This is a genomic window from Mesorhizobium sp. L-2-11, from assembly GCF_016756595.1.
In the GTDB taxonomy this organism is placed as follows: Bacteria; Pseudomonadota; Alphaproteobacteria; order Rhizobiales; family Rhizobiaceae; genus Mesorhizobium.
In genome coordinates this window covers 2942894-2999785 of the sequence record NZ_AP023257.1, presented here as the reverse complement: position 1 = coordinate 2999785, position 56892 = coordinate 2942894, and the positions used below count along the sequence as shown (strand labels likewise).

Below are 56892 nucleotides of genomic sequence, written 5' to 3'. Positions count from 1 at the left end.
GAACACCAGAAAGCGGAACGGCTGGTTCCTGGTCGACGCCGCATAGGGCGTCTTTGCCGCCTCCAGCACTTGCGGCCTGACCGGATTGCCGGTCGTCACCGTCCTGGCGCCTGCAGCGCTTGAATCTTGTGGCAAAAACCCGCCGGCGATGGCATCGACACGGCCGGCGAGCGCCCGGTTGGCGCGCCCCATCACCGCGTTCTGCTCGTGAATCAGCGTCGGCACCTTGCGTCGCGTCGCCGCATAGAGCGGCGGCAGCGTCGGATAGCCGCCGAAACCGACCACGACGGCCGGCTTGACCCGGCCGATCACCGCCGATGCCTGCCGCACGCCGCCCCATATCTTCCAGAAGGCGGCGAGCAAAGCGAAAGGATTTTTCGAGCCGATGGTCGCCGACTGGATCGGATGAATGCAAGCGGCCGGGAACTGGCCGGCAAAACGCTCGGCACGATCGTCGGTGGCGAGGTGCACTGTCCAGCCACGCTGGTGCAGCTCATGCGCCAGCGCCTCGGCCGGGAAGAGATGCCCGCCCGTGCCGCCGGCCGCCAGAAGGATCGCGCCCCTCGACATTTCACTCCGCCGGCATGGCGCGCCGCGACGGGGCGAAGCCCAACTGCTTGCGCTTTTCCGGCCGCTTGCGCGTCAGCGCCAGCACCATGCCCATCGAGATGGCGATGGCGATCTGCGAGGAGCCGCCATAGGAGATGAACGGCAAGGTCATGCCCTTGGCCGGCATCAGCTGCAGATTGACGGCCATGTTGATGACCGACTGCAGACCGAACACCGTGACCAGGCCGCCAACCGCATAGCGTGTGAAATCGTCCTGCTCCTTGAGCGCGGTGCCGAGGCCGCGCAGCACGATGAAAGCGAAGATGGTCATGATGAAGAAGCACATGATCAGTCCGAACTCTTCGCCGGCCACCGAGTAGACGAAATCGGCATGGCTGTCGGGTATCACCCGCTTGACGGTGCCCTCGCCCGGCCCGACGCCGAACCAGCCGCCATTGATCAGCGCATCGCGGCCCATGTCGACCTGGAAGGTGTCGCCCTCGCCGGTCATGAAGCGATCGATGCGGCCGGCGACATGCGGGAACACGGCATAGGCGGCAAACACGCCGCCGACGCCGGCAGCGCCCAGCGCGATGATCCACAGCCATGGCAGTCCGGCCATGAAGAACATCACCCCCCAGGTGCCGAGCACAAGCATGGTCTGGCCGAAATCTGGCTGCGCCACCAGCAGCGAGATGACAAGGGCCAGCAGCAGCATGGCGAACAGATTGCCTGGAATGTCGGGCTGGCGCTTGTGTTCGGCAAACAGCCAGGCGCAGATGACGACGAAGGCAGGCTTGAGGAATTCCGACGGCTGCAGCGACACGCCGGCAAGCGACACCCAGCGACGCGCGCCCTTCACCTCGACGCCGATGTAGAGCACCGCCACCATCAGCACCAGCATGATGCACAGCATCGCCAGGGCCATGCGCCTGATCTGCCGCGATTCCAGGAAGGAGACGGCCAGCATCACGCCAAGCGCGGGAATGGTGAAGATGATCTGCCTTGTAGCGAAGTGGAAACTGTCCAGGCCGATACGCTGGGCCACCGCCGGGCTTGCCGCGAAGGACAGCACGATGCCGAGCCCCATCAGCGACAGGAACGCAGCCAGGAACCATCGGTCGATCGTCCACCACCAGGTGGCAACCGGGCTTTTGTCGAGACGGCTTTGCATTATCGTGCCCCTCCGATGAGCTTCACGCCATCAATAGTGCTGGCAGCTTGCCTGAAGGCTTCGCCGCGCACTTCGAAATTCTTGAACTGGTCGAAACTGGCGCAGGCCGGCGAAAGCAGCACCACCACCTCGCCATTGCCATCGTCCGTGGCGGCGTCGCTTGCGGCATGCTCGACCGCTGCGGCCAGCGTGCCGGAAATCTCGTAGGGCACCGCCTCGCCGAGCGTCGCCGAGAAGGCTGGTGCGGCCTCGCCGATCAGATAGGCTTTGGCGATGCGCGGAAAGAGGCCGCGCAACGGCTCGATGCCACCCTCTTTGGGCAACCCGCCGGCGATCCAGTAAATGCGCGCAAAGCTGGACAATGCGGGCGCTGCCGCATCGGCATTGGTCGCCTTGGAATCGTTGATGAACAGCACATGGCCCTTGCGGCCGACCTGCTCCATGCGGTGCGCCAGCCCGGGAAAGCTCTCCAGCCCCGACTGGATCTCGCCCAGCTCGAGCCCGACCTTGAGGCAGGCGGCGAGAGCGGCCAGCGCATTCTGCGCATTGTGCTGGCCGCGCAGCGAGCCGATGCCCTCGAGAAAGGCAACGCGGCTGTAACGTCCGTGCACCGCCTCCATCAGGTCGGTGCCGTCGGCGAAATAGCCGTCGGTCAGCGGCAGGCGCTTGGAAATGCGGATGACGTGCCGGCCTGCCCGTTCCAGCCGGTCGGCGAGCTGGGCGCACCAGGAATCGTCGACACCGACGATGGCCGTCTCGCTGCCGGCCGCCAGCCGCTCCTTGATCGCGGCGTAGTGCTGCATCGTGCCATGACGGTCGAGATGATCGGGCGTCAGGTTGAGCAGGACGCCAGCGGTCGGATTGATCGAGGGTGCCAGGTCTATCTGGTAGGACGAGCATTCCACGACATAATGCCGCCCCGGTTCCGGCGGATCGAGCGTCATCACCGCGCGGCCGATATTGCCACCCATCTGCGTGTCGCGCCCGGCCGATTTCAGGATATGCGCCGTCAGCGCCGTGGTCGTCGATTTGCCGTTGGTGCCGGTTATGGCGATGAAGGGTGCAGCCGGCGCCAGCAAGGTCCGCTGCCGGCAGAACAGCTCGATGTCGCCGATGATCTCGACGCCTGAAGCGCGCGCCAGTTCCACTGTCCAGTGCGGCTTCGGATGCGTCAGCGGCACGCCGGGCGACAGCACGAAGGCCGAGAACTTCGCCCAGTCGGCGCCACGCAGGTCGCCAGTCGCGATACCGACGGCCGCGGCATTGGCGACACTGCCGGGATTGTCGTCCCAGGCGAGCACCTCCGCCCCGCCCTCGATCAAGGCGCGCGCAGTAGCGATCCCCGAGCCGCCGAGCCCGAAGAGCGAAACGCGCTTGCCTGCGAAGGATGCGGCGGGGATCAAGCGGCCTCCTATCGAAGCTTGAGGGTGGACAGGCCGACCAGCGCCAGGATGACGGCGATGATCCAGAAGCGGATCACCACCTGGCTTTCGGTCCAGCCGAGCTTTTCGAAATGATGGTGAATCGGCGCCATCAGGAACACCCGCTTGCCGGTCATCTTGAAGTAGCCGACCTGGATGATGACCGACAGGATCTCGACAACGAACAAGCCGCCGACGATGACCAGCACGATCTCGTGCTTGGTGGCAACCGCAACCGTGCCGATCAGGCCGCCCAGCGCCAGCGAGCCGGTATCGCCCATGAAGATCGCCGCCGGCGGTGCGTTGAACCACAGGAAGCCGAGGCCGGCGCCGATCACCGCGCCGAGGACCACCGCCAATTCACCGGTGCCGGGCACGAAATGGATCTGCAGATACTCGGCGAACACCGCATTGCCGGACAGGTAGGCGATGACGCCGAAGGACGCCGCCGCGATCATGATCGGCACGATCGCCAGCCCGTCGAGGCCATCGGTCAGGTTCACCGCGTTGCCGGCGCCGACGATGACGAAGCATGAGAACGGGATGAAGAACCAGCCGAGATTGATGAGGAACTCCTTGGCGAAGGGGAAGGTCAGCGACGACGAGAACGGCGCCTGGCCGTTGTGCATGATCACCCAGGCGGCGATGCCGGCGATGACGAATTCAAGCCCCAGCCGCGCCTTGCCGGAAAAACCGAGATGCGATTGCTTCGTCACCTTGAGATAATCGTCGTAGAACCCGATCGATCCGAAACCCAGGGTCACCAGCAGCACCACCCAGACATAGATGCTGGACAGGTTCGCCCACAGCAGCGACGAGCCGATGATGCCGCACAGGATCATCAGCCCGCCCATGGTCGGCGTGCCGGCTTTCTTGAAATGCGTCTGCGGCCCGTCGGCCCGGATCGGCTGGCCCTTGCCCTGCCGCAGCCTCAGTGAATTGATGATGGCCGGGCCGAAGATGAAGACGATCAGCGCCGCGGTGATCAGCGCGCCGCCAGTGCGGAAGGTTATGTAGCGGAAGACGTTGAAGACCGAGATCTGGTCCGCGAATTCGACGAGCAGTGTGAACATGCGATTCGGTCTCCGGACCTGGCTCTAGGTCTGTTTGGCGGTTGCGGCTGCCGCCGGAAATTTGCTGAGCAGTGCGTCGACCAGTTTGGAAAACCCGATGCCTTTCGACGATTTGATCATCACCACGTCGCCCGGCTTCAGCGCCGACAGCAGCACCAGTTTCAGATCCTCTGCGCCGGCGCGATACTCTGTCTCGATCTCATCAGGCAGGATGTCGGCCAGCGCCCGCATTTGCGGGCCGGCGAGAAACACCGTGCGCGTTTCGGTGCCGACGATGAGATCGGCAAGGGCCGCGTGCAGCTTCGCCGAGTGGTCGCCGAGCTCGAGCATGTCGCCGAGCACCGCGATGCGCCTGCCTTCGCCTGATACCGGCGTCGCGTTGAGCAGCGCCATTGCGGCGCTCATCGACGCCGGATTGGCGTTGTAGCTCTCGTCGATCAGCGTGATCGGACCTTTCGGGTGGCGCAGCACATGGCGCTTGCCGCGTCCGCGTTCGGCCGAAAGATCGGCCAGCGCCAGCGCCACCCTGGCGATGTCGGCGCCGACCAGATGCGCGGCGCCCAGCACCGCCAGCACATTCTGCACCATGTGGCGGCCCGGCGCGCCTACCCTGGCGGTGATCTCCTGGCCGCCGATCTTGGCAGCGATGACGGAATGATCGGCATGCAGCGCGCATTTCAGCAGCTTGAAGGTCGCACGAGCGTTCTCGCCAAAGCCGTAGATGTGCTCGACGCCGGCGGCTCTCGCCATCTTGTCCAGAAGCTTCCAGCGCGGGTCGTCGCGATTGAGAAGGGCGGCGCCGTCCGGCTCCAGCCCTTCGAAAATCTCGGCCTTGGCCTTGGCGATCTCGTCCAGATTGCGGAAGAAGCCGAGATGTGCCGCGGCGATCAGCGTGACGATGGCGACATGCGGCCGCACCATCCTGGCCAGCGGCCGAACCTCGTCGGGATGGTTCATGCCGATCTCGAACACGGCATAGTCGCAATCCACAGGCATCCGCGCCAGCGTCAGCGGCACGCCCCAGTGGTTGTTGAAAGACTGCGCCGATGCGTGCACCTTGCCGACCACGGACAGCACATGGCGCAGCGCTTCCTTGGTGCTGGTCTTGCCCGCCGAACCGGTCACCGCGATGATCCTGGCATTCGAGCGCGCGCGGGCGGCCCGCCCCAGCTTTTCCAGCGCGGCCAGCACGTCCTCCACGACGATCATCGGCGCCGTCAGCCGCCCGAGCGACGGCAGCTTGCCCTCGGCGACGACCAGCACGCCGGCGCCGGCCTTGATGGCGGCGGTCGCGAAATCATGGCCGTCCATCGCCTCGCCCTTGATCGCGAAGAAAGCATCGCCCGGCTCAAGACTGCGGCTGTCGATCGAGATGCCGCTGATACCCTCCGGCATCGGACCGAGCGGGCGTCCGCCCATGGCGGCGACGAGATCCTCTGAGGTCCACAGGAAGTTCATGCGGCGTGCTCCTGGAGCGCGGCGCGGACTTCCTCATGGTCGGAAAAATGCAGCGTCTCGGCGCCGACGGTCTGGCCTTCCTCATGCCCCTTGCCGGCCACGATCAGCGTGTCGCCGGCATGGAGCATGGCGACTGCCTGGTGGATCGCCTTGCGCCGATCGCCGATTTCGATGGCGCCAGGTGCAGCGGCAAGAATCGCAGCACGGATCGTTTCGGGCATTTCCGAGCGCGGATTGTCGTCGGTGACGATGACGACATCGGCGAGCCGCGTGGCGATCTCGCCCATGATCGGACGCTTGCCGCGATCGCGGTCGCCGCCGCAGCCGAACACGACGACGACCCGGCCGGTGGTGAACGGCCGCACCGAGGCCAGCACGTTTTCCAGAGCGTCCGGCTTGTGCGCGTAATCGACATAGACCGGCGCACCATGGGATGTCGTCCCAACGAGCTCGAGCCGCCCCGGAGCGCCCCTCAATTTCTCCAACGCCATCAGGGCCTTGGCGGCAGGCGTTCCAGTAGAAATGGCGAGGCCCGCCGAAACCAGGGCATTGGCGATCTGGAAATCGCCGGCCAGCGGCAGGTCGACCTCGTGGAGAACGCCATCGACTTCCACCTCGGCACGCTGACGGTGGCGCTCATGCTCGACCCGCTTCAGTGTCAGGAACTCGCCGTGGCGGCCGACCGTCAGCACATCCAGTCCCGCGGCTCTTGCCGCCTGGATCGTCGGCTCCGACCAGGGATCGTCGGCAAAGATGACGGCCGGTGCGCCCTTCGGCAGCAGCGCGTCGAACAGGCGCAGCTTGGCGCGATGGTAGTGCTCGACCGTCGGATGATAGTCCATGTGATCGCGGCCGAGATTGGTGAACCCGCCGGCTGCGAGCTTCACGCCGTCAAGCCGGCGCTGATCGAGACCATGGCTGGAGGCCTCCATCGATGCGTGGGTGACGCCGGCATCCGCCAGTTCGCGCAGCAGCCTGTGCAGGTCGACCGGGTCGGGGGTGGTCAGCGAGCCATACTCGTTGCGGCGCGGCGCCACCACGCCGGTTGTGCCGATCGAAGCAGCGGCGAAGCCTGACTGCTCCCAGATCTGCCTGGTGAAAGCCGCAACCGATGTCTTGCCGCTGGTGCCGGTCACCGCGACCATGGTTTTCGGCTGCCCGCCGAAGTAGCGGGCTGCACTCAGCGCCAGCGCCAGGCGCGGATCGTCGACGGCGAAAACCGGCACCGGCAGTCCGGCGACGGCGCTGCCCTTGCCGGCCACGATCGCTGCGGCGCCGCGCTTGGCGGCATCGGCGGCATAGGCCGCGCCATCGGTCTTGATGCCAGCGAGCGCGAAGAAGACCACGCCCGGTCCTACCTGGCGGGAATCCGAAGAAATCCCGGTAACCTCCGTATCGAAGGACGCTGTCCCCTCGACAGGCAGGATACCGGCTAGGTCTTTCAGCTTCATCGAACCCCGTTCATAGCAACAAAATAGCGCGCAGTTGCCGGCGCGCCCTCAGAATCACTGATAGGAAACCAGCGTTGCGCCATTTTCATGGCTGAAATCTGGCTTCACGCCAAGCATGGAAGCCGAACGTCGGATAATGTTTGCAGCCATGACGCCAGCATTCGAGGCGGCCGTCGCACCCATGCCGGGTTTTTCCGGCTTCGGTTCGTCGGCGATGGTAAGCACGATGTATTGCGGATCGTCCATCGGGAAGGCCGCGACGAAGGCGTTGAAGTTCTTGTCCTTTGAGTAGCGGCCGTTGACGACCTTCTCGGCCGTTCCCGTCTTGCCGCCGACGCGATAACCTGGAACCCTGGCGTTCCTGCCTGAGCCTTTCTCGGCATTGAGTGCGTAGAGATAGCGCATGTTCTCGGAGGTCTTGTCGCTGACGACTTTCTTGGCCACCGACATCGCCTGTTCCTGCGCCCGTCTCAGGAATGTCGGCTGGATCAAATAGCCGCCGTTCACCAGCGCAGCACAGCCGACCGCCGTCTGCAGCGGCGTCGTCGACACACCGTGACCAAAGGCGATGGTGATCGAATGGACCTGTTTCCAGACCTTGGGCTCGGTCGGGCGGGCGACCTCGGGCAGTTCCGTCTGCATTCTCTCAAGGATGCCCAGGCGATGCAGGAATTCGCGGTGCCCCTCGATGCCGACCGCTTCGGCTTCCTTGGCCGAGCCGATGTTGGACGAATAGATGAACACTTCGGGCACCGACAGCACCCGGGACTTGCCATGAAAATCATGGATGGTCTGGCGGCCGATCCTGATCGGGCGCGTAGCGTCGAAACGGCTTTCCAGCGTCACTTTGCCGGAATCGAGCGCCATGGCGGTGGTAAAGCTCTTCAAGGTCGAGCCCATCTCGTAGAGGCCGGCCGACATGCGATTCAAGCGGTCCTTGTCGTGCGCATTATAGGGGTTGTTCGGGTCAAAATCCGGAACCGAGGCCATCGCCACCACTTCGCCGGTCTTGACATTGAGAACGACGGCGCCCGCCGCGATCGCGCGGTATTTTTCCATGCCGGTGGCGACCTCGTCACGCACGATATGCTGGACGCGCAGGTCGATCGAGAGCTGCACCGGCTTCAGATCCTTGGCCACCGCCAGGCCGGACGCCTGCAGATCGCTCAGCCCCTGTTCATCGATGTATTTCTCCATGCCGGAGATGCCCTGATTGTCGATGTTGGTGAGGCCGACGATGTAGGACGAGGTTTCGCCGGCCGGATAGAAGCGACGCTTTTCGGTACGGAAACCGATGCCGGGAATGCCGAGCTGCAGAATGTCCGATTGTTGCTTGGGCGTCAGTTGCCGCTGCAGCCAGACGAAGCCGGCGCCGCTCTTCAGCTTGTGATAGGTCTGCTCGTAGTCGATTTCGGGAAGCACCGTCGCCAGTTTTTCGATCGCCTCGTCGGCGTCGACAATGCGGCGCGGTTCGGCAAACAGCGACGCCGTCTTGATGTCGGTCGCCAGAACTTCGCCATTGCGGTCGACGATGTCGGGCCGCGATGCCGTCACCCGGCTCTGCGGACCGCCGGACAGGTCGGGGTTCTGGAAACCGAGATAGACCAGCCGCCCGGTGATGGTCAGATAGATGCCGAAAAACACCGCCATCGTCATCACGACACGGGTCCTGCCCTTGCCGCCGGTCGCCTTGCGGGCGCCTTCGACCACAATCGATCCGTCGTCGCCGGACTTGGCGCGGCGCGTCAGCAGACTGGCGATTACTGGAAGTCTGGCGATCATTGGACGATGCCTCCGGTGACCACTGGGTCCTTGCCGGAATTGTCGGCCATGCCGCCCAGCCGCTCGGACGAAAGGTCCTCGATGGTGAGGGGTTTTGCCGGCAGATCGTCCAGTCCGATGATCTGGCGGGCGCTGACCGGCTCGAGCCCGAGTTGCGATTTATAGATCTCGGCCAGCTTTTGCAGACGCGACGGCTGGGTAAGCAGGCTCCAGTCCGCCTTCAGAAGATCGATCGTGTCCTCCTCGTAACGGATTTGCGCCTGGATCTTGTGCACCGCCGCCAATTGTTCCTCGGCCTCGCGCTTGGTCTTGAAGGTCAAGGCCGCGGCCGAAACCATGACGGCGATAAGGACTATGTCGCTGGTACGAAACACGTGCTCACCTCTCTCCCGGCCGCTCGACGCCGGGATGTTTTGGGCCGGGAAGTTTTGGGTCAGGAAGTTTTGGAAGCCCGAAAATCGAAAAATCGCCGGCGCGCGGCGGCGCGTCGGTGCGGATCGCAGCGCGCAGCCTTGCCGAGCGCGCCCGCGGATTGGCCGATATCTCGGCCTCACCGGGCGTCACGCCGCTGCCGATCTTTTTGAAGGTGGCGCTGCGCGCCTGCGCCTCGGGCAGGTGCCGCGATCCGGTCGCCGCATCGGCGCGATCGGCAATGAAGCGCTTGACGATGCGGTCTTCCAGGGAGTGGAACGTCACCACGGCCAGCCGCCCGCCCGGTTTCAGCACGCGTTCAGCCGCAAACAGCGCTTTGGCCAGTTCGCCGAGTTCGTCATTGACGAAAATGCGCAGCGCCTGGAAGACGCGGGTCGCCGGATGGATCTTGTCCTTCGGCGCACGGCCGATATGCGTCTCAATGGCGTCTGCAAGGTCGAGCGTGCGCTCGAACGGATGTTTTTGGCGACGGCTTTCAATCATGCGGGCGATGCGGCCGGCATGGCGCTCTTCGCCAAGAAACCCGAAGATGCGGGCAAGATCGCCCACCTTGAAAGAGTTGACGACATCGGCGGCACTGAGGCCAGCCTGCGCCATGCGCATATCGAGCGGTCCGTCGGCACGGAACGAAAAACCGCGCTCGGCCTGATCGATCTGCATGGAGGAGATGCCGATGTCGAGCACGACGCCGTCAGCGCTTTCGACATGCTCGTCCAATGTCGAGAACGGCGCCTGGACGAGCCGGAGCCTGCCGCCCGATTGTTGCTCGATAGCACGACCGGCAGCAATCGCATCCGGATCGCGGTCGATCGCGACAACCGAGGCGCCGCTCGCCAGAATGGCTTGGGTGTAGCCGCCGGCGCCGAATGTGCCGTCGACGACCACCTCGCCCGTTTTGGGCGAAAGCGCCTCCATCACTTCGGCAAGGAGGACCGGAATGTGACGGGCCGGTCCGCCAACGGCGTGAGGGTCATCGCCGTAGCCCGCCATCATTCCGGCCGCTCCCCAGGCTTCGTCCCCTGCCGAAGCTGCAAAAGCCGGGCGCGTGCTTCCGCCCCATAGGCGGTGAGCCGTCCAGGTTCCCAGATCTGAAAGAAATTGCCGCGGCCGACAAAAGCCACTTCCGCGGAAATGCCGGTGTGCTCGCGGATGAAATCGGTCATCGAGATCCGGCCGTCCTGATCGAGCTTGAGAAAGGTTCCATCGCCATGGCAGAAGAACGACATGTCGTCCGAGGTCTGCAGGAAGGGGTCTTCCTGCGCGATGCGCTGCTCGTAACGGTCGAGCAGGTCGAGCCCGCCGACATCCATCGCCGGACGGTCCAGGCAGCGCAGCGCATAGAGCTCCGAATAACCGCGCTTCTGCACGACCGCACGGAAATGCGCTGGAACGGACACCCGCCCCTTCGCATCGATCCTGTTCACTGCGCTTGACAGAAACCGGTCCATTACGCGTTACGGCCGCTTGCGCCGCCGCACCCCTCTGCATCGCCCCGCCCGCGCCGCCGCAGCGCGGTCCCTGCCCAAAACTCACTTCGTTCCAAAAGGCGAAAACAGGCAAACGCGCAGCCGCCGCGGCTGCCCGATTGGCGTACGCTTCACCCTGACGCGGAACGAAGGCTTGAATATTTGGATGGGATATCATGGGGCACTATGGGCGTCAACGGGAATAGGCTTCACAAACGCGCGCCACAACCGATGAGGGCAGCTTTGACGGCACTCCCGTGTTTATGCTCCATTAAGCCTAACGAAGCGTTTAGAGCGGTTTTCCGACGCGGTTCGGCGCTTGCCTGCCGGTGTCACCCGGCATAGCGTCTGCGCATCCTTCTCCTCAAAGTCAGGGTTCGAAAACGATGTCCGAAACAGCGAAGTCGCGCGCCGCCACCCTCGCCCATTTGCGTGGCGTCAAGCTCGCCAAGGGCGATCCGGTCTCGCTGCCGCTGACCATGACGACAACTTTCCATCTGCCCGGCAACCCGGCCGGCGTCAGCCAGTACGGGCGCTACGACAATCCGACATGGGAGGCGGTGGAGGACATGCTCGGCCACCTCGAGGACGCGCCGTCCGTAGCATTCCCGTCGGGCATGGCTGCGATCGCGGCGGTCTTCTTCGCGCTGCTCAAGGCAGGCGATCGCATCCTGTTGCCGTCCGATGGCTACTACACGCCGCGCCTGCTTGCCGAGCGCTTCCTCAAACCTTTCGACCTCCCGTTCGACACACGACCGACCAAGTCGTTTCTGGACGGCGGTTTTGCCGGCTACCGGCTGGTATTCGTCGAGACCCCATCCAATCCCGGGCTGGACATTTGCGACCTGGCTGGCGTGGCGCGGCTTGCGCACGAGGCCGGCGCGCTGGTCGTCGCCGACAACACCACGATGACGCCTTACGGTCAGCGCCCGCTCGACCTCGGCGCCGATATCGTCGTTGCTGCTGACACAAAGGCGCCCAATGGCCATTCCGACGCGCTGTTCGGCCATGTCGCCAGCCGTGACGCCGGGATCATCACCGCCATCCGCGAGTGGCGCAAACTGTCGGGCTCCATCCCCGGACCATTCGAAGCCTGGCTGGTCCATCGAGGCCTCGAGACGCTGGAAGTCCGCTTCGAGCGCATGTGCAAATCGGCCGAACTGATCGCCCGACGCCTGACAAATCATCGGGCCGTGAAATCCGTCCGCTTTCCTGGACTGGAGGATGACCCATCGCACAATCTGGCGACCACCCAGATGGAACGTTTCGGCTTCCTTGTCGGCCTCGACCTGGGGAGTGAAGCCAGGGCCGAAGCGTTCATCGGCGCCTGCGCCCTGATCCAGCCGGCGACCTCCTTCGGCGGCGTCCACTCTTCGGCCGAGCGGCGCGCCCGCTGGGGCGATGCGGTGCCGCCCGGCTTTGTTCGCCTGTCGGTCGGCTGCGAGCCGGTGGAAGCGCTTTGGCAGGCGATCGAGGCGTCGCTGGACGGCATCGGCGGTTGAGCGGGTCGATCACGAGGCCAGATCGTCGGCTCGATATTGCGCCGGCCATGCAGCACCCGCAGGATTTCGACGGCATCCTCGCTGACACGGTACAAGGTCAGATATTCGCCGACCACCAGATGGCGGATGCCGGGCGCAATGTCTTCGCGCGGCGCGCCCGAGAAAGGATAAGTCGTCAGTTGCTGCCAGCGCGCTTCGATCCGGTCGAGCAGCCGATCCGCTGCAGCCTCGTCGCCTCGCGCAATATGCAGCCAGATCGCGATCAAATCCTCTTCTGCATTTGCAGTTCGGATGATTGGCAGCAAATTCATGCCGCGTTATCGGATTTCAATCGGCTACGCGCTTCGGCCTTGATTTCATCGATCGACGCAAATCGTCCCGGTCCGCTGTCGATCCCCTCCTGCACCAGCTTGCGCAGTTCCTCGACCGTGTAGCCGTGCAGGTCGCGCCGCTCCTTCCATTGCCTGAGCGCGTCGCGGATCACCTCACTGGCCGAAGCATATTCGCCGGCTGCGACCACATCGTCGACCGCCGCCGCCAATTCCGGCGAAAGCGTGATGCTGCGTTTGTCGACCTGACCCATGGTGCGCTCCTGATACCGCCCGCGCCCAGGAAGGTACGATTTAATCGCACCAATTTCAAGAAACGCTTGCTTCACGTACAGCCAGTGAAGCTGATTCAGTCAATGAAGCGCCTGAACCAGCAAGCGCGCCCGAAGACGCAACCTGCTGATATCAGGGAATTTCATTGTGGAAATCTGGACGAAAATTGCCAGCTGGCCTGTAAGCCGGGTTCTGTATGGCCCTCGCCCCTTGCGGCGCGAGAACGTGGCGGCCATTCATCTTGGACGCATGTTGCCATGCGTCTCATGCAACCTACCCGGGCGGTGAGCCGGAAACAGCCCTCGAGGGTTTCCCCTCGCACCGCCCCTATTCGGTCTTGCTCCCGGTGGGGTTTACCGTGCCGCTCCTGTTGCCAGTCGCGCGGTGGGCTCTTACCCCACCCTTTCACCCTTACCACGACGGATCGTGGCGGTTTGCTTTCTGTGGCACTTTCCCTAGGGTCGCCCCCGCCGGCCATTAACCGGCACCGTGTCTCCATGGAGCCCGGACTTTCCTCACCCGCAGCCTTTCGGCTTCGCGGGTGCGGCCGCCCGGCCAGCTGGCAAGGCGTATAAAGGGATTCACATTCGAAAACGCAAACAAAAAAGCAGGTCCCGGTCTATTACGCCGGCGCTCCAAGCGCGGCCAACTGCACTTTGACCTTGCCGCAATAGGCCGCGGAGATCGGGTTCATCCGCTTGGCGCCATGGCCGGCATTGTACTTCAGGATCGTGCCGCAAGTCGTGCCGCCGCCGAGGTTCTGCGCCATGGCGAGATATTTCATGCCGTATTTGATGTTGGTCTCAGGATCGTGGAGACCCTTGATCGAGCCGCTGTAACCCATCATCCGCGCCGTCGACGGCTTGATCTGCATCAGGCCGATCTCGCCGGCGCGGCCGACCTGGTTCGGCTGAAACCTGCTCTCGATCATGATGACGGCCTTGGCGAGCGAGACCGGCACACCATTGCTGGCCGCATGACGCTCAATGATCGTCGAATACTGGTCGCTACCGCCAGCGGCCGCCGGCTTCGGCGCCGCCGCCCGGCTTTTCCTGCCTATCGACGCCGTCGTCGCCTGGTCGATGCGGGTCCTGTTGCGCTTCACATGTCGCCTGGAGACTGCCTTCTTTGCAACGACTGGCTTCTTTGCAGAGACTGCTTTCTTTGCAAGGACTGGCTTCTTTGCCGAGATTGGCCTTTTCACATTTACCTTCTCCGCCTTTGCGGGTGCTGGCTTTTTCGCCTTCACCGCAGCAGCCTTTTTCGCCTTTGCGGGGGCCGTCCTTTTTTCCCCGGCATCTTGGCCGGCTTTCGGCGTGGCAGTCTTGTCGGACGCGGTAATAAAACCCTGGTCAGCTCGCTGGCTCAAAGGCGCGCCATTGGCCGCACCGATGGCAACAGTCATTACGCCGGCAGCAATAGCTGCCGTTAAAAAGGTCAATTTCTGCATGGGATCCTGTTCTGTTGAACCGCGCGAAGAACTTCACGCAGCTACGCCAATCAACATCGGAACATTTGGGAGGCTGTATGTCCGACAACTTGCACGGATCGCCTTTGACGGCCGATTTGGCGGCAAAAAAGGCGGGGCAAGTCACTTTAAGTGACAGGCTGTAACCTACAGCCAGGAAAAGACTACTTGGACGGAATGGCCCTCACGGAGCCAAGCAGCCGTTCCAGCGTGCGAATTGTCGATCCGTCGGCCACGCCATCCACTTTGCGTTGCCGGAAATGCCTCTGGAAAGCCTCGACCACGATTTCGGTTTGCCGATCGAATGCGCCCGATATCTCCACGCCATAACCGTAGAGCGCCAGCATCGACTGCAACGCCTCGACCTCGGCAGACGCGTCGCCGGCCTTCAGCGCCGCGCCGCGCCTGAGGGGTGCTGCTTCGACGAAATGGCCGACGCCGGCCTCGAACAGGGCCCTCCAGGGGAATCTCTCGCCCGGATCGATCTTGCGTCCCGGCGCCACGTCGGAATGGGCGAGCACCCGTTGAGCTGGGATGGAATGGCGCTGAACAATCCCCTTGCACAGGCCGATCACGGCATCGATCTGTCGTTTCGGAAAATTCCGATAGCCCAGCGAATGTCCCGGATTGACGATCTCGATGCCGACCGAACAGGAGTTGATGTCGCTGCGTCCGAACCAGGAACTCTTGCCGGCATGCCAGGCACGGTCGCTTTCCCTGACCATCTGGACGATGCGGCCGTCCTCATGGACGAGGTAGTGCGACGAAACCTCGCTGGCTGGATCGCACAGCCAGGCTTCGGCGCCGGCGCCGGTCTCCATGCCGGTGTAGTGCAGCACGATCATGTCGACCGTCTCGCGTCGTGGACCGAAATTCGGCGATACCCTTACCTCGGCGCTCGGCTCGTCGGGCAGGAAGCCGCTCATGCGTGCCGCAGGCCCCGTTCGATCATCTCATAGGCCGCGTTGATCGCCGCGATCCTGCTGGTTGCGATCTTGATGAATTCCTGCGGCAGGCCGCGTGCGATCAGCCGGTCGGGATGGTTGTCCGAAACCAGCTTGCGGTAACGCTTCCTGACCTCCTCGAAGGTTTTTCCCCGCTCGATGCCAAGCACGACATAGGGATCGGCCGCACCCAGATCGACGTGCCGGGCCAGAATGCTCTGGTAGTGCGCCTCCTCGATCCGGAAGATCTCGGCGATGCGATGCAGGAACTGGCCTTCGCGCTCGTGGACCAGCCCGTCGGCCTTGGCGATATGGAACAGCCCGTCGAGAATATCCTCCAGCATCTTGCAGTTCGGATGACCTGAGCCGCAAAGCTGCGCCATGCGCGCGGCATAGGTCTCAAAGCCGGCAATGTCGCGCTTGGCCAAATCGTAGAGCCGCGCCACATTGCGCGTCTGCTCCTTCGGCACTTCGAATATCTGCTGGAAGGCGCGCACCTCGTCCTGAGTGACGATGCCGTCGGCCTTGGCCATCTTGGCCGACAGCGCGATCATCGCCACCGAGAAGGCGACGCGCCGGCGCAGGTCGGGGTCGCCGGAGAAAACCGTGCGCACAGCCTCGACCACGTCGGCGACGCCGGACGAGGTTGAGGACGAAACGCGGGTGATGAAGTCGCCGAGGCGATCCCAAATCGACATGGGCACCTATTAGGGCTAACTGGCCACTGCTATCAACCCCACAGCTATCGGGCGAAGACAATGCCGCAGGGCCGGCCCAGCCGATGTCGCGGCCACTGAGCAGCTGGCACAACCGTCGATCATGGAAATCAGCAGGCAGCGACGGCCCTGGCGCGCGAAACTGCAAGCCTTCGTCACCTCGCCATTTCGGCCCCTTCTGCTGGACCAAAAAGTGACAGGCGAAACCGAGCTTGCGGCGGCGGCCGCAAGAAGACTGTCCTGACGTCAGAAGGCCGACACAATGCCGGCCTTCTGTTCATCACATAAAATTACTGCGCTGGCGCAGGCTGTGCCGGAGCCGGCTCGGCCGGCTTCGTCGCGTCAGGAGCCGGCTGCATCGGCTGTTCGTTCGCCGGCGGATTGGTGCTCTGCGTGGTGGTGGCGTCCCCGCCCGTGCCGCTGTCGCTGCAAGCCGCAACGCCAAGCAGGGCAAGCGCCGAAACCGACGCAAGAATGAGTTTCTTCATGACATCTCTCCTCTAATCACGCCCCCGCTACCGGTGACGATCGATGACAGAATGCACCAAATGCCCCATGGGTTTCATAACGTTGCGTTTCCGTATGTAACATCATCTGCTTTTGCGTTGCCGGCCAAGCCATGGCGAATTAACACCAAGCCATGGCGAATTAGCACATTTGAATCAATAAAATGCCTGGGAGAGCTGCCGTGACCGCCAAATGGGATTTCTGGATCGACCGCGGCGGCACCTTCACCGATGTCATCGGCCGGGACCCGCAAGGCGGGCTGCACCCGCGCAAGCTGCTATCGGAAAATCCCGAAGCCTATGCCGACGCCGCCATCCAGGGGATTCGCGATCTGCTCGGACTAAAATCTGGCGCGCCGATCCCATCCGGCCTGATCGGCGACGTCAAGATGGGCACCACCGTTGCCACCAACGCGCTTCTGGAGCGCAAGGGCGACCGTGTGCTGCTGCTCATCACCAGGGGATTTCGCGACGCGCTGAGGATCGCCTATCAGGCGCGGCCCGATATTTTCGCCAAGCAGATCATCCTTCCCGAACAGCTCAACGAGCGTATCGTCGAGGTCGACGAGCGCGTGCGCGCCGACGGCAGCGTCGAAAGGCTGCTCGACATCGCGGCGATGCGCCCGGCCATCGAACAGGCCAGGGCCGACGGCATCGACGCGGTGGCGATCGTGTTCATGCATGCGTGGAAGTATCCCGACCACGAAAAGGCGGTTGCAAAAGTCTGCAGGAAACTGGGGTTTTCGCAGATCTCGGTCAGTCATGAGGTCTCGCCGCTCATCAAGTTGGTCGGCCGCGGCGACACCACCGTGGTCGACGCTTATTTGTCGCCGATTCTGTCGCGCTATGTGCACAGGGTGGCGCAAGAGCTGGGCGTCCTCTCCCCCCTCGAGGGGGAGATGTCGGCGAAGCCGACAGAGGGGGTCATCTCAGAAGGCACCGCCAGTGCGTCGAACCCAGTCGAGCCGACCCCACCCGGCGGCTTCGCCGCCACCCTCCCCTCAAGGCGGAGGGAATCCCCCCGCCTCATGTTCATGATGTCGTCCGGCGGCCTTACCGCCGCCGATATGTTCCAGGGCAAGGACGCGTTGCTGTCCGGTCCGGCCGGCGGCGTCGTCGGCATGGTCGAGACAGCAAAGCTCGCCGGTTTCGACAAGGTCATCGGCTTCGACATGGGAGGCACCTCGACCGACGTCGCCCATTATGACGGCGACTATGAGCGCGCCTTCGACACCGAGGTTGCCGGCGTGCGCATCCGCGCGCCGATGATGCGCATTCACACCGTCGCCGCCGGCGGCGGCTCGATCCTGCATTACGAGGCCGGCCGTTTTCGCGCCGGGCCGGATTCGGCCGGCGCTAATCCCGGCCCGGCCGCCTACCGGCGCCGCGGCCCGCTGGCCGTCACCGACGCCAATGTCATGCTGGGCAAGCTGCAGCCCGACTTCTTCCCGGCCATTTTTGGACCCGGCCAGGACGAGCCGCTCGACGTGCAAACCGTGCGCGAGAGATTCGCAGCGCTCGCCGCCGAAATCGGCGACGGCCGCACGCCGGAGGCTGTGGCCGAAGGGTTCGTCACCATCGCCGTCGAAAACATGGCCAACGCCATCAAGAAGATTTCCGTGCAGCGCGGCTACGACGTCACCGAGTATCTCCTGAATTGTTTTGGCGGCGCTGGCGGCCAGCACGCCTGCCTCGTTGCCGACGCACTTGGCATGGAGGCAGTGCTGATCCATCCCTTCTCCGGCCTGCTGTCGGCCTACGGCCTTGGATTGTCCTCGATTTTTTCGTCGCGCCAGAAGGCGCTGCTGAAACCGCTGGCGGAAGTGTCCAGGCCGGCAATCGACGAGCTCATCGCGACGTTGCGCAAAGCCGTCATCGACGAGCTTGCCGCGCAAGGCATTGCCGAGGACGCCGTCGCCTCCAAACCGGTGCTGCAGGTCCGCTACGACGGCACCGACACCGCGCTGCCGGTGAATTTCGAGCGCGGCTCGATCGCACGCGCCAAGGCGGATTTCGAAGCCGCCCACAAGGCGCAGTTCGGCTTCGTCTATGACGGCAAGCCGATGATCGTGGAATCGGTCGGCGTCGAAGGCATCGACACCGGCGGCGCCGGCCGCGAGGAATGTGATTCAATCCCTGAGGACATCACCGCAAGCCCTTCGCAGAGTCGAAAAGTCTTCATCGACGGCACCTGGCGAGACGCCGGCATTTTCCACCGCGAGGCGCTCGAACCGGGGCACAAGCTTGCCGGCCCTGCCCTGGTCATCGAACCGAACCAGACCATCGTCGTCGAGCCGGGCTGGCAGGCCGAAATCACCGCCAAGAACCACGTGCTCCTGCGGCGCATCGAGAAAAAGCGCCGCCAGGCGGCGCTCGGCACCGAGGCCGATCCGGTCATGCTGGAGGTGTTCAACAACCTGTTCATGTCGATCGCCGAACAGATGGGCGTGACGCTGCAAAACACCGCCTATTCGGTCAACATCAAGGAACGGCTGGATTTCTCCTGTGCCGTCTTCGACCGCAATGGCGCGCTGGTCGCCAACGCGCCGCATATGCCGGTGCATCTCGGCTCCATGGACCGTTCCGTGGAAACCATCATCCGGCTCAATTCCGGCGACATTCACCCCGGCGACGTCTTCGCACTGAATGCGCCTTATAATGGTGGCACGCATCTGCCTGACATCACCGTGGTGACGCCGGTTTTTGAGGAAGAGCGCCCAATCTCCCCCCCTGTGGGGGAGATGTCGGCGAAGCCGACAGAGGGGGGCGCTGTCCCGCCAACGCCTCCAATTGGCGAGGCGGCATATCGCGAAGCTGAGCGCTCGACGTTGCCCCCCTCTGCCCTGCCGGGCATCTCCCCCACAAGGGGGGAGATCGGCCAATCGCCAAAGATCCTCTTCTACGTCGCTTCGCGTGGCCATCATGCCGATATCGGCGGCACTGCGCCCGGCTCGATGACGCCGCTCGCCACCACCGTCGATGAGGAAGGCGTGCTGTTCGACAATTTCCGCATCGTCGATCGCGGCCGGTTCCGCGAGAAGGAGCTGGAGACGCTGCTCACCGACCACCCCTACCCGGCACGCAATCCGCACCAGAACATCGCCGACCTCAAGGCGCAGATTGCCGCCAATGAAAAGGGCGTTGCCGAGCTGCGCGAGATGGTCGCGCATTTCGGCCTTGACGTGGTCGAGGCCTATATGGGCCATGTCCAGGACAATGCCGCCGAAAGCGTGCGCCGCGTGCTGGAGCGGTTGCCCGACAGCTCCGCATACGAGTATCCGACCGACACCGGCCAAATCATCAAGGTGAAGATATCGGTCGACCGGCAAAAGCGTGAGGCGACCGTCGACTTCACCGGCACATCGCCGGTCATGAAGAACAATTTTAACGCCCCCGAGCCGGTCGCCCGCGCAGCCGTGCTCTATGCCTTCCGCGTCATGGTCGAGGACATGATCCCGATGAATGCCGGCTGTCTGAGACCAATCAACATTATCATTCCCGAGGGTTGCATGCTGAAGCCGACCTACCCGGCCGCGGTCGTCGCCGGCAATGTCGAAACCTCGCAGCATGTCACCAATGCGCTGTTCGGCGCCATGGGCGCCATGGCCAATGCGCAAGGCACGATGAACAACCTCACCTTCGGCAACAAAAAGTACCAGTATTACGAGACGATCTGCTCCGGCTCGCCGGCAGGCCGGATGAACAACGGTCGCGGCTTTGCAGGCACCTCCGGCGTCCACACCCACATGACCAATTCGCGCCTGACCGACCCGGAAGTGCTGGAACTGCGTTTCCCCGTCCTGCTCGAGGATTTCCACATCCGCGAAGGCTCCGGCGGCAAGGGCAAATGGAATGCCGGCGACGGCACCGAGCGCACCATCCGTTTCCTCGAAAAGATGGAATGCGCGATCCTGTCCTCACATCGCAACCGCCCGCCACAAGGCCTGGACGGCGGCGGCGATGGCGAGGTCGGCTCGACCAAGATCCGTCGCAAGGATGGCCGCATCGAAGTCCTGAAGGCTTGCGACCAGACGCTGCTCGAGGCCGGCGAAGCCGTCATCGTCACGACGCCGACGCCGGGCGGATTCGGCAAGTCCTGAACTCGCCTCAACAGACTGTCACCGGCCTGTCATCCACCTGCGCTACCCGCTTGCGCCAGAGCAAACGGGGAATCGCCTTGTCATGACGGATGTTTCCGGAGAACTGGTTTTTCGTCGCGGCAAGCAAGTTGGCAAGGCCGTCTACCAGAACCGCCCGCTGTCCAAAGCCGGCCTCTCCGAACGGCTCTTCGCCTTGCTGTTTTCCGGCCTCGTCTATCCGCAGATCTGGGAAGACCCCGACGTCGACATGGAGGCGATGCAGCTTGGCCAGGGCCACCGCGTCGTCACCATCGCCTCGGGCGGCTGTAACATCCTTGCCTATCTCACCCGGTCACCCGAACGGATCGACGCCGTCGATCTCAACGCCGCCCATATCGCGCTGAACCGCATGAAGCTCGAAGCGGTGCGCCATCTGCCGTCGCAGGGCGACCTGTTCCGTTTCTTCGGCGCTGCCGAGACCCGTCACAATTCGCAAGCCTACGACCGCTTCATCGCGCCGCATCTCGACCCGGTCAGCCGCCATTACTGGGAACATCGCAACTGGCGTCGGCGTCGCCGCATCGCCGTCTTCGACCGCAATTTCTACCAGACCGGCCTGCTCGGCCTGTTCATCGCCATGGGCCACCGTACCGCCAAGTTCTTCGGTGTCGATCCGGCCGGCATCATGCAAGCCAAAAACCTCGCCGACCAGCGCCGCTTCTTCGACGAGGAACTGGCGCCGGTCTTTGAAAAGCCGCTGCTGAAATGGGCGACCTCGCGAAAAGCATCGTTGTTTGGCCTCGGCATCCCGCCGGCGCAGTACGATTCGCTGATCACCTCGGGCGACGGCACCATGGCCAGCGTGCTGAAGGCCCGGCTGGAAAAGCTCGCCTGCGACTTTCCGCTAGAGAACAACTATTTCGCCTGGCAGGCTTTTGCCCGCCGCTACCCTAATCCCGGCGAGGCGGCGCTGCCTGCCTATCTCGAAAAACGCAACTACCAGGCGATCCGCAACAATGTCGACCGCGTCGCCATCCATCATGCCAATCTCATCGAATTCCTTGCCGGCAAGGATGCCGGTTCGGTCGACCGCTTCGTCCTGCTCGACGCGCAGGACTGGATGACCGACGACCAGCTCAATGCGCTGTGGGCCGAGATCACCCGCACCGCGTCGACCGATGCTCGCGTCATCTTCCGCACCGCCGCCGAACCCAGCCTGTTGCCCGGCCGGGTCTCGAAGTCGCTGCTCGACCAGTGGAGCTATGCTGATCAGCTCTCCCGCGCGCTCTCGGCCCGCGACCGTTCGGCCATCTATGGCGGCTTCCACCTTTATGTGAAGCAAGCCGCATGAGCGCGACCGAACTGCCGGCCAGGCACGGCGAACTGATGGACGGCGTCTACCGCTGGCAGCGCCACATCTACGACCTGACCCGCAAATATTACCTGCTCGGCCGCGACCGGTTGATATCAGGGCTGGAAGTGCCGGCGCGCGGCTCCGTGCTCGAGCTTGGCTGCGGCACCGGCCGCAACATCGTCCTCGCCGCTCGCCTTTATCCCGACGCCCGCTTCTTCGGTCTCGATATTTCAGCCGAAATGCTGGAAACGGCCACTGCTGCCATTGCCCGCGAAGGTCTTTCCGGCCGGGTCAAGCTGGCGCGCGGCGACGCCACTGATTTCGATGCGAAGGCGCTATTTTCCGTCGAAAGTTTCGACCGCATTTTTGTCTCGTATTCGCTGTCGATGATCCCCGGCTGGGAGAAGACCATATCCGCGGCACTTGCAGCCCTGTCACCCGGCGGTTCGCTGCACGTCGTCGATTTCGGCCAGCAGGAGGCCCTGCCCCGCTGGTTCCGCACGTTGCTGCGCGGCTGGCTGAGAAAATTCCACGTCGAGCCGCGTGAGGCCCTGCGGGACGTCCTGCAATCGGAATCTGCAAGAGCCGTCGCAACCCTTCGGTTTAGAACGCTTTATCGCGGTTACACCTGGCTGGCTGTGATCAAGACAGCCATCTAATTCTTTGGCTCTTATCTGAGTCCTCTGGATGGTCGCTGCCGATCGGCCTGCCCTGCTCCCGCCTCAGTGACAGGTCGAGCCGATCGGCAGCGAACGTCGGCGGTTCCCGTCCAGTGGCAAATCGCAAAGCTCTAGGATTGGCCGAAGCATCTCTCCACTTCGTCATCCTAGGGCAAGCAAGGAGCAAAGCGACGCGCGCAGACCCTAGGATCCATGCCGTTACCTCAAAGCGTCACGACGGTGCAGAACCTTTGACGGCGGAGCGAGGCGCGAAGGATCACTACAGATCAGTATTTATCCTGAGCCGCTGCATTCTTCGGCTGAGGTCACGGCGCGTGTTGATCGTGCAAGGCCGTTGACGACAGCTGCATAAGCCTGCGGCGAGCTACGGCCGCACTCCTCTAATGCAGCGCCTTCACCAGTGCTGCCAGCATGATCTGCGGCCGGTAGCCGAGCTTGGCCGGCGTCAGGCCGAGCCGCACCACCACCAGCTGCTGCGAGGGGATGACGGCGACCGTCTGCCCGTCATGGCCTTCCATCCAATAGCTATCGCTTGGCAGGCCCGCAGCGGTGCCGGCGCCGGGGCTCTCCTCGTCGCCCGGAGCCTCGATCCACACCTGGCCCCTGCCATAGACTTTCGAGGCGGGTGCGGGTTCCCGCATCCAGGCGACGAAGCCCGCAGGCAGGATCTGCTGGCCGTTCCAGACACCATCCTGCAGCAGGAACTGGCCGAAGCGCGCCCAGTCGCGGGCGGTGGCGTAGAGATAGGACGAGCCGACGAAGGTGCCATGCTCGTCGGCCTCCAGCACAGCGCTCTGCATGCCGAGCGGGTCGAACAGCGCAACCCTCGGCCACGCCAGCGCCTTGTTCTTATCGCCGATCGCATCCTGCCAGAGCCGCGACAGCATCACTGCCGTGCCGCTCGAATAGGAAAATACCTTGCCCACCTCGCCGGTCAGCGATTTGGATCCGGCAAAGCCCGCCATATCAGGCTCGAGATAGAGCATCCGCGTCACGTCGGTGACGTCGCCATATTCCTCGTTGAACTCCAGCCCGCTCGACATCGCCATCATGTCGGCGAGACTGATCGCGGCGCGGCCGTCCGATTTCCACGGTCCGAACAGGCCCTGGTTCGTCATCACCATCTTGCCGTCCTTCACCACCGTGCCGACGATCGCTGCGTTGACCGTCTTGGTCATCGACCAGCCAAGCAGCGGCGTCTTTTCGGTAAAGCCTGCGCCATAACGCTCGGCGACGATGCGGCCGTTCTTGACCACCACCACCGCCCGCATCCCGGCGCCGGTCATTGCAGGATCATCGAGGATTTTCGCGATCTCGGGGTTTTGCGAGGCATCGACTCTGTCGCCCTCCGGCCAGAGCGCGTCGAGCGGCGGCGCCGGTGTCAGCGCCGGCCCGGCGACTGCTTTGGCCCTGGCGATGTCGCCATCCGGAACCGAAGCACAGCCAAGCCCGTCCCGGACGACCGCGACGCTGTTGCCGAACACGCCGAACAGCCCGGCCGAAACCGTGCCCTGTTCCTTGTCGACGGACACCCGCATCAACCGCAGCAATGGATGGCCCGGCGCCTGCACGTCGACGGCGAGCACCTGATCGGCATCGCGTCCGGCGATGAAGACATTCGAGCAGACGATCTTGGCCGTATAGCCCGAGCCGACGCGGATCAGTTCCGGCGGCGCGATGTAAAGCCAGGCGGCGAGTGCTGCGACCGCCAACACGGCAAGCCCGGTGAGCCACTTCACCAGCCTCAGAGCAATTTGCATTTTCCGATTCCCCCGGACGCTCATCTATGTCATCGATTTGCCGTCATTGCTTTGGCAAAATCGCGGTTCTGGTCGAGCGCTGTCAACGGAATATCAACCATGATCAGCGATCACTGATGCATGTCGCCCAAAAGCATGCCCCCGGGCCCGAACCGGGGGTGCGCAGCGGTTTTGGGATAACGACATGCATAAAAACAAAGATTAAGGCGCGCCGAAGCGGCGCGCTTTGGGGATAGGAGAGCGGTCCTGTGGGGCGATCGCTTGGGGGCACGGTCGAGGGACCACCTGCAGCAACAACCCATCAGCGGCCGGCTGAAACCGGTTCAGGAGTAGCGATGCGCCGTTTCGCGGCTTTCATCTTGCTGACGCTGCTGGGCGCCTGCTCGACCGTCGAAGATCTTGCGCCGTCGTCGCCTAGCGCGCCGACCGTTGCGGTGCGTGCACCCCGTTTTGACGACTCCGACCCGCATGAGTGGGACAGCGGCGCGCCGTGGAGCTATGCCGTGCATGGCACCGACGTCTCCAAGTACCAGACCTCGGTCGATTGGCCGGCGGCCAGGGCCAGCGGCATTTCCTTCGTTTTCATCAAGGCGACGGAAGGCGGCGATCGCTTCGATCCGTATTTCAACGAGCATTGGAGCCGCACGAAAGCCGCCGGAATCCCGCGCGCCGCCTATCATTTCTACTATTTTTGCACGCCGGCCGCGACGCAGGCGCGCTGGTTCATCCAGAACGTGCCCAGAGACCGCTCGGCAATGCCGCCGGTTCTCGACATGGAATGGAACCCGCAATCGCCGACCTGCAAGCTGCGCCCCAATGCGGCCACGGTGCGCAGCGAGATGAGCACTTTCCTCGAAATCGTCGAAAAGCACTATGGCAAGAAGCCGATCATCTACACTTCGATCGATTTCTTCGACGACAACGGCCTGTCGGCCTTCCGCGGCTATCCCTACTGGCTGCGTTCGGTGGCTGGCCACCCGCGCAAGAGATACGGCAGCCACCCGTTCACCTTCTGGCAGTACACCGGAACCGGTATTGTGCCGGGCATCTCCGGGAAGGCCGATATCAACGTGTTCAACGGCACGGAAGCCACCTGGAACAAATGGCTGCGGCAGAACACCCGTTGACAGCGGGCCTGCAGCCTGCTTTTCGACACAGCCAATGAAGGACGCCTGCAACCGCCGGTAATCTTCTCGGGAGGATGGCGATGCGATTGCGCTTGGAAATTCTCGCGGCGCTGTTTCTGGCCGCCACGGCGCCGGCGGTGGCACAGCAATGCGGCGGCGATTTCCAGGCATGGAAGCAGGGCGTTGTGGCCGAGGCGAAGAACGCCGGCGTCGGCACTGCCGGCCTTGCGGCGCTGGAAAAGGCCGCCGCCGACGAAAAGGTGCTGGCGCGCGATCGCGCCCAAGGCGTCTTTACCCAGACCTTCATCGAGTTTTCGAACCGCATGATATCGGCCTATCGGCTGAAGCAGGGCGCCGTCATCTTGAAGAAATATGCCGACGTATTTGCCCGCGCCGATCGCGAATTCGGCGTTCAGGCCCCGGTCATTGCCGCCTTCTGGGCGCTGGAAACCGATTTCGGCGCCGTGCAGGGCGATTTCCAGACGCTGAACGCATTGGTCACGCTCTCTCACGACTGCCGTCGCCCGCAGCTCTTCCGGCCCCAGATCGTGCCATTGTTGACGCTGATCGATCGCGGCGTGGTCCCGGCCGACGTCACCGGCGCCTGGGCGGGCGAAATCGGCCAGACGCAGATGCTGCCTTCCGACTATCTCGGCCGAGGCGTCGACGGCGACGGCGACGAAGTGATCGACCTGCGCGGCAGCGCGCCTGATGTGATCATGACCACGGCCAACAAGATCGCGTCGCGCGGCTGGAAACGCGACCAGCCCTGGATAGAGGAAGTCCGCGTGCCCGACGACTTGCCGTGGGACCAGACAGGCCGCACCAACAAGCTGCCGCTGACGCAATGGGCTCAGTGGGGTGTCACCTACCCGAACGGCACGCCGCTTACCGACAACGACCTGAAGGCAGGCCTCGCACTGCCGATGGGCCGCAACGGGCCGGCCTTCCTGGTCTACGACAATTTTGACGTCTACCTCGAATGGAACCAGTCCTTCACCTATGCGCTGACCGCGGCAAATCTCGCCGCGCGGCTGGCGGGCGCGCCGCAATTCGACCCGCGCAATCCCGAACCCGGCCTCAACGGCGACCAGATGAGGGCATTGCAGACAAAGCTCGAGGCCAGAGGCCATGACGTCGGAACAGTCGATGGCATCCTGGGCACCAACACCCGAGAGGCGATCCGCAAGGAGCAGATGCGGCTAGGCCTGCCGGTCGACGGCTGGCCGACGCCGGAGCTTCTTGCGAAGCTTAGTGAGTAGCGAGTAGTGAATAGTGAATGGAATTAGATACTCACTACTGACTACTGACTACTGACTACTGACTACTGACTACTGACTACTGACGCCTGGCAAGCAGGAAGTCGATAAACACACGCAAGGCCGGCGGAACCTGGCGGGAGCTTGTGTGATATAGGTAAAAGCCCGGAAATCTCGGCGACCAGGCTTCGAGAAAACGGATGAGCTTGCCGGTTTCGATCCACGGCCGAACCTGGTAATCCAGCATGTAAGCAACGCCGATCCCATCCAGGGCCGCCCTGATCATCAGTTCTGTGTCGTTGATCGTCAGACCGCCGTTCACCGCTATTTCCAAAGCGCGCTGGCCTCGCGCGAACTCCCATCGATAGATGTTGCCGCCGCCGGGCCACTGGAAATTGATGCATTGGTGATAGTGCAGGTCGGCGGGATGACGGGGCATCGGGTGATCCTTGAGATAGCTGGGCGCCGCCACCGCGGCCATCTCCAGCTCCCCGCTGAGTTTCACCGCCACCATGTCCTTATGCAGCCGCTCACCAAGCCTGATTCCGGCATCGAATCGTCCCTCGACAATATCGGTCAGCATGTCGTCGACGATGATGGTGAGAGCAATATCGGGATAGGCGCGGCGGAAATCGCCGAGGATGGGCACGATGAAACGCATGGCGGCGATACGCGGAACATTGATGCGCAGCGAGCCTGCCGGTCGATCGCGCGATGCATGCGCGTCGGCGACAGCCCCTTCGAGTTCGCTGAATGCCGGAGCGATGCGGGCAAACAGCGTTTCGCCTGCTGCGGTCGGCGACACGCTGCGGGTCGTGCGGTTGAGCAGCCGGACACCGACACGTTCTTCCAGTCCGCGTATCGTCTGGCTGAGCGCCGGCGGCGAAATCCTGAGCCTGGCCGCGGCGCGGACAAAGCTGCCTTCCTCGACGATCGTTGCGAACGCCTTCAGCTCGGAAAACTCGGTCCCTCGCATTATGTCCCTCAGGCTTAACAAGGCTGTTCGATAATAGGCCATTATCTGAGCAATAGCATGCCCCTAACTTCGACATGGAACCGCCGCTCGATTAGGAGCGGCCGTAGCCAGGCGAGAAAGGGACAGCTATGTATCATTCGCTTGAAGGCAAAACCGCGCTCGTGACCGGCAGTTCGCGCGGCATCGGCCGCGCCATCGCCGAGGGGCTCGCGGCAAACGGTGCGGCCGTGGTCGTCAATTATGTCAGCAACGAGAAAGCCGCCCAGGAAGCCGTTGCCGCCATCCGCGAGAATGGCGGCAAGGCCGTCGCCATTCAGGCCGATATCTCCAGCGTTTCCGACATTCGCCGGCTGTTCGATGAAACCGAAAAACAGATGGGGGCGATTGACATCGTCGTCGCCAATGTCGGCGTCGCCGTCATTAAGCCGCTGGTCGAGGCCACCGAAGCCGACTTCGACCACGTCTTCGGCGCCAATGCCAAAGGCACCTTCTTCACGCTTCAGGAAGCGGCGCGCCGCGTCCGCGACGGTGGCCGCATCATCGCCGTCTCCACCGGTGGAACCAAGATGTTCTTCACCCAGACCGCGCTTTATCTCGGCAGCAAAGGAGCCGTCGAGCAGTTCGTCCGCGTCCTCTCGCGCGAACTCGGACCGCGCTCCGTCACCGTGAACGCGCTTTCGCCAGGTTTTACCGACACCGACCTGCTGCCCGAGCGGGACCGCGCGATCGCCGCCGGCATGTCGCCCTTCGGCAGGATCGGAGCGCCGCGTGACGTCGCCGATGTCGCGGTTTTCCTCGCCTCCGACGAGGCCCGCTGGCTGACTGGCGAAAACATTCAGGCCGGCGGCGGCGTTGTTTAGTGAGTAGTGAATGGTGAATGGAATCAGATATTCACTACCGACTACAGACTACCGACTACAGACTACCGACTACAGACTACAGACTACTGACTATTCACTATTCACTATTCACCATTCAATCCGCCATCGTTTCCAGGCTGGCGAACCCCTGCGGCGCGTCGCCCTCGTCGAACGGCGTCGTCACCTCGACGAAGGTGTCGGGGTAGAAGCCGTTGAACCGTGTCCTCAGCGACAGCGAATAGGCGCCGATATGGCCGATCTCGATCCAGTCGCCGGTATCGACAGTTTCCGGCAGCCAGAACGGCCGCGACAGGATGTCGACGGAATCGCAGGTCGCGCCGCACACCTTGAACGGCACGATGGTCTTCTCCTCGCCATTGCGCGAGCGGATCGCCGGGTCTGGAATGAAGCGCGCCGGCAGTGTGATCTTGCCGGTCCATGAATCCGACAGCGACGCCCAGATGCCGTCATTGATGTAGAGCCGCTTGCCCTTGCGCAGCAGCACGCGCACGATCAGCGACAGGCAGCGCGCCACGATTACCCGGCCCGGCTCCGCCACCAGCGGCATCTGGTCGAACTGGTATTCCTTCAGGTCGCCCGACAGCCGCGACATGATCTGGCCGAGCGACGGCATCTCGATCTGCTTGCGGTTGGGATCATGGCCGTATTCGGCGGGAAAACCGCCACCGACGTCGAGGCCGGCAATGTCGAAGCTGACACGGTTGCGCACCCAGTCGGCCGAGGCCAGCGCCCGCTCATAGGTGTCGGGATCCTCGATCTGGCTGCCGACATGAAAGCACAGCCCAACCTTGTAGCCCGTCCGGTTCAGCCGTTCGGCCAGATCGACGGCGTTGGCCGGGCCGGCGCCAAACTTCTTCGACAGTTCGTAGGCGGCCGATCCTTTCGTCTGGATGCGCACGAACACGGTGATCGCACCTGGATCGATGTCCAGCGCCCGCACCACGCGGGTCAGCTTGGTGATCTCGTCCTCATGGTCGAGCGAGATGACCCGGATGCCATATTTCTCCAGCGCCAGCTTGATGTCCGACTGTGCCTTGACCGGATGCATGTAGAGCATCTCGGCGTCGGGCGAGACCGCGCGCACGGCGGCGAATTCGCCGGGCGATGCCACGTCGAAAGCGCCGACGCCGGCCTCGACCAGCGCTTTCAGCACGATCTGCTCGCCGTTGGTCTTGACCGCATAGGCGGTCCTGCCGGGAAACATGCCCATGAACTGCCTGGCGTCCGCCTTCAGCACCTGCGGGCGAAAGCAATAGATCGGATCGTCCGGGCGAAGCGCCAGCGCCGCTTCGCGCGCATTTTCGAATTGCTGCATGGACGAATCCCTCGACTTGGACTGCGCACAATTAATCCAACCTATGCGGGAATGAAAACAATTCTGTGTCTCGCAACCCTGACGCTGCGGCGCTACGGCAGATGATGGAATGCTAGTCCACTGATCTGGTTTCGGGTGGCCCTTGCCATCAAACGGAATATGGCCTGAACAGACGCCTGATCGACTCGGCACTCAGAGCCATCCGGGAGGACCATCCATGGCGGTCACAACGACGACGGCAATGCGCGGCCCCATGGCCCTGAAAGACTGGGCGCAGCTTCTGCTGCTCGGTGCGATCTGGGGTGGCTCGTTCTTCTTTGCCCGCATTGAGGTTGCCGAGATTCCGCCGCTGGTGCTGGTGCTGTTTCGCGTCGCCGTCGCGGCGCTGGCGCTGCAGCTTTATCTCGGTCTGCGCGGTCCATCCTTCCGCCTCGCCTTGCCACATGCCGGCCTGTTCTTCCTGCTGGCGCTCGTCAACAACGTCATTCCGTTCTCGCTGATCTTCGCCGGCCAGACCGAGCTTGGCGCCGGTATCGCCTCGGTGCTCAATTCGACGACGCCGTTCTGGACGTTGATCCTCGCCAACGCGCTGACGTCAGACGAAAAACTCTCCTGGAACAAGCTTGCCGGGATCGCGCTCGGCATCGTCGGCACGGCGGTGATGATCGGTCCCGGCCTGCTTGCCGGGCTGGGCGGTCCGGTCTGGGCGAAATTCGCGCTGGTCGGCGCGTCGCTGTCCTATGCGGTGGCCTTGATGATCGCCCGCCGCCTCAAGGGCGTGCCGTCACCGGTCATCGCCACTGGACAATTGACCGCCTCGACCATCATCATGATCCCGATCGTGCTGGTTGGCCACGGCACTGCCAATCTGTTTTCGGCCTCGCCGCCGGTCTGGGTGGCGGTGTTGGCGCTGGCCCTTTTTTCCACCGCCTTCGCCTACATTCTCTATTTCAACCTCGTCGCCTCGGCCGGCGCCACCAACGCCTCGCTGGTCACGCTCATCGTGCCGGCCAGCGCCATCCTGCTCGGCTTTCTGTTCCTGGGCGAACGGCTCGAATTGTTCGAACTCGGCGGCATGGCGCTGATCGCGCTCGGCCTCGTCACCATCGACGGCCGCCTGTTCGGCCGACTCTGATGCATGTCGCCCAAAGCATGCCCTCGGGCTTGAACCGCCTCCCAGACGCGACACGCTGTAGAGCTTCGCATCCAATCGGACGCGCAAACGTTCCAACGCGTCCGAATCTTCGCATCAACCCGAAATCGATTCAGGCTTTCGGCGGCGGTAGCGCTGCCATATCAATCCTTGCCCCCGCTTCGTCACATTTTATACAAAGGTCCGAAGCGGGATTTTGCCGAACAATTTCAATGGTTAACGGCAAATGGCCTGTCGTAACTTCCACAATGTCGTCGCATTGCAGCATAGTTTCCGCTTGCCTGTGGCAGAAATGCCCCTAGACTCTGGCCATAGCTCTTTAAGAGGAGGCTATGACATGGGACTCACGAGGCCAATCAACGCATTGATGATTTGTGCTGCATTTGCATTCATCGGGGCGCTGATTATGGGCTTTCTTCCATAGACCCGCCAAGCAACGGAAGATCAGCACAAAATAGTCCAAGTCATTGAAAAGGCCGGGTTTTTACCCGGCCTTTTTGCATCTTAAAGGTTCGACGGGGCTTACGCCGCAGCGGAACCCGCGGCTTCAGCCTCATGCGAGCGGATGCCGATCATGTGGCAGACGGCGAACACCAGATCGGCCCGGTTCATGGTGTAGAAGTGAAAATCGCCGACGCCGCGCTCGACAAGGTCCAGCACCTGCTCGGCCGCCACCGCGGACGCCACCAGCGCATGCGTCTGCGGGTCCGCCTGCAGCCCGTCGAAGCGCTCGGCCAGCCACGCAGGCACCAGCGTGCCGCAGCGCGCCGAGAAATTGCCGACCTGGGTAAAATTGTGGATCGGCAATATGCCCGGCACGATCGGTATGTAGATGCCGGCCCGCCGCGCCCGCTCGACGTAGCGCTCGTAGAGATCGTTGTCGAAGAAGAACTGGGTGATCGCCCGCGTCGCGCCATTGTCGACCTTGCGCTTCAGCATATCGATATCGGTGGCGAAATCCGGGCTCTCCGGATGCTTTTCCGGATAGGCGGAGACCGAGATGTCGAAATCGCCGACGCCTTTCAACGCCCCCACCAGTTCGGCGCCATTGGCATAGCCGTCCGGATGCGGACGGTAGGCTGCGCCGACGCCCTCGGCCGGATCGCCGCGCAGGGCGACGAAACGGGTGACACCCATGTCGGCGAATTCCTGAATGACCTCGTCGACCTCGTGACGCGCCGCATCGACGCACGTCATGTGCGCCGCCGGCGTCAGCGCCGTTTCGTTGAGGATGCGCTTGACCGTGCGCGCCGTGCGCTCGCGGGTCGAGCCGCCGGCGCCATAGGTGACAGAGACGAATTTCGGCTTGAGCGGCTGCAGCCGGGTAACGGTGTCCCACAGCCTTGCTTCCATCTCGTCGCTCTTCGGCGGGAAGAACTCGAACGAAACCCTGATCTTGTCGCCAATGTCGGGGCGGCGGGAAAATCGGAACTGGTTCATCAGGCGGTTTCCCCTATCGGATAGGCATTGGCCGGTTGTGTGTGGGTGGAAGGATCGGCGATCAGCATGCGCTGGTCACGGCCGAGCCACAGTTTTACGGTGAGCTTGGGTTCATTGCCGGCGCGCGGCTCGAATTCCTGGCTCTCCTCGAGGTCGAGCCCGGCCTCGGAAAACCACTCGGTGATCTGCCGGTCGGCAAAGCCGAGCCGCACATGCGCGTGGGTGTCGCGCAGGAATTCCAGCGAATGCGGCGCGAAATCCACGATCACCAGCCGGCCTGCCGGACGCAGCAGCCTTGCTGCCTCGCGGATGGCGCGGGCAGGATCGTCGAGATAGTGCAGCACCTGGTGGATGGTGACGAGATCGAAGGCGTCGCGCTCGACCGGCGGCGCAAAGATGTCCCCCTGGCGCACCTGGGCGTTCGAAATGCCGGCCTTGTCGAGATTAGCGCGCGCCACCGTCAACATCTCGCGCGACATGTCGATGCCGATGCCGCGCCGGTAGAGCGGCGAAAAGATTTCGAGCAGCCGCCCGGTGCCGGTGCCAAGGTCGAGCATCGACTGGAACGGCCGCTTGCCGACGAGCTTGAGCAGCGCTGCCTCCACGGCGCGGTCCGGCACATGCAGCGAGCGGATGTGGTCCCAGCTTGCGGCATTTACGGAGAAATATTCGGCGGCGCGATCCTGCCGCTTGCGCTTGACCGCCGCCAACCGCTCGAGGTCACGCTCGACCTGCGGATCGGCACCCCGGATACCAGAGACCAGCCTGAGCACGAAGTCCCGCGCCGCATCCGAATCCGACAGCCGGAAGAAGGCCCATGAGCCCTCCTGATAGCGGCCGATCAGCCCCGCCTCCAGTAAAAGCTTCAGGTGGCGCGAGACGCGCGGCTGCGACTGGCCGAGGATTTCGGTGAGATCGGAAACGGTGAGGTCGCCGCGCGACAGCAACGCCAGGATGCGCAACCGGCTGGATTCGGCCGCCGCCTTCAATGTATCTACCATAGTGTCGAGCGCGACATGCATGCGAGCAGTCTCTTTGAAAAAGATATAAACATATGTTTATGTCGATTTTGATAGGCTTGCAAGCGCTATGTCGCTCCCGGACAAGAAAATGACGCATGCGTGGCGGATCGCGCACAGCCGGAAGCAGATCGGGGCGAAAACCATGTTCGAAACGCGCAGCGGCGAAAAGCTTCTGGTAACTGATCCCGCCGAGATGCCGCCGGACGGCCATGTCGTCTTCATCGGCCGCATCGCCTCGCCCTGGACCACGCGGGAAACTTGCCCCAAGAACATGAAAGCCGCGCGCGAAACCGGACAACCGGCGGTGCTCACGATCGACCTGCCCTATCGCCAGGGCCTGCTCGGGCTTGAACGCGCCAGCCACGTCATCATCCTGTCGTGGCTGCACCACGCGCCGCGGACCCTGATTGTTCAGAAACCCCGCCATGCGGCTGAACCGAAAGGCGTTTTTTCACTGCGCTCCCCGGCCCGGCCGAACCCGGTCGGGTTGCATATCGCAAAACTCGTCGCCCTCGATATCGAAACGGGCCGTATCGATCTTGATGCCATCGACGTGCTCGACGGCACGCCGGTCATCGACATCAAACCTTATTTCGCATCGACCGATGCCTTTGCCGAGGCGACCATTGCCGGACGGGACGAGCCAGGACAGGTCGGGCCAGGACAGGTTGTGCGATGAGCGCGCCGACCGGCCGTCGCCGCGCCATCGCCAAGGCGCTGACAGCGCTGTTGCCGCTGGCGCCCTATGCCGACATGGAAAAGATCCGCGCCGACGCCGGCGCAGTGCATATGAAGGGCTTGCCGCCGACGATCGCGGTGTGGCTGGCAACCATCGCTCATATCCGTCATGTGCACACCGACTACGAGAAACTGCTGGCCGAAGGCTACGACCGCGACTCGGCGCGCTTCTTCGTCATGGAACAGACCAACGTCGTGCTGACCCGCTGGCGCGCCACACGTCTGCTCGAGGATGACGGTGAGGAATAACAACGTCTCTCGATGGCTCATCCGCAACCCCGGCCTGTGTCTTGTGCCACCCGCCGCTGCGCCTTATCGCGTTTCGACGAAGACGACCTGACGGAGGACGTGATGAGCAACTTGATCGATCCGCGCGCCAAACCACTGCCCTCGCTCGCCGCCCGTCACATGGACCCGCACTCCTACCCCGATGGTGTTGCCTTCCTGGACGGGCAGTATCTGCCGATGTCGCAAGCCAGGATCTCGGTGCTGGATTGGGGCTTCCTGCATTCCGACGCCACCTACGACACGGTGCATGTCTGGGGCGGTCGTTTCTTCCGCCTCGGCCTGCATCTCGATCGCTTCTTCGGCGGGCTGGAAAAGCTGCGCATGACGATCGCGTTCGACCGCGACGGCGTCGCCGAAATCCTCCACAATTGCGTGGCGCTGTCGGGTCATCGCGCCGCTTATGTCGAGATGCTGTGCACGCGCGGCGCTTCGCCGACCTTCAGCCGCGACCCGCGCGACGCGGTCAACCGTTTCATGGCGTTTGCCGTTCCCTTCGGCTCGGTCGCCAATGCCGAGCAATTGCAGCGCGGCCTGCATGTGGCGATCAGCGACAAGGTGCGCATCCCACCAGCCTCGATCGACCCGGCAATCAAGAACTACCACTGGCTCGACCTGGTGCGAGGCCTCTACGACGCCTACGACCGCGGCGCCGAGACCGCGCTGCTCCTCGATTTCAACGGCAATGTCGCGGAAGGCCCCGGCTTCAACGTCTTTTGCGTGGATGACGGCAAACTGTCGACGCCGGCTGTCGGCGTGCTGCCAGGCATCACCCGCCGCACCGTCTTCGATCTGTGCGCGGAGGCAGGGCTTGCCGTTGCAGCGGCCGATGTCAGCGTCGCTGCGCTGCGTCAGTCCGATGAGGTCTTCATCACCTCGACCGCCGGCGGCATCATGCCGGTGACGATGATCGACGGTATTCCGGTCGCGGACGGCAAGGTCGGCGCGATTACCAGGCGCCTGATGGCGGCCTATTGGCAAAAGCACGAAGACCCGGACTGGTCGAGCCCGGTGCGCTATCCCTGACCATTCCTGGCCTCAGGCCCGGTAAATCCACTGCTCGGGGACACGCACCGAAATCTCCTCGCCCGTGGTGATGCGGCCTGGTTTTTCCACCCAAGCGACGAGGCCGCGCAACCGCTTTGCCGCCTTCGCGGCCTGAGCGGATCCCGTGACGAGTTCCTCATGGTCGCCATCACGCAATGATCGGGCTGCTTGAAGGTCAAGCGCTGCTGATGTGGAGGGTGGCTTTGGGGAGGAAAGCCCTGCCCAGCTGGAACTAGGGCCGTATCACCGGTCAAAAACCTCCGCTGAAGCCGAAAGAGGTCTGGGCCATTCGAACGCCCTCCAGGTAGCCAGGCAAAGCACTGGATGTCTTCGAACCTTGGTAATACGCCCGCGCTCGGCATCAGTGCGTCGAACTATATGAGTTTCAGGCGAGTGGTTCGATCGGCAATCCGGCGGCTTTCGATTCCGGATAGCATCTGAGATATGGGGGTTTTGGTCAGGTCACACGCCGGCGGTGCGGTGCCGCATCGGGAGGCCGCATCCGGAATGTCAACCTGCATGACTCGTGGCGGTGCGGGAGACCGGCATGATGTGGGCGAACTTGCTGCGGGCGTTCCAGGTCGGGAAGGCTCTTGCGAGCGACAGGTCGCCGTCGAGCTGGATGCGGTCCTCGCGGGTGGCTTGGGACCAACTGAGCCGGCCGGCGTGCCATTTCACGAACGCTTCGGCTTCCGCCGTGATGTAGAGGTCCTCGTCGAAGCCAGGGTAAGTCTTGCAGATCTCGGTGTCTCCGAGCTCGATGAGTAGCCAATAGCGCTCCCGGTGTGGGCGGCCGGTGAAGTCGAAGCGGATGACGACGCGTCGATCCGGGAGCCGGTCCCGGCGGAGCGCCTTGCACATCGACCACAGGGCCACAAAGGGGTCTAGGTGCTGGGGGGCGATCTCGAGCCAATGCGCGCCCCACTCGCCGAGCGATTGGCAGACCGTGAAGAGGTCGTGGCCCGCGGACGTGAGCTCGTAGTGGCGCCCGCGCCCGTCGGGCTTGGGATTCGACTCGACGACACCGACCCATTCGAGCTGCTTGAGCCGCTCCGAGAGCAGGGTCCGGGAGAGTCCGGGCGCGCCCTCCAAAATCTCGCTGAAGTTTCCGCAGCCAAGGTGCAGGTTGCGGATGATCAGCGGCGTCCAGCGCTCGGCGAAAATCTCGGCGCCACGGGCGATGGGGCAGTACTGGCCGTATGTCCTCATGACAGTCGTCCTCACAACAGCAGTGTTGCGCATCCGCATCCGATTGTGGAGTCCAGATTGTTGACTATACGGCAGCGGCCCGCTGTGGTCCGATGTGGCCTCTCTCGACGAGAGGAGGACACGATGACGACGCCTATGACGACAACAACGTACGCAGAAGCTTACCACGGGAGCATGCAGCCAACCGTCGCGGAAATCGACGGGTTCCGAGGCCGGCTGATCAGTGCCAGCCACGCCGACTACGATGTCGCCCGTGCAATCTGGAACGGCGCCATTGACCGGCGCCCGCATCTGATCGCCCGATGCATCGGGACCGCCGACGTAGTCGCGGCCGTGCGTTTCGCTCGCGACCACGATCTGGAGATCGCCATACGGGGCGGAGGCCACGGCGTGGCGGGCACCGCCGTTTGCGACGACGGGATCGTCATCGACCTCTCGGCGATGCGGGGCGTGCAGGTCGATCCCGCCGGCCGCAGGGCGTGGGTGCAGGGTGGCGCGCTGTGGGGCGACGTCGACCGCGAGACGCAGGCGCACGGCCTGGCCACCACCGGCGGAATCGTCAGCCATACCGGAGTCGCCGGGCTCACCCTCGGCGGTGGCATCGGCTGGCTGATGCGCAAGCATGGCCTCGCGGTCGACAACCTCCTCGCTGCCGACGTTGTGACGGCCGACGGCGAGCGGCTGCGGGCGTCCGAGGACGAGCACCCCGACCTGTTCTGGGCGTTGCGCGGCGGCGGCGGCAACTTCGGCGTGGTCACCTCGTTCGAGTTCCGCCTCCACCCCGTCGGGCCCACGGTTCTGGCCGGGCCCATCCTCTGGGACGCGAGCGACGCGGGAGAGGTCCTCCGCTTCTATCGCGACTTTATCCGCGACGCTCCCGACGAGCTCGGCACGGTCGTAAAATTCTGCACCGTGCCGCCTCTATCGGTCATCCCCGAGGAACTGCACTGGCGCCCGGTGGTGATGGTGGGCGCGTGCTACGCCGGGCCGATCGAGGACGGCGAGAAGGCGCTTCGCCCGCTCCGCGCGTTTCGGACTCCCCTCCTCGATCTGGCCGGGCCCAAGCCATACGTGGTATTCCAGAGCGCGCTCGACTCGACCGTCCTCCACGGTTGGAACTACTACTGGAAGGCCACGCACCTCCCCGCGCTCCGCGACGACCTCATCGACGTGATCGCCGGGCACGTATTCTCCTGCTCGTCGCCACGGTCGTATGTGGCAATGTTCCATCTGAAGGGGGCGGTGAGCCGAGTGGCCGAGGGCGCGACGGCGTTCGGGAACCGGCAAGCGTCGCACGCGATCATCGTCCACGCTGCGTGGCGGCCCGGCGAGGATTTCGGCGACCGAGAGACGGCCTGGACGAGGGGGGTCCTCGCAGCTCTTGGACGCTTCCGCAAAGGCGTCTACGTCAATTTCCTCGGCGGCGACGAAGACCCGGGCCGGGTCCGCGAGGCGTACGGCGACTCCGTCTTTGACCGGCTGGCTGACGTGAAGTCCTCGTACGACCCCAACAACGTCTTCCACCATAACCAGAACATCCGCCCGGGGCTAAGTGCCGGTGTGAGCGGTTCCGACGGTCGTGCGATACTTGATAAATTTGGGGTGGTGTTGAATGGGTGCGCCGCTGCCGGAGGCGCCTGGGCGAGTGCATAACCGGGCGCTGGGGCTGCGCGGTCGTGAATGACCGGTATCGGCGCATCTTCCCCTATTGCGTGGCGCTGTCGGGTCATCGCGCCGCTTATGTCGAGATGCTGTGCACGCGCGGCGCCTCGCCGACCTTCAGCCGCGACCCGCGCGACGCGGTCAACCGTTTCATGGCGTTCGCCGTTCCCTTCGGCTCGGTCGCCAATGCCGAGCAATTGCAGCGCGGCCTACATGTGGCGATCAGCGACAAGGTGCGCATCCCACCAGCCTCGATCGACCCGGCAATCAAGAACTACCACTGGCTCGACCTGGTGCGAGGCCTCTACGACGCCTACGACCGCGGCGCCGAGACCGCGCTGCTCCTCGATTTCAACGGCAATGTCGCGGAAGGCCCCGGCTTCAACGTCTTTTGCGTGGATGACGGCAAACTGTCGACGCCGGCTGTCGGCGTGCTGCCAGGCATCACCCGCCGCACCGTCTTCGATCTGTGCGCGGAGGCAGGGCTTGCCGTTGCAGCGGCCGATGTCAGCGTCGCTGCGCTGCGTCAGTCCGATGAGGTCTTCATCACCTCGACCGCCGGCGGCATCATGCCGGTGACGATGATCGACGGTATTCCGGTCGCGGACGGCAAGGTCGGCGCGATTACCAGGCGCCTGATGGCGGCCTATTGGCAAAAGCACGAAGACCCGGACTGGTCGAGCCCGGTGCGCTATCCCTGACCATTCCTGGCCTCAGGCCCGGTAAATCCACTGCTCGGGGACACGCACCGAAATGTCCTCGCCCGTGGTGATGCGGCCTGGTTTTTCCACCCAGGCGACGAGGCCGCGCAACCGCTTTGCCGCCTTCGGGAACAACAGCGCGCCGGCTTCGTGGTCGGCCATTCCGGCATTTTCGGCGACCGATCGCCCGGCGATGCGGCAAGGTCCGTTCTGCGCGTCGACCTTGACGGTGACGCCGCCTTTGAAGAACAGCAGCGTGCCGGACGGCAGCATCGAGAGCTGCGGCAGGCCTTCGATCAACAGATTGGCGCCGATCCATTCCGGCTCGATCTCGGCGATGCCCATTCGCTGAGCGACGATCGCCAATTCGTCCGCGGCCACAACAGACAGCTGCCGCTCGTTGCGCATCTCGGTGCCGCGTGGATACCAGGGCTCGCGCCCGCCGGAGCGCCGCGTCGCGCCGGCGTGGAAATCGCCCTCGATGCCATCGAAGCCAAGCCGCAATTCATCCACCGCGCGTGTCTGGAAATGATCTGATGGCGCCACGTAAAGCCCGGCCACCCGCGCGGCAAGTTTCCGCGCCGGGATGATTTCGACCGGATTTTCGGCCTCGGGGAAGAGATCCGGCATGGGCGTCATTCCTTGCATGATGCGCGCAATTAGCCGCAGTCAGTTCGTCAGGTCCAGTCGAAAGCGCTGATGCTCCAATCAAGCAGACTGATGCGATTGCACCGGCGCCCTATAGTGCCGGTGCCGTTCGCGCCAAGATCGATCAGAGCATGCGCAACAGCGCCCCGCCGATCGAATAGCCGGCGCCGAAGGCGCAAAGCAGGCCATAGTCGCCGGCGTTCATGTCGGCGTGGTTTTCCGACAAGGCGACGACCGCACCGGCGCCGGCGGTGTTGCCGAGGCGATCCAGCACCATCGGCGCGCGGTCATGGCCGACCTCGTGGCCGAACGACAGCTTCAGGATCATGGCGTTCATCCGGGCATTGGCCTGATGCAGCCAGAAGCGCCGGATCGCCTGCGGCGTCAGCCCATGCTCGGCCAGGAACTCGACGATGAACTGGTGCCCGGCGACGGTGACTTCCTTGAACACCTTGTTGCCGACCTGCTTGATCAGGTTGCCTTCCAGATTGATCATATACGGATCGTCCTGGGCGGTGCGCGTGTAATAGCCGAGATTGGTGCGGATGTTGTTGGACATCTGCGTCCAGGTGCGGGTGTCGAGCACCTCGAAGCGTCCCGGCCGCTTGTCGCCCTGGGCAAGCCCCTCGACGACCATCGAGACCGAAGCATCGCCGAAGATGAAATGCGTCTGCCGGTCGCGGAAATTGAGATGGCCGGTGATGATCTCGGGCGTCGTCACCAGCACGCGCCTGTGTGCGCCCGCCCGCACCAGATTGACCGCGATATGCAACGCCGCCGCCGCCGACGAGCAGCCAAGGCCCATGTCGAAGCCGGCGCCCTTGGTGCCCATCGCCTGCTGCATCTCGATGGCGATCGCCGGATAGGGCCGCTGGTGATGCGAGGCCGAGCAGATCACCAGGTCGATATCTGACGGCTCCACGCCGGCATGGTCGAGCGCCTTCCTGGCCGATGCGATGCCGAACTCGGCTTCCAGCGACAGCGCGTCGTCAGGCCGCGCCGGAATGCGCGGCGCCATGCGGGTCGGGTCGAGAATGCCTTCCCGCTCGATCACATGGCGCGTCTGCACGCCCGAAGCATGGACGATGAAGGCGCTGTCCGACTTCTGCAGCAGCGTCTCGCCCGAAGCCTGGCGGCGGACATTCTCCATCTCGACCCAGGCATTGAAGCTGTCGACCAATTCCTCATTGGTGATCGACGGCTCGGGGATTTCAACGCCGATGCCGCTGATGATGACGCGATGCATTTTCAGTTCGTCCCCATGCGCAGGCGCTACGGCTTGATGTGGGCGCCGCGAGAGTTCGGCGCAACATTATTCGCATCAAGCTAGTTTAAGCCGGCTTAAATCAAGGGCCTGAGGCAAAAGACCACAACCTTGCGCGGCTGAAATGCGCATTGTGGCGAAACCGAATCAGCGCAGCCAGGCAGTGCGTCTCGGAATGGCCAATCGTTTCTAGGCAGCGCGCCGCGCGACGATGAACAGGCGGGGAAAGCGCAGCAGCACCTTGCCGTTCGCCGTCTTCGGATAGGCTTCGGTTATCCCCGCGGTGTAGCGCGTGAGAAAAAGCCGCCGCTCGGCCGCGTCGAGCGGATCGAGGAACGGCTTCAGCCCCGTCGACTTCAGCCACTCGACGATCGCTTCGGCATCGGCCAGCGGATGATTGTAGGCGGTGTGCCAGATGTCGAGCCGGTCGCAGAGCAGCGACAAGAGATCGTAATAGAACGACACCGGCGGCAGCGGCCCGCGCGCAGCACCGTCGAACTTTTCGGCAAACGGCATTTCGGCCGCCGTCTCGCGCATCAGCCGGTGCGAGGGCTCGCCCATATTATCGGGCATCTGCACGGCAAGCGCGCCGCCCGGCGCCAAAAGTCCCATCAGCCGCTGGAAGATCGCCGGATGCTCGGGCAGCCACTGGAACACCGCATTGGCGAAAATCACGTCGACCGGCTCTTCGGGCTGCCACGCCGCCGCATCGGCCAGTTCGAAGGCCACATCCGGCAGACGCGCCCTCGCCTTCTCGATCATGTCAGGCGAGCTGTCCAAACCGCTGACCTCAGCGCTCGGCCAGCGCTCGACCAGCAATTGCGTCGAATTGCCCGGCCCGCAGCCGATATCGACCACCCGGCGCGGGGTTTCCACCGGCACTTGTGCCACAAGGTCACGCGCGGGCCGCGTGCGTTCGTCCTCGAATTTGAGATATTGGGCGGCGGACCAGTCGGGTTTTGCTTTTGCGGCAGTGTTGTTCATCGATAGACCTCGCGACGGTTGCCGACCTCCACAACCAGCACGACAAGCCGGCTATCCTCGAATTGGGCGATGATTCTGTAGTCGCCGACGCGAAAACGCCAAGCCTCTTGCTTGGTAGCGGTCAGGCCCTTGGCAAGCGCTCTTGGATTGGGGTGCTCCGAAACTCTTTGATGCAGGAATTCGAGGATGCGCCGCTGATCTTTCGTTGAAAGCCGTTCGATATCCTTTTCGGCTTGCCGCGTGAACTCGACACGCCAACTCATTCAGCGGCAGGTTTCTTGCGCCGTTCCGTTGCTTCGCGAAGCTCAAGCTTCCGGATCACGTCTTCCAACGGAATGCGAGCACCGTCGTCATCCCTCAAGCGTTCCTCCGCAATCCTCGCGTCCTGCCAATCCTCGATGGTCTCGAGAATCGCTTCAACTGCAACCTGATCGACCGTACGGCCGCTGGCCCTCGCCATATCGGCCAGCAGCGTCTCGGCTTCTTGCGGCAATTTGACCGTGATCATGGCAACTCCACTCGATCAATTTAGGTCAAACGACGATCGCCTGCAACCGATCGAACCTTACCGCGTCAGCCGCTTATACGTCATGCGGTGCGGATTGACGGCATCGGGCCCGAGGCGGCGGATCTTGTCCTGCTCGTAATCCTCGAAATTGCCTTCGAACCATTCGACATGGCTGTCGCCCTCGAAGGCAAGGATGTGCGTCGCCAGCCGGTCGAGGAACATGCGGTCGTGCGAGATGATGACGGCGCAGCCGGCGAAGTTTTCCAGCGCGTCTTCGAGCGCCGCCAGCGTTTCCGTATCGAGATCGTTGGTCGGTTCGTCGAGCAGTAGCACGTTGCCGCCGGTCTTCAGCATCTTGGCAAGGTGCACGCGGTTGCGCTGGCCGCCGGAGAGGTTGCCGACCTTCTGCTGCTGATCGCCGCCACGGAAATTGAACGACGCGCAATAGGCGCGGGTGTTGGCCTCGAACTTGCCCAGCTTGACCACTTCGGCGCCGCCCGAGATTTCTTCCCACACGGTCTTGGTCGGGTCGAGTGCATCGCGGCTCTGGTCGACGTAGCCGAGCTTGACGGTCTCGCCGACGCGGATCGTGCCGGCATCCGGCTTTTCCTGGCCGGTGATCATGCGAAACAGCGTCGTCTTGCCGGCGCCGTTCGGGCCGATGACGCCGACGATGCCGCCGGGCGGCAGCTTGAATTCGAGATCGTCGATCAGCAGCGTGTCGCCAAAGCCCTTCGACAGGCCCTCGACCTCGATCACCACATTGCCGAGCCGCTCGCCATGCGGAATGACGATCTGGGTGTCGCTCGGACGCCGCCTGTCGGCTGCATCCAGCAGATCCTGGAACGCCTGGATGCGCGCTTTCGACTTGGTCTGCCGTGCTTTCGGGCTGGACTGGATCCACTCACGCTCGCGGCCGATCGCCCGCTGGCGCGCGTCGTCCTCGCGGCCCTCCTGCTTGAGCCGCTTGGCCTTTGCCTCGAGATATTTGGTGTAGTTGCCCTCATAGGGGATGCCGCGACCGCGGTCGAGCTCGAGGATCCAGCCGGTGACATTGTCGAGGAAGTAGCGATCGTGGGTGATGATCATCACCGCGCCGGGATAGGCGCGCAGATGCTTTTCCAGCCACGCCGTCGTCTCGGCGTCGAGATGGTTGGTCGGCTCGTCGAGCAGCAGAAGGTCGGGCTGACGCAGCAGCAACTGGCACAGTGCCACGCGGCGGCGCTCGCCGCCCGACAGCTTGGTGACGTCGGCTTCCTTGGGCGGGCAGCCCAGTGCTTCCATCGCCATCTCGACCTGCTGTTCGAGATCCCACAGGTTGAGCCGGTCCATCTCGTCCTGGAGCTTGGCCGACTCGTCGGCCGTCTCGTCGGAATAGTTCATCATCAATTCGTTGTAGCGTTCGATGATCGCGGTCTTGGCGGCGACGCCTTCCATAACGTTCTCGAACACGGTCTTGCTCGCATCGAGCGCCGGCTCCTGCGCCAGGTAGCCGACGGTGGCGCCTTCGGCCAGCCACGCCTCGCCGCTCCACTCCTTGTCGATGCCGGCCATGATCTTGAGGATGGTCGATTTGCCGGCGCCGTTCGGCCCGAGGATGCCGATCTTGGCGTCGGGGTAGAAGGAGAGATGGATATTCTCGAGCACCTTCTTGGTGCCATAGGCCTTGTTGAGGCCGGCCATGTGATAGATGAACTGGCGTGCCACGCGCGCTTTCCCTGAAAAGTCGACTGGAATGTCGGATTGAATGGAAGTTGCGCGCTATGTAGGCGATGGCGCGCCGAACGGCAAACTGTTTTGGCATTTCGAACCGGCCTTCGGGCCGAGACGGGCGCTACCGCGCCGAGAATGGTGGATTGCGAGAACCGGAGCGGAGCGTACTTTCGGGTACGCTGGCGCATAAGCTCCCGCCGGCTCGGCGTGTCACTGGAATGCGATCGGATCGACGATGCCTTTCGGACAGCCGGCATTGTTCGTCGGCACTGAGGCCAGCAACAGCTCACTGAGCGAAGCGTTCGGGCCGATCGGGCCGGTCAGGCCGAGCGTCAGTTCGCCGATCAGCCGCCTGCCGCTCGAAGGATCGTTCACGCAGGAGACGCGAACCCGCTTGCCGGCGCCGGGACCGAAGGCACGGTCGAAGGCGCTGCGGATCTGGTCCGACGTCAGCTCCTGACCAATGCTTTGCGTGAAAACATTGCGCACTGGTGAAGCGTTCACCGCGCGCGTCAAGTTCAGCGCATCGGAAAAATACGCCTGCTGGCTCTTGCCGTAACAGGTGCCATGCTTGATCCACTCATGCCTGTCGAGGGCGGATGCGGTGCCTGGCATCACTTGATCGAGCTCCGACCGCGTGTTCGGCTCGAGCTCGACCGGCGGCAGGTCCTGCCAGCGCGCCGGATTGTCGTTCGCCTTGTCGGCCGCTGCCACCTGGCAATAGAAGTTTCCGTTCGGCTGCGGCCACAGCCCATGCAAGGTGAAATGCGTCGCCTCGAAACTGGCCGCGGTCTGCGCCTTGCATTCGGTCTTGCCCGGCCTGGTTTCGCAAAACGCCGGCTGCCAGCTCAGCGCGAGGACATATTCGGGCTTTCCCGAAGCCGGCGCAGCAGGCTTCTTCCGGTCGGCCGGCCCCGGCGCTGCCGATTCCCCGGACGCGCCGCCACCCAAAACATGGCCGCAATCGACCTTCACCCAGCGGCGCTCCGGATCGGCGCCGGGCACGCGGATCAGATAATGCGTGGGAGCATCCTTGTTGCCAGCCAGAAGCTCATAGCTCTGTCCCGCGTCGGTCGCGATATTGCCGGGGTTCTTGCCGCCCTTGATGGCCTGCGTCGCTGGACAGGTGGCGTCGGCGACGAAGGAGCCACTCATCTTGACCTCGGCCCGCGCAGCACCCGTCAGCGACACGGCGATGAGCGCCAATCCGAAAACAAGACCTGTCAGCGTACGCATAGGTACTCTCCGGTTGAAAAATGCCGTGGCAGCAGACTGCCGCCCTCTCTCGGTAGCAAATTCTCGATGTCAGAATTGCGATACCCGCGTTGCGACGCAAGAACAGCGCTGCCAAACACCGCCAACGGATTGACGCAAAACCGGCGTCAGCGCACACAAACGTTCGCAGGCGCTAAAGACGCGTTGGAGACGAATCGACAATGTCATTCAGCCAGCAGCGTGTGCTGCGATCGCCGACCGGCGCGGCGCTCAACCTTTACGTGAAACGCGCCGAGGGCCGCGCACGCGCGGTCGTCCAGATCAATCACGGACTGGCCGAACACGCGGCGCGCTATGTCCGCTTCGCTACCTTTCTGGGCGAGTGCGGCTACCATGTCTATGCCCATGACCATCGCGGCCATGGCGCAACCAGGGCGCCAGACGCTCCGCTCGGCACATTCGCCAAAGTGGATGGCGGCGCCAAGGTCATCGCCGATGTCGCCGCCGTGCACGACCTGATCGCCGGCGACCATCCCGGCCTGCCGGTCATCGTCTTCGGCCATTCCATGGGCGGCCTCGTCGCGCTGAATTTCATGCTTCATCATTCGAACCGGCTGCACGCCGCCGCCATCTGGAACGCCAATTTTTCCGCCGGGCTCGCCAGCCGTGCCGCGCAAATCTTCCTGGCCTGGGAAAAATTCCGGCTCGGCTCCGACATGCCGTCGCGCCTGCTGCCGAAACTGACCTTCCAGGCCTGGGGCAAAGCCGTCCCCGATCACCGCACGCCGTTCGACTGGCTGTCGCGCGACGCAGCCGAAGTCGACAAATACATCGCCGATCCGCTGTGCGGCTGGGATGCCTCGGTGTCGATGTGGCGCGACCTGTTCGGCTTCGTCTTCGACGGCGCCGACGACGCCAAATTTTCCGGCGTCCGCAAGACCCTGCCGATCTGCCTGGTCGGCGGCGAAAAGGATCCCGCCACCGACGGCGGCAAGGCGGTCAGGCAGCTCGCTGGGCGCCTGCACAGGATGGGCTTTTCGAATCTCGTTTCAAAGGTTTACGCCGAGACCCGCCACGAAAGCCTGAACGAGGTGAATCGAAATATCATCATGGACGATTTCGCCGCATGGGCCGACAGCGTGCTGAAACAAGCCTGATGGAGATTGGCCTGATCGGGTTTGGCCCATTGCAAGAGCCGTGACTTCGGCACGCGGGATTGATAGTGCATGTTGCCCAAAAGTGCGCAGCGGTTTTGGGATAACGACATGCATAAAAAACTAGAGCCTGCGTTTCCGATCAATCACGGTGATCCATGACCGAGCCTCCACTGAAAGGCATCCGCGTAATCGAGCTCGCCCGCATCCTGGCCGGGCCGTGGGCGGGGCAATTGCTTGCCGATCTCGGCGCCGACGTCATCAAGGTCGAGAGCCCGGATGGCGGCGACGATACCCGCAAATGGGGTCCGCCCTTCGTCATGAGCCATGACGGCGAAAACCTTTCGGCCGCCTATTACCATTCCTGCAATCGCGGCAAGCGCTCCATCGCCATCGATTTCTCGACGCCCGAGGGCGCAGCGACAGTGCGCCGGCTGGCCGCGACATCGGACGTGCTGATCGAGAACTTCAAGCTCGGCGGGCTGAAGAAATACCGCCTCGACTATGAGAGCCTCAGGGAAATCAACCCGCGGCTGATTTATTGCTCGATCACCGGCTTCGGCCAGGACGGGCCCTATGCACCGCGCGCCGGCTATGACTTCATCATCCAGGGGATGGCCGGCATGATGTCGATCACCGGCGAGGCTGGCCGCGAGCCGCAAAAGGCCGGTGTCGCCATATCGGACATTTTCACCGGCCTCTATTCGGTAATCGCCATCCAGGCCGCACTTCGCCATGCCGAAAAGACCGGCGAAGGCCAGCATATCGACGTGGCGCTCTACGACAGCCAGATCTCGGCGCTCGGCAACCAGAACCTCAATTATCTGGTCTCGGGAAAATCGCCGGTGCAGATGGGCAACGCGCATATGAACATCGCGCCCTACGAAGTGGTGCCGGTCAGGGACGGCCACATCATCCTGGCCATCGGCAATGACGGCCAGTTCGCCAAATTCTGCGCCGCCGTCGGATTGGACGACCTGCCATCCGACCCCGATTTTGCCACCAATCCCGCCCGGGTCGCCAACCGGGCGACACTGCGCGAGCATATAATCGAGGCGCTGAAAACCTTCGATCGCGATCCGCTGCTGGCCAGGCTGGAGGCGGCAGGCGTGCCTGCCAGCCCGATCAACACGATCGGCGAGATGTTCGCCGACCCGCAGACCATCGCGCGCGGCATGCGGCTCGACCTCGACGACGGCCACGGCAATCTGTTGCCCTCGGTGCGCGCGCCGATGGTCATGTCGGCCACGCCGTTGGTCTATGAGCGGCCCTCGCCGCGTCTCGGCGAACACACCGAAGAAATCCTTGCCGAACTGGAGAGGTCAGGAAAATGAAGACCGGCGGACAACTGATCGTCGAAGCACTCGAAGCCAACGGAACGGATCGTATCTATTGCGTGCCCGGCGAGTCCTACCTTGCGGTGCTCGACGCGCTGCACGATTCGCCGATCCGCACCATCGTCTGCCGCCAGGAAGGCGGCGCCGCGATGATGGCCGATTGCCATGGCCGGCTGACCGGCAAGCCAGGCATCTGCTTCGTCACCCGCGGCCCCGGCGCCACCAACGCCTCGGCCGGCATCCACATCGCCATGCAGGATTCGGTGCCCGTCATCCTGTTCATCGGCCAGGTCGCCAGCCACGCCAAGCATCGCGAGGCTTTTCAAGAGGTCGACTATGTCAGGTTCTTCGACGACATCGCCAAATGGGTGGTCGAGATCGACGACGCCGCGCGCATTCCCGAATTCGTCACCCGCGCCTTCGCGGTGGCGACGTCCGGCCGTCCCGGCCCGGTGGTCATCTCGCTGCCGGAAGACATGCTGACCAGCCTTGCCGAGGCACCAGCAGCCCTGCCCTATACGCCGGTCGAAACCCGGCCGGGCGAGGCCGAGCTCGACGCGCTGGAAACATTGCTCGGCAAAGCAAAACGCCCCTTTGTCATTCTCGGCGGCACGCGCTGGGATGCGGCGGCCGTCGCGCGGATGCGGACGATCGCCGAAGCCTGGTCGCTGCCGGTCGGCTGCTCCTTCCGCCGCCAGATGCTGTTCGATCATCTCCACCCCAACTATGCCGGCGATGTCGGCATCGGCATCAACCCGAAGCTGGCGACCGCCATCAAGCAGGCCGACCTCGTGCTGCTGATCGGCGGCCGCATGGGCGAGATGCCGTCCTCCGACTACACGCTGCTCAAGAGCCCCTACCCCGACCAGTCGCTGGTCCATGTCCATGCCGACGCCGGCGAGCTCGGCCGTGTCTACCGGCCGACGCTGGCGATCAACGCCTCGCCGTCCGCCTTCGTCGAAGCCTTTGCCGGGCGCAAGCCGGCCGCCACGCCGGTCTGGGCGGATGAAACACCCAAGCTGCACGCCGCCTATCTCGACTGGTCGACACCGCCTGAAAGCGGTCCCGGCGCCGTCCAGATGGGACCGATCATGAACTATCTCGAAAAAATGCTGCCCGACGATGCGATCCTCACCAACGGCGCCGGCAACTACGCCACCTGGGTGCACCGCTTCCACCGTTCCCGCCGCTTTGCCACGCAGGCAGCACCGACCTCCGGCTCGATGGGCTATGGCACGCCGGCAGCGGTCGCCGCCAAGGAATTGTTCCCCGAGCGCGACGTGATCGCCTTTGCCGGCGACGGCTGCTTCCTGATGAACGGCCAGGAATTCGCCACCGCCGTGCAGTACGATCTGCCGATCATCGTCGTCGTCGTCAACAATGGCATCTACGGCACCATCCGCATGCATCAGGAGCGTGAATATCCGGGCCGCGTCGTCGCCACGGATTTGAAGAATCCCGACTTCGCGGCGCTCGCCCGCGCTTATGGCGGCCATGGCGAAACCGTCGAGAAGACGGCCGACTTCGCGCCGGCCTTCGAGCGCGCCCGCGCCAGCGGCAAGCCGGCGATCGTCGAGATCAGGCTCGACCCCGAGGCGATCACGCCGACCCGGACGATGACGCAGATACGCGACAGGTCGTGAGCGCAGGGGCATAGCTAGTCAGGCCGAGTTCCTTCGCGCCCCCCTCTGCCCTGCCGGGCATCTCCCCCACTTGGGGGGAGATCGGCAGCTTCATTGGCCTGCCTTTCCTCCGACGTTGAAAATTGGCGAAAGCGATTGTGACATCCGATCTCCCCCCTCGTGGGGGAGATGTCCGGCAGGACAGAGGGGGGCGCGAAGGAACTCGGCCTACGCTACATCGTCGCTGCCTTCTCGATCTGGCCGCGGATCTCGCCGTCCTTGTGGGCCGCCGTATGGATGTTGATGTAGTATTTGCCGGCCATCAGGTCGGCAGCCTGCGCGTCGGTCAGGATCGCCGCCCCCTTGAACGGGCTTTTCGGAGCGCCCTTGAACGGGACGACGACGTCGGCATTTTCACCCTTTGCTGCCGGACCGTGAATATGTCCCGCCGTCGCCGGTCCACTGAGACCTGAATACATCACGTTCCAGGTCAGCTGTTTCGTCTCGGTGTTGAAGCCGAGAGTGGCCTCGCCTTTGCCCTCCGTGGTGACGGGTGGATTCTGCTGGGCCCCATCGAGCGTCGCCTTCATCTTCATCAGGTCGGCCAAGGCCGGTGAAGCGCACAGGAAGGAAGCCGAAACGGCGAGCGCCGAAAGCATCGGCGAGAAGGATTGCATGCGCATGGAGATCTCCGTTGTGGCGATGACATCCGCTGAAGCTGGATGCCCCGCAACAACGGTTGTGACGAGCGAATGTTTCCACCGGTAACGGCTATTTTACAACCTAAAAAAGGGGGCGGTCACCCGCCCCTTTTTTTCGAACTGGGGGCGCCAGAGGCCCCGGTTGTTCGCCTCTATCCCTATTTGATCGCCTTGTCGGTGATGGCGGTCGTGTAGGCGCCGGTCGGCTCCTTGCTGATGATCTTCTGGTCGAGCAGCGCCTTAGCGGTGCGCGCGTAGGTCGCCGGGTCGAGCTTGCCGTCGGCATTATCGATCAGCTTGGCGACTTCGCCCATCATGCGCTTCTGGTGGTTCTCGTCCTGGCCGCCATTGTCCATGACGATTTCGGCCGCCTCGTCGGAATTGTCGACGGCGTATTTCCAGCCCTTCATCGAGGCGCGCACGAAACGCACCATCTTGTCCTCGAAGGCCGGATCCTTGAGCTTGTCCTCCAAGGCATAGAGCCCGTCCTCAAGCAGGTCGTTGCCCATGGCCGAGTAGTTGAACACGATCAGCTCTTCCGGCTTGTAGCCGGCATCGATGAGCTGCCAGTATTCGTTGTAGGTCATGACCGAAATACAATCCGCCTGCTTCTGGATCAGCGGCTGCACGTCGAAACTCTGCTTCAGCACGGTGACGCCGTCCGGGCCGCCGTCGGTCTTCAGGCCGAGCTTGTTCATCCAGGCGTAGAACGGATACTCGTTGCCAAAGAACCAGACGCCGAGCGTATGGCCCTTGAAGTCGGCTTCGGTCTTGACCGGGCCGTCCTTCGGGCAGACCAGCTGCATGCCGGCCTTCTTGAACGGCTGGGCGATATTGACCAGTGGCACCCCCTTTTCGCGTGCGGCCAGCGCGCCGCCCATCCAGTCGACGATGACGTCGGCGCCGCCACCGGCGATCACCTGCTCGGGCGCGATATCGGGACCGCCCGGCTTGATCTCAACGTCGAGACCCTCGGCCTCATAGAAGCCCTTGTCCTTGGCGACGTAATAGCCGGCAAACTGGGCCTGCGTGACCCATTTCAGCTGCAGCGTCACCTTGTCCGCGGCGATCGCCTGAAACGCGGCAAGCGACATCGCGCCGGCCAGCATCGAAACAACAAGTCTTTTCATGCTTTTACCCTCTGGAGTTAAGTGTTTACCCTTTTAGGACCAGGACCTTTAAACCGACCCCTGATGCCAAACCCGCCACCGCCCTATCCACCACGGACGGAGGGATGCCAAAACGTGACTGCTCTCTCGAGAAGAGCGACCACGCCATAAAAGACCGAACCAGCAAGTGCTGCAACTGCGATTTCGGCCCAGACCATGTCGATATTCATCCGCCCGACTTCGGTCGAAATCCGGAATCCCATGCCGACCACGGGCGTGCCGAAGAACTCCGCGACGATGGCGCCGATCAGCGCCAGCGTCGAATTGATCTTCAGCGCGTTGAAGATGAAGGGCGCTGCCGCCGGCAACCGCAGCTTGAACAGCGTCTGCCAGTAGCTCGAGGCATAGGTGCGCATCAGGTCGCGCTCCATATGGCCGGAGGCGGCAAGCCCGGCGACGGTGTTCACCAGCATCGGGAAGAAGGTCATGATGATGACGACGGCGGCCTTCGACTGCCAGTCGAAGCCGAACCACATGACCATGATCGGCGCCACGCCGATGATCGGCAGCGCCGACACCATATTGCCGATCGGCAAAAGCCCGCGGCGCAGGAACGGCACGCGGTCGGCCGCGATGGCGGCGATGAAGCCGGCGCCGCTGCCGACGATGTAGCCGAAGAGAACCGCCTTGAAGATGGTCTGCCGCACGTCGGCGGCCAGCACCGGCAGCGAATTGGCGATGCGCACACCGATGGCGCTTGGCGGCGGCAGCAGGATGAAGGGAATGCCGGCGCCGCGCGTCACCGCCTCCCAGATGATCAGGATCCAGGCGCCGAAGATCGCCGGAATGATCAGCCGCAAAGCGGTCGCCGCAAAGCGCGAGGCCGGGCGAAGCGCCGACAGCACCGTCACGCAGCGCCAGGCCAGAAGCCATGCCGCGGCAAGCAGCAGATAAAACGACGCGCGAGCGGTGCCCTCATTGCCGGTTATGCCGGCGAGCAGCAGCCACGCCGCGCCATGCGCGCCAAGGAAGAGCAACACCACCCCGATTGCCGGCGGAAAATGATCGGCCCCGATTGCCAGAAGCAGCAACAAGAAAATCAAAGCCGGAGTCCCTATGCCGTAACCAGGCGTGGCATCGACAAGCGGCCAAAGAAGCAGCGCCACGGCAAGCAGGGCAAGCGCAGCATACCCTTGCCACGAGCGGGGCGTGATCGACGAAAGGCTGAGGCGATCGCTCATGCCGGCCTCCCGCCCATGGCGCGGTCGACGATGCGACCGGCGATGCCGACCATCATAACCAGCAGCGCCGCCACCACCGAGCCGGCCACCAGCGCCGACCAGATATCGATGGTCTGGCTGTAATAGGCGCCGGCAAGCAGCTTGGCGCCGATGCCGGCGACGGCACCGGTCGGCAGTTCGCCGACGATGGCGCCGACCAGGCTGGCCGCCACCGCCACCTTCATCGAGGTGAACAGGAACGGCACCGATGCCGGCACCCGCAGTTTCCAGAAGGTTTGCGAGGCGCTGGCATTATAAGTGTGCATCAGGTCGAGATGGGTGAGTTCGGGCGAACGCAGCCCTTTGACCATGCCGACCGCCACCGGGAAGAACGACAGATAGGTCGAGATCAGCGCCTTCGGGATCAGCCCGGTGACGCCGATCGCCGCCAGCACGACGATTATCATCGGCGCCACCGCCAGGATCGGAATGGTCTGCGAGGCGATGATCCACGGCATCAGGCTGCGGTCGAGCGTCGCCACATGGACGATGCCGACGGCAATCAGGATGCCGAGGGCCGTGCCGAAAGCGAAGCCGAGCAGCGTCGAGGACAGCGTCACCCAAGCATTGTAAACAAGGCTGCGATTGCTGGTGACCTTGCGCAGAAACGTGTTCTCGAAGAAATTGACCGCCACCTGATGCGGCGCCGGCAGCGTCGGCTTCGGCTGCGACATCGTCTTGCCGATGAATTCCACAATATCAGGCGTTTGGTTAGCACGGCGGTCGAGATCGCGCTGGAACGGCGCGTTGAGGATAACGGCGAAAACATACCAGACGACCACCACGCCCGCGAGGATCGAGGTCACCGGGATGAGCTTGTCGCGAAAGGAGTCCATCAGCGGGCCTCGGACGACTGGCGCACACTTTGCGTTACGCGAGCGGGTAACCACGGCTTCGTCATCCTAGGGCGGAGCCGCCGCGAAGCGGCGGGCGTAGACCCTAGGATCCATTCCGTGACCTCGGCCGAATGGCCCAACCGGTCTAGAATATCCGCCAGCCAAGCCTCGGCAGCCGACGTTCCCTTAAGACAGGGAGCTATGTTCCGTACCATTGCAAAGCGCGAAGGTAACGGCATGGATCCTAGGGTCTGCGCCGCGTCGCTTCGCTCCTTGCTTCGCCCTAGGATGACGAAGGCGTGGTTGGCCGCGATCTCGATGAACGCCGCTTCGCGACTGCCCCGCCCTAGGATGACGAAGGCGTGGTTGGCAGCGCTCTCAATGAACGCCGCTTCGCGGCGGCTCCGCCCTAGGATGACGAAAGCATGGGTGGGCCTACCACCCCCATTGGGGAGAGGAGAAACCACCTCAATCCTCATAGCTGTGCCCTGCCCTGAGCCCGTCGCGCACCCGCGCGGCGATCGCCAAAAACTCCGGCGTCTCGCGAATGTCGAGTGGCCGCTTTTTCGGCAATGTCGATTCGATGACGTCGCTGACGCGGCCCGGGCGCGGTGACATGACGATGATGCGCGTCGAAAGGTAGACCGCCTCGGGAATCGAATGGGTGACGAAGCAGATGGTCTTGTTGGTCCGCTCCCAAAGCTCCAGAAGTTGTTCGTTGAGGTGGTCGCGCACGATCTCGTCGAGCGCGCCGAACGGCTCGTCCATCAACAGAAGATCGGCATCGAAGGCCAGTGCCCGCGCGATCGAGGCACGCTGCTGCATGCCGCCGGAAAGCTGCCACGGGTATTTCTGCTCGAAGCCGGACAGGTTGACCAGATCGAGCGTGCGCTTGATGCGCGCCGCCTGCTCTGCCTTCGACAGGCCGATGATCTCCAGCGGCAGCGCCACATTGCGCTCGATGGTGCGCCACGGATAAAGTGCGGCCGCCTGGAAGACATAGCCATAGGCGCGGCTCTGGCGCGCCTGCTCGGGCGTCATGCCGTTGACGGCGATGCTTCCCGATGTCGGTTTCTCCAGATCGGCGATGACCCGCAGCAAGGTCGTCTTGCCACAGCCGGACGGCCCGATGAAGGAGACGAATTCGCCCTTGCCGATGGTCAAGTCGACATTCGACAGCGCCTGCACCGGACCGTCACTGGTCTGGAAGGTCAGGCCAAGCTTGCTTGCCGAAACGACGGCTGGCGACTGTCCGGTCATAGGCCGCAGCCTGGCTTCTCGCGTCGCCCCCGCGCCGGCCGGACTCCCGTTGCTTTTGCCAAAATGCTGCTTACCACTTATCTTGTCCCACTCGATCGAGAGTTTGCCCGATGTCGTCCAAACCCACCTGCCATCTTATCCGCCCCGAAAGCTCTTATGAAGGCAAGCAGGGACTGAGTTATTTCACCGGCATCGCCGCCGAGACGGTCGGCTCTACCGGCATCTGCATGCACCTGCTCACCATGCCGCCCGGTGCCCGAGCCAGGGCGCATATGCACGAAAGCCATGAGACGGCGATCTATGTGCTCTCGGGCGAGGTCCATACCTGGTATGGCGACCGGCTCGAGCAGCAGATCGTGGCCAGGGCCGGCGACCTCTTCTACATTCCCGCCGGCGTGCCGCATCTGCCGGCCAATCTGAGCGCCAGCCCGGCCTCGGCGGTCATCGCCCGCACCGATCCCAACGAACAGGAAAGCGTCGTCCTGCTGCCGGAACTGGATGGGCTGGTCGCCTGATAAGCGGCCTACCCGCCGACCAATTGGCATCGGGCATCGAGACAGCGCAATCGCTTCAGGTTTGCGCTGCCCCAGAGGGGCGGCGCCGACTTCGGCAATCACTAGCACCGGGACAGTACCGTCCTTGCGCAAGCTCACACCCCGGTCGCCGGAATACCTGATCGTTCCACCTTGCGCGGCGCGGAGATTTCCTTCCAGGTCGACAGCGCCCGGTTGACTGCGGCATTCGGCTCGCGGCCGACGAACTCGCCATGGCCGGGTTTCGCCTTGACCTCGTCCTCCTGGATCGACAGTTCGCCGCGCGAAAAGACGAAGCGCGGCAGGCCGGTCACCTCAAAACCTTCGAAGACGTTGTAGTCGATCACCGACTGCTGCTTCTTGGCCGTGATCGTCTTCTCGCGCTGCGGGTCCCAGACGACGATGTCGGCGTCGGCGCCTTCGACGATGGCGCCCTTCTTCGGATACATGTTGAGGATTTTGGCGATGTTGGTCGATGTCACCGCGACGAACTCGTTCATTGTCAGCCGGCCGGTGTTGACGCCGGTCGTCCACAGCACCGGCAAGCGGTCCTCGAGCCCGCCGGTGCCGTTCGGAATTTTTGTGAAGTCGCCCAAGCCGTTGCGCTTCTGGCTGGTGGTGAAGGCGCAGTGGTCGGTCGCCACGACTTGCAGCGAGCCGGCCTGCAGGCCGGCCCACAGCGAATCCTGGTGCAGTTTGTTGCGGAACGGTGGGCTCATCACGCGGCGTGCGGCATGGTCCCAGTCCTTGTTGAAATATTCGCTCTCGTCGAGCGTCAGATGCTGGATCAGCGGCTCGCCGAACACCCGCATGCCTTTCTGCCGCGCCCGGCGAATGGCTTCGTGGGCCTGCTCGCAGGAGACATGCACGACATAGAGCGGCACGCCGGCCATGTCGGCGATCATGATGGCGCGATTGGTCGCCTCGCCTTCCACTTCCGGCGGCCGCGAGTAAGCGTGCCCTTCGGGGCCGTTATTGCCGGCGGCCAGCAGCTTCTGCGACAGCGCCGCCACCACGTCGCCATTCTCGGCATGGACCAGCGGCAGCGCGCCAAGGTCGGCGCAGCGCTGGAACGACGAATACATCTCGTCGTCGTCGACCATCAGCGCGCCCTTGTAGGCCATGAAGTGCTTGAACGAGGTGATGCCCTTGTCGACGACAGTGGCCATCTCGTCGAACACCTGCTTGCCCCACCAGGTGATCGCCATGTGGAAGGAATAGTCGCAGGAGGCTTTCGAGGTCTTGTTGTCCCACATCTGCAGGGCCTCGAGCAGCGACTGCTGCGGCGCCGGCAGGCAGAAATCGACGACCATCGTGGTGCCGCCGGCAAGCGCGGCGCGGGTGCCGCTCTCGAAATCGTCGGCCGAATAAGTACCCATGAACGGCATTTCGAGATGGGTGTGCGGATCGATGCCGCCCGGCATCACATAGCAGCCGGTGGCGTCGAACTCGTGGTCGGCATGCAGGTCCGGCCCGATGGCGATGATCTTGCCGTG

General features: G+C 63.5%; 50 protein-coding genes, 1 other RNA gene and 3 pseudogenes (2 of these 54 only partly in view). 17 read left to right on the top strand and 37 right to left on the bottom strand.

Annotated elements, in window-relative coordinates:
• The 10 genes in view from murG to mraZ are tightly spaced (at most 54 nt apart) and all read right to left on the bottom strand, a layout consistent with a single transcriptional unit that may run on beyond the window.
• On the bottom strand, positions 1–570 hold the 5' portion of the coding sequence (murG, locus tag JG739_RS14350; protein ID WP_202367012.1) for an undecaprenyldiphospho-muramoylpentapeptide beta-N-acetylglucosaminyltransferase. The gene continues 558 nt to the left of window position 1, outside the view; 570 of the gene's 1128 nt are visible here — the first part of the coding sequence; its start codon is at positions 568–570; its stop codon lies beyond the left edge, outside the window.
• 1 nt (position 571) lies between these two features.
• Entirely contained in the window at positions 572–1723 is a 1152-nt protein-coding gene (gene ftsW, locus JG739_RS14345) for a putative lipid II flippase FtsW (protein ID WP_202367011.1), read from the bottom strand.
• A complete protein-coding gene (gene murD / locus JG739_RS14340) occupies positions 1723–3126 on the bottom strand; it encodes a UDP-N-acetylmuramoyl-L-alanine--D-glutamate ligase (RefSeq protein WP_202367010.1) in 1404 nt (467 codons plus the stop codon). Before murD ends, ftsW begins: the two co-directional genes overlap by 1 nt.
• Positions 3127–3134: 8 nt before the next feature.
• The gene (gene mraY / locus JG739_RS14335; protein ID WP_202367009.1) at positions 3135–4217 is read right to left on the bottom strand and encodes a phospho-N-acetylmuramoyl-pentapeptide-transferase; all 1083 of its coding nucleotides are present in this window, start codon (positions 4215–4217) and stop codon (positions 3135–3137) included.
• A 24-nt stretch (positions 4218–4241) separates the two neighbouring features.
• On the bottom strand, positions 4242–5675 hold the full coding sequence (locus JG739_RS14330; RefSeq protein ID WP_202367008.1) for a UDP-N-acetylmuramoylalanyl-D-glutamyl-2,6-diaminopimelate--D-alanyl-D-alanine ligase: 1434 nt from the start codon (positions 5673–5675) through the stop codon (positions 4242–4244).
• Positions 5672–7126 (bottom strand): UDP-N-acetylmuramoyl-L-alanyl-D-glutamate--2,6-diaminopimelate ligase, encoded by a 1455-nt coding sequence (locus tag JG739_RS14325; RefSeq protein WP_202367007.1) that lies wholly within the window; start codon positions 7124–7126, stop codon positions 5672–5674. The genes JG739_RS14330 and JG739_RS14325 overlap by 4 nt, the downstream gene beginning before the upstream one ends.
• A 54-nt stretch (positions 7127–7180) precedes the next feature.
• On the bottom strand, positions 7181–8908 hold the full coding sequence (locus JG739_RS14320; protein WP_202367006.1) for a peptidoglycan D,D-transpeptidase FtsI family protein: 1728 nt from the start codon (positions 8906–8908) through the stop codon (positions 7181–7183).
• On the bottom strand, positions 8905–9282 hold the full coding sequence (ftsL, locus tag JG739_RS14315) for a cell division protein FtsL (RefSeq protein WP_202367005.1): 378 nt from the start codon (positions 9280–9282) through the stop codon (positions 8905–8907). The genes JG739_RS14320 and ftsL overlap by 4 nt, the downstream gene beginning before the upstream one ends.
• Positions 9283–9286: 4 nt before the next feature.
• Complete coding sequence (gene rsmH, locus JG739_RS14310; RefSeq protein ID WP_202367004.1) at positions 9287–10333, bottom strand: 16S rRNA (cytosine(1402)-N(4))-methyltransferase RsmH; 1047 nt, start codon at positions 10331–10333, stop codon at positions 9287–9289.
• Positions 10330–10788 (bottom strand): division/cell wall cluster transcriptional repressor MraZ, encoded by a 459-nt coding sequence (gene mraZ, locus JG739_RS14305; RefSeq protein WP_023798730.1) that lies wholly within the window; start codon positions 10786–10788, stop codon positions 10330–10332. The genes rsmH and mraZ overlap by 4 nt, the downstream gene beginning before the upstream one ends.
• A gap of 404 nt (positions 10789–11192) precedes the next feature.
• Between mraZ and JG739_RS14300 the strand changes: the two genes are divergently transcribed.
• Positions 11193–12308, top strand: coding sequence for a cystathionine gamma-lyase (locus JG739_RS14300; protein ID WP_202367003.1), 1116 nt, complete (start codon positions 11193–11195; stop codon positions 12306–12308).
• Positions 12309–12403: 95 nt separating this feature from the next.
• Here the strand turns inward: JG739_RS14300 and JG739_RS14295 are convergent.
• From JG739_RS14295 to JG739_RS14265, 7 genes and pseudogenes are all read right to left on the bottom strand, one after another.
• A pseudogene (locus tag JG739_RS14295) lies at positions 12404–12619 on the bottom strand (type II toxin-antitoxin system RelE/ParE family toxin); the annotation flags it as partial.
• Positions 12616–12891 (bottom strand): type II toxin-antitoxin system ParD family antitoxin, encoded by a 276-nt coding sequence (locus tag JG739_RS14290; RefSeq protein WP_202367466.1) that lies wholly within the window; start codon positions 12889–12891, stop codon positions 12616–12618. The pseudogene JG739_RS14295 and the gene JG739_RS14290, both read right to left, overlap by 4 nt.
• Before the next feature lie 184 nt (positions 12892–13075).
• Positions 13076–13473, bottom strand: an RNA gene (gene rnpB, locus JG739_RS14285) — RNase P RNA component class A.
• Positions 13474–13532: 59 nt separating this feature from the next.
• Positions 13533–14360 carry a lytic transglycosylase domain-containing protein gene (locus JG739_RS14280; RefSeq protein WP_202367002.1) on the bottom strand — a complete coding sequence of 276 codons (828 nt, stop codon included), beginning with the start codon at positions 14358–14360 and terminating at the stop codon, positions 13533–13535.
• Between the two features lie 182 nt (positions 14361–14542).
• On the bottom strand, positions 14543–15304 hold the full coding sequence (locus tag JG739_RS14275) for an N-acetylmuramoyl-L-alanine amidase (RefSeq protein WP_202367001.1): 762 nt from the start codon (positions 15302–15304) through the stop codon (positions 14543–14545).
• Positions 15301–16020 carry a J domain-containing protein gene (locus JG739_RS14270; RefSeq protein ID WP_202367000.1) on the bottom strand — a complete coding sequence of 240 codons (720 nt, stop codon included), beginning with the start codon at positions 16018–16020 and terminating at the stop codon, positions 15301–15303. Before JG739_RS14270 ends, JG739_RS14275 begins: the two co-directional genes overlap by 4 nt.
• Before the next feature lie 308 nt (positions 16021–16328).
• Entirely contained in the window at positions 16329–16526 is a 198-nt protein-coding gene (locus JG739_RS14265; protein WP_202366999.1) for a hypothetical protein, read from the bottom strand.
• A 200-nt stretch (positions 16527–16726) separates the two neighbouring features.
• On the opposite strand from JG739_RS14265, the gene JG739_RS14260 reads away from it, so the two are divergent.
• The 3 genes from JG739_RS14260 to JG739_RS14250 all read left to right on the top strand — a co-directional run bounded on the left by JG739_RS14260 (position 16727) and on the right by JG739_RS14250 (position 22636).
• On the top strand, positions 16727–20644 hold the full coding sequence (locus JG739_RS14260; RefSeq protein WP_202366998.1) for a hydantoinase B/oxoprolinase family protein: 3918 nt from the start codon (positions 16727–16729) through the stop codon (positions 20642–20644).
• A gap of 82 nt (positions 20645–20726) precedes the next feature.
• The gene (locus JG739_RS14255) at positions 20727–21974 is read left to right on the top strand and encodes a DUF3419 family protein (RefSeq protein WP_244749897.1); all 1248 of its coding nucleotides are present in this window, start codon (positions 20727–20729) and stop codon (positions 21972–21974) included.
• Positions 21971–22636, top strand: coding sequence for a class I SAM-dependent methyltransferase (locus tag JG739_RS14250; RefSeq protein WP_202366997.1), 666 nt, complete (start codon positions 21971–21973; stop codon positions 22634–22636). The genes JG739_RS14255 and JG739_RS14250 overlap by 4 nt, the downstream gene beginning before the upstream one ends.
• Before the next feature lie 401 nt (positions 22637–23037).
• Here the strand turns inward: JG739_RS14250 and JG739_RS14245 are convergent, their stop codons facing one another.
• On the bottom strand, positions 23038–24417 hold the full coding sequence (locus tag JG739_RS14245) for a serine hydrolase domain-containing protein (RefSeq protein ID WP_202366996.1): 1380 nt from the start codon (positions 24415–24417) through the stop codon (positions 23038–23040).
• Positions 24418–24752: 335 nt separating this feature from the next.
• Here JG739_RS14245 and JG739_RS14240 point away from each other — a divergent pair, with 335 nt between their 5' ends.
• On the top strand, positions 24753–25544 hold the full coding sequence (locus tag JG739_RS14240) for a glycoside hydrolase family 25 protein (protein ID WP_202366995.1): 792 nt from the start codon (positions 24753–24755) through the stop codon (positions 25542–25544).
• A gap of 80 nt (positions 25545–25624) precedes the next feature.
• Complete coding sequence (locus JG739_RS14235; RefSeq protein WP_202366994.1) at positions 25625–26806, top strand: lytic murein transglycosylase; 1182 nt, start codon at positions 25625–25627, stop codon at positions 26804–26806.
• A gap of 76 nt (positions 26807–26882) precedes the next feature.
• Here the strand turns inward: JG739_RS14235 and JG739_RS14230 are convergent, their stop codons facing one another.
• Positions 26883–27779 (bottom strand): LysR family transcriptional regulator, encoded by an 897-nt coding sequence (locus JG739_RS14230; protein ID WP_202366993.1) that lies wholly within the window; start codon positions 27777–27779, stop codon positions 26883–26885.
• Between the two features lie 128 nt (positions 27780–27907).
• On the opposite strand from JG739_RS14230, the gene JG739_RS14225 reads away from it, so the two are divergent.
• Positions 27908–28639 (top strand): SDR family oxidoreductase, encoded by a 732-nt coding sequence (locus JG739_RS14225; RefSeq protein WP_202366992.1) that lies wholly within the window; start codon positions 27908–27910, stop codon positions 28637–28639.
• Between the two features lie 115 nt (positions 28640–28754).
• Here the strand turns inward: JG739_RS14225 and JG739_RS14220 are convergent, their stop codons facing one another.
• Positions 28755–29975, bottom strand: a complete 1221-nt coding sequence (locus JG739_RS14220) for an alanine racemase (protein ID WP_202366991.1) — start codon at positions 29973–29975, stop codon at positions 28755–28757.
• Between the two features lie 217 nt (positions 29976–30192).
• On the opposite strand from JG739_RS14220, the gene JG739_RS14215 reads away from it, so the two are divergent.
• Positions 30193–31110 carry a DMT family transporter gene (locus tag JG739_RS14215; protein ID WP_202366990.1) on the top strand — a complete coding sequence of 306 codons (918 nt, stop codon included), beginning with the start codon at positions 30193–30195 and terminating at the stop codon, positions 31108–31110.
• A gap of 540 nt (positions 31111–31650) precedes the next feature.
• On the opposite strand, the gene metF is transcribed toward JG739_RS14215, so the two are convergent.
• Together metF and JG739_RS14205 are read right to left on the bottom strand one after the other, a co-directional pair.
• Entirely contained in the window at positions 31651–32568 is a 918-nt protein-coding gene (gene metF / locus JG739_RS14210) for a methylenetetrahydrofolate reductase [NAD(P)H] (protein ID WP_202366989.1), read from the bottom strand.
• Positions 32568–33590 (bottom strand): ArsR/SmtB family transcription factor, encoded by a 1023-nt coding sequence (locus tag JG739_RS14205; protein WP_202366988.1) that lies wholly within the window; start codon positions 33588–33590, stop codon positions 32568–32570. The genes metF and JG739_RS14205 overlap by 1 nt, the downstream gene beginning before the upstream one ends.
• 142 nt (positions 33591–33732) lie before the next feature.
• Between JG739_RS14205 and tsaA the strand changes: the two genes are divergently transcribed.
• The 3 genes from tsaA to JG739_RS14190 all read left to right on the top strand — a co-directional run bounded on the left by tsaA (position 33733) and on the right by JG739_RS14190 (position 35639).
• On the top strand, positions 33733–34269 hold the full coding sequence (gene tsaA / locus JG739_RS14200; protein WP_202367464.1) for a tRNA (N6-threonylcarbamoyladenosine(37)-N6)-methyltransferase TrmO: 537 nt from the start codon (positions 33733–33735) through the stop codon (positions 34267–34269).
• A complete protein-coding gene (locus JG739_RS14195) occupies positions 34266–34577 on the top strand; it encodes a DUF2293 domain-containing protein (RefSeq protein WP_202366987.1) in 312 nt (103 codons plus the stop codon). The genes tsaA and JG739_RS14195 overlap by 4 nt, the downstream gene beginning before the upstream one ends.
• A 102-nt stretch (positions 34578–34679) precedes the next feature.
• On the top strand, positions 34680–35639 hold the full coding sequence (locus JG739_RS14190; RefSeq protein ID WP_202366986.1) for an aminotransferase class IV: 960 nt from the start codon (positions 34680–34682) through the stop codon (positions 35637–35639).
• A gap of 12 nt (positions 35640–35651) precedes the next feature.
• Here the strand turns inward: JG739_RS14190 and JG739_RS14185 are convergent.
• Together JG739_RS14185 and JG739_RS14180 are read right to left on the bottom strand one after the other, a co-directional pair.
• Positions 35652–35768 (bottom strand): annotated as a pseudogene (locus tag JG739_RS14185) (MOSC domain-containing protein); the annotation flags it as partial.
• 402 nt (positions 35769–36170) lie between these two features.
• Entirely contained in the window at positions 36171–36869 is a 699-nt protein-coding gene (locus JG739_RS14180) for a winged helix-turn-helix transcriptional regulator (RefSeq protein ID WP_202366985.1), read from the bottom strand.
• Positions 36870–36992: 123 nt separating this feature from the next.
• On the opposite strand from JG739_RS14180, the gene JG739_RS14175 reads away from it, so the two are divergent.
• Positions 36993–38522: an FAD-binding oxidoreductase gene (locus JG739_RS14175; RefSeq protein ID WP_202366984.1), complete on the top strand. Its 1530-nt coding sequence runs from the start codon at positions 36993–36995 to the stop codon at positions 38520–38522.
• A gap of 50 nt (positions 38523–38572) precedes the next feature.
• A pseudogene (locus JG739_RS14170) lies at positions 38573–39232 on the top strand (aminotransferase class IV); the annotation flags it as partial.
• Positions 39233–39244: 12 nt separating this feature from the next.
• Here the strand turns inward: JG739_RS14170 and JG739_RS14165 are convergent.
• The 7 genes from JG739_RS14165 to JG739_RS14135 all read right to left on the bottom strand — a co-directional run bounded on the left by JG739_RS14165 (position 39245) and on the right by JG739_RS14135 (position 45585).
• Entirely contained in the window at positions 39245–39862 is a 618-nt protein-coding gene (locus tag JG739_RS14165) for an MOSC domain-containing protein (protein WP_202366983.1), read from the bottom strand.
• Between the two features lie 142 nt (positions 39863–40004).
• Positions 40005–41126: a beta-ketoacyl-ACP synthase III gene (locus JG739_RS14160; RefSeq protein ID WP_202366982.1), complete on the bottom strand. Its 1122-nt coding sequence runs from the start codon at positions 41124–41126 to the stop codon at positions 40005–40007.
• A 207-nt stretch (positions 41127–41333) separates the two neighbouring features.
• The gene (gene tam / locus JG739_RS14155; protein ID WP_202366981.1) at positions 41334–42128 is read right to left on the bottom strand and encodes a trans-aconitate 2-methyltransferase; all 795 of its coding nucleotides are present in this window, start codon (positions 42126–42128) and stop codon (positions 41334–41336) included.
• A complete protein-coding gene (locus JG739_RS14150; RefSeq protein WP_202366980.1) occupies positions 42125–42391 on the bottom strand; it encodes a type II toxin-antitoxin system RelE family toxin in 267 nt (88 codons plus the stop codon). Before JG739_RS14150 ends, tam begins: the two co-directional genes overlap by 4 nt.
• On the bottom strand, positions 42388–42636 hold the full coding sequence (locus JG739_RS14145; protein WP_202366979.1) for a DUF6290 family protein: 249 nt from the start codon (positions 42634–42636) through the stop codon (positions 42388–42390). The genes JG739_RS14150 and JG739_RS14145 overlap by 4 nt, the downstream gene beginning before the upstream one ends.
• A gap of 57 nt (positions 42637–42693) precedes the next feature.
• A complete protein-coding gene (gene ettA, locus JG739_RS14140) occupies positions 42694–44343 on the bottom strand; it encodes an energy-dependent translational throttle protein EttA (RefSeq protein ID WP_202366978.1) in 1650 nt (549 codons plus the stop codon).
• A gap of 216 nt (positions 44344–44559) precedes the next feature.
• Positions 44560–45585 carry a ribonuclease T2 family protein gene (locus tag JG739_RS14135; protein WP_202366977.1) on the bottom strand — a complete coding sequence of 342 codons (1026 nt, stop codon included), beginning with the start codon at positions 45583–45585 and terminating at the stop codon, positions 44560–44562.
• Between the two features lie 200 nt (positions 45586–45785).
• Between JG739_RS14135 and JG739_RS14130 the strand changes: the two genes are divergently transcribed.
• From JG739_RS14130 to JG739_RS14120, 3 genes are all read left to right on the top strand, one after another.
• Positions 45786–46721, top strand: coding sequence for an alpha/beta fold hydrolase (locus JG739_RS14130; protein WP_202366976.1), 936 nt, complete (start codon positions 45786–45788; stop codon positions 46719–46721).
• A 155-nt stretch (positions 46722–46876) separates the two neighbouring features.
• Positions 46877–48052 carry a CaiB/BaiF CoA transferase family protein gene (locus JG739_RS14125; RefSeq protein ID WP_202366975.1) on the top strand — a complete coding sequence of 392 codons (1176 nt, stop codon included), beginning with the start codon at positions 46877–46879 and terminating at the stop codon, positions 48050–48052.
• The gene (locus JG739_RS14120) at positions 48049–49698 is read left to right on the top strand and encodes a thiamine pyrophosphate-binding protein (protein WP_202366974.1); all 1650 of its coding nucleotides are present in this window, start codon (positions 48049–48051) and stop codon (positions 49696–49698) included. Before JG739_RS14125 ends, JG739_RS14120 begins: the two co-directional genes overlap by 4 nt.
• A 212-nt stretch (positions 49699–49910) precedes the next feature.
• Here JG739_RS14120 and JG739_RS14115 read toward each other — a convergent pair whose 3' ends face one another.
• The 5 genes from JG739_RS14115 to JG739_RS14095 all read right to left on the bottom strand — a co-directional run bounded on the left by JG739_RS14115 (position 49911) and on the right by JG739_RS14095 (position 54863).
• On the bottom strand, positions 49911–50360 hold the full coding sequence (locus JG739_RS14115) for a CHRD domain-containing protein (protein ID WP_202366973.1): 450 nt from the start codon (positions 50358–50360) through the stop codon (positions 49911–49913).
• A gap of 176 nt (positions 50361–50536) precedes the next feature.
• Positions 50537–51508 carry an ABC transporter substrate-binding protein gene (locus JG739_RS14110; protein WP_202366972.1) on the bottom strand — a complete coding sequence of 324 codons (972 nt, stop codon included), beginning with the start codon at positions 51506–51508 and terminating at the stop codon, positions 50537–50539.
• An 83-nt stretch (positions 51509–51591) separates the two neighbouring features.
• Positions 51592–52728 (bottom strand): ABC transporter permease, encoded by a 1137-nt coding sequence (locus JG739_RS14105; protein WP_202366971.1) that lies wholly within the window; start codon positions 52726–52728, stop codon positions 51592–51594.
• Positions 52725–53603, bottom strand: a complete 879-nt coding sequence (locus JG739_RS14100) for an ABC transporter permease (protein WP_202366970.1) — start codon at positions 53601–53603, stop codon at positions 52725–52727. The genes JG739_RS14105 and JG739_RS14100 overlap by 4 nt, the downstream gene beginning before the upstream one ends.
• Before the next feature lie 468 nt (positions 53604–54071).
• Positions 54072–54863: an ABC transporter ATP-binding protein gene (locus tag JG739_RS14095; protein ID WP_202366969.1), complete on the bottom strand. Its 792-nt coding sequence runs from the start codon at positions 54861–54863 to the stop codon at positions 54072–54074.
• Positions 54864–54973: 110 nt separating this feature from the next.
• On the opposite strand from JG739_RS14095, the gene JG739_RS14090 reads away from it, so the two are divergent.
• Positions 54974–55378 carry a cupin domain-containing protein gene (locus JG739_RS14090; RefSeq protein WP_202366968.1) on the top strand — a complete coding sequence of 135 codons (405 nt, stop codon included), beginning with the start codon at positions 54974–54976 and terminating at the stop codon, positions 55376–55378.
• A 134-nt stretch (positions 55379–55512) separates the two neighbouring features.
• On the opposite strand, the gene hydA is transcribed toward JG739_RS14090, so the two are convergent.
• Positions 55513–56892 carry the 3' portion of a dihydropyrimidinase gene (gene hydA / locus JG739_RS14085; protein WP_202366967.1) on the bottom strand. The gene runs 72 nt beyond the window's last position, so only the last 1380 of its 1452 coding nucleotides appear in the window; its start codon lies off the right edge, out of view; the stop codon is at positions 55513–55515.

Bases quoted from the DNA above. Each gene is read 5' to 3' on its own strand.
- JG739_RS14265 (WP_202366999.1), bottom strand. From the start codon at position 16,526: ATGAAGAAACTCATTCTTGCGTCGGTTTCGGCGCTTGCCCTGCTTGGC.
- JG739_RS14145 (WP_202366979.1), bottom strand. From the start codon at position 42,636: ATGATCACGGTCAAATTGCCGCAAGAAGCCGAGACGCTGCTGGCCGAT.
- JG739_RS14300 (WP_202367003.1), top strand. From the start codon at position 11,193: ATGTCCGAAACAGCGAAGTCGCGCGCCGCCACCCTCGCCCATTTGCGT.
- JG739_RS14135 (WP_202366977.1), bottom strand. From the start codon at position 45,585: ATGCGTACGCTGACAGGTCTTGTTTTCGGATTGGCGCTCATCGCCGTG.
- JG739_RS14180 (WP_202366985.1), bottom strand. From the start codon at position 36,869: ATGAGGACATACGGCCAGTACTGCCCCATCGCCCGTGGCGCCGAGATT.
- JG739_RS14150 (WP_202366980.1), bottom strand. From the start codon at position 42,391: ATGAGTTGGCGTGTCGAGTTCACGCGGCAAGCCGAAAAGGATATCGAA.
- JG739_RS14100 (WP_202366970.1), bottom strand. From the start codon at position 53,603: ATGGACTCCTTTCGCGACAAGCTCATCCCGGTGACCTCGATCCTCGCG.
- JG739_RS14255 (WP_244749897.1), top strand. From the start codon at position 20,727: ATGACGGATGTTTCCGGAGAACTGGTTTTTCGTCGCGGCAAGCAAGTT.
- JG739_RS14125 (WP_202366975.1), top strand. From the start codon at position 46,877: ATGACCGAGCCTCCACTGAAAGGCATCCGCGTAATCGAGCTCGCCCGC.
- JG739_RS14090 (WP_202366968.1), top strand. From the start codon at position 54,974: ATGTCGTCCAAACCCACCTGCCATCTTATCCGCCCCGAAAGCTCTTAT.
- JG739_RS14325 (WP_202367007.1), bottom strand. From the start codon at position 7,126: ATGAAGCTGAAAGACCTAGCCGGTATCCTGCCTGTCGAGGGGACAGCG.
- tsaA (WP_202367464.1), top strand. From the start codon at position 33,733: ATGTTCGAAACGCGCAGCGGCGAAAAGCTTCTGGTAACTGATCCCGCC.
- ftsW (WP_202367011.1), bottom strand. From the start codon at position 1,723: ATGCAAAGCCGTCTCGACAAAAGCCCGGTTGCCACCTGGTGGTGGACG.
- JG739_RS14105 (WP_202366971.1), bottom strand. From the start codon at position 52,728: ATGAGCGATCGCCTCAGCCTTTCGTCGATCACGCCCCGCTCGTGGCAA.
- JG739_RS14320 (WP_202367006.1), bottom strand. From the start codon at position 8,908: ATGATCGCCAGACTTCCAGTAATCGCCAGTCTGCTGACGCGCCGCGCC.
- JG739_RS14225 (WP_202366992.1), top strand. From the start codon at position 27,908: ATGTATCATTCGCTTGAAGGCAAAACCGCGCTCGTGACCGGCAGTTCG.
- JG739_RS14190 (WP_202366986.1), top strand. From the start codon at position 34,680: ATGAGCAACTTGATCGATCCGCGCGCCAAACCACTGCCCTCGCTCGCC.
- JG739_RS14240 (WP_202366995.1), top strand. From the start codon at position 24,753: ATGCGCCGTTTCGCGGCTTTCATCTTGCTGACGCTGCTGGGCGCCTGC.
- JG739_RS14160 (WP_202366982.1), bottom strand. From the start codon at position 41,126: ATGCATCGCGTCATCATCAGCGGCATCGGCGTTGAAATCCCCGAGCCG.
- metF (WP_202366989.1), bottom strand. From the start codon at position 32,568: ATGAACCAGTTCCGATTTTCCCGCCGCCCCGACATTGGCGACAAGATC.
- JG739_RS14275 (WP_202367001.1), bottom strand. From the start codon at position 15,304: ATGAGCGGCTTCCTGCCCGACGAGCCGAGCGCCGAGGTAAGGGTATCG.
- JG739_RS14120 (WP_202366974.1), top strand. From the start codon at position 48,049: ATGAAGACCGGCGGACAACTGATCGTCGAAGCACTCGAAGCCAACGGA.
- JG739_RS14130 (WP_202366976.1), top strand. From the start codon at position 45,786: ATGTCATTCAGCCAGCAGCGTGTGCTGCGATCGCCGACCGGCGCGGCG.
- tam (WP_202366981.1), bottom strand. From the start codon at position 42,128: ATGAACAACACTGCCGCAAAAGCAAAACCCGACTGGTCCGCCGCCCAA.
- JG739_RS14195 (WP_202366987.1), top strand. From the start codon at position 34,266: ATGAGCGCGCCGACCGGCCGTCGCCGCGCCATCGCCAAGGCGCTGACA.
- JG739_RS14330 (WP_202367008.1), bottom strand. From the start codon at position 5,675: ATGAACTTCCTGTGGACCTCAGAGGATCTCGTCGCCGCCATGGGCGGA.
- JG739_RS14250 (WP_202366997.1), top strand. From the start codon at position 21,971: ATGAGCGCGACCGAACTGCCGGCCAGGCACGGCGAACTGATGGACGGC.
- JG739_RS14235 (WP_202366994.1), top strand. From the start codon at position 25,625: ATGCGATTGCGCTTGGAAATTCTCGCGGCGCTGTTTCTGGCCGCCACG.
- JG739_RS14205 (WP_202366988.1), bottom strand. From the start codon at position 33,590: ATGCATGTCGCGCTCGACACTATGGTAGATACATTGAAGGCGGCGGCC.
- JG739_RS14165 (WP_202366983.1), bottom strand. From the start codon at position 39,862: ATGCCGGATCTCTTCCCCGAGGCCGAAAATCCGGTCGAAATCATCCCG.
- JG739_RS14245 (WP_202366996.1), bottom strand. From the start codon at position 24,417: ATGCAAATTGCTCTGAGGCTGGTGAAGTGGCTCACCGGGCTTGCCGTG.
- mraY (WP_202367009.1), bottom strand. From the start codon at position 4,217: ATGTTCACACTGCTCGTCGAATTCGCGGACCAGATCTCGGTCTTCAAC.
- JG739_RS14095 (WP_202366969.1), bottom strand. From the start codon at position 54,863: ATGACCGGACAGTCGCCAGCCGTCGTTTCGGCAAGCAAGCTTGGCCTG.
- JG739_RS14290 (WP_202367466.1), bottom strand. From the start codon at position 12,891: ATGGGTCAGGTCGACAAACGCAGCATCACGCTTTCGCCGGAATTGGCG.
- JG739_RS14220 (WP_202366991.1), bottom strand. From the start codon at position 29,975: ATGCAGCAATTCGAAAATGCGCGCGAAGCGGCGCTGGCGCTTCGCCCG.
- JG739_RS14270 (WP_202367000.1), bottom strand. From the start codon at position 16,020: ATGTCGATTTGGGATCGCCTCGGCGACTTCATCACCCGCGTTTCGTCC.
- mraZ (WP_023798730.1), bottom strand. From the start codon at position 10,788: ATGGACCGGTTTCTGTCAAGCGCAGTGAACAGGATCGATGCGAAGGGG.
- JG739_RS14115 (WP_202366973.1), bottom strand. From the start codon at position 50,360: ATGCGCATGCAATCCTTCTCGCCGATGCTTTCGGCGCTCGCCGTTTCG.
- rsmH (WP_202367004.1), bottom strand. From the start codon at position 10,333: ATGATGGCGGGCTACGGCGATGACCCTCACGCCGTTGGCGGACCGGCC.
- JG739_RS14215 (WP_202366990.1), top strand. From the start codon at position 30,193: ATGGCGGTCACAACGACGACGGCAATGCGCGGCCCCATGGCCCTGAAA.
- JG739_RS14110 (WP_202366972.1), bottom strand. From the start codon at position 51,508: ATGAAAAGACTTGTTGTTTCGATGCTGGCCGGCGCGATGTCGCTTGCC.
- JG739_RS14280 (WP_202367002.1), bottom strand. From the start codon at position 14,360: ATGCAGAAATTGACCTTTTTAACGGCAGCTATTGCTGCCGGCGTAATG.
- JG739_RS14230 (WP_202366993.1), bottom strand. From the start codon at position 27,779: ATGCGAGGGACCGAGTTTTCCGAGCTGAAGGCGTTCGCAACGATCGTC.
- JG739_RS14175 (WP_202366984.1), top strand. From the start codon at position 36,993: ATGACGACGCCTATGACGACAACAACGTACGCAGAAGCTTACCACGGG.